Here is a 57671-nt window from a genome sequence, read left to right as displayed (position 1 = left end):
CCAGCAGCCTCAGGGCTCACAATGATGTTCTTATCTGTTTCAACCTGGCCGGTAACATCAACAAAATGCTCATATAAACCGGTTTCAACCGGTGTAGCCACCACGTTCACCACACCTTCTGTGCGGCCCGATGATAATTCTTTCTCCAGTTTAGCGATCTTCTTCTTCAACTGGCTCAGCTCACTTTTATATTGTTTGAGCTCTTCTTGTTTAGCGGCGGTTGCATCATCGCTTTTGGAAGCACATGAGCTGGCCAGTGCAATAATGGCCAATGCCACCATTGCTAATATTATTATCTTTTTCATTTGATATGCTTGATTTGGATTATTTCTTATTACGTTCATCACTCTGATTGTATCCATTATAATTGATTGATTGCTTTTTGATACTTAATATGCGTATCAAGTAAGTTAAGCGTCGACTGAATAAAACTTAACTGAGACTGGATGTATTGACCTTCGTTCTGAGACAGTTCCACACTTGACGAAAGTCCCTTGGTGAACTTGATTCTTGTTCGGTCATATATCCTGAAAGCAATTTCCTCACCTTCTTTATCATTCAGATAAGTAGCCTGAGCATTTTTAAAATTGGACTCGGCAACCATTAATTGCTGCTTCAGGCCTTCTTCCATCTGAAGCATTTCATTTTGCAGTTTCAGGTAGTTGATCTTCTCCTGCTTGACCCTGGCGCTTTGTTTGCCCGATTGGAAAATAGGCATGGTCAGTGACAGACCCAGCATTTGTGAATTGGTGTTATCCATTTTGCCGAAATCATCACCAAACTCTATGTAACTGATATTATAAAAGGCATTGACCTTTGGCAGGTACTGCACTTGCTCATTTTTTATCAGCGTTTTCTGAGCATCTTCCTGTGTTTCCAGGATTGAATAATCAATGTGTGTTTTTACATCAAAATTATTTGCCTGTGGTATAAATGCTTCAACCGGCGATAAAAGCAGGTCAATATTGTCGCTGAGTTTAATGGGCTGATCAATGCTCACCCCCATGGCATATTTCAGTACCGCTTCTGAAATTGTCAGCTGACGCTCTGCATCCAGCACCATGTTGCGTGAATTATTTACCATTAACCTTAACTGATCAACATCAGTCAGCTCGCGAAAGCCATTTTGATAATAAGCATCGGTTTCTTTTAAGGTTTGCTCATTGACCCTGAGGTTATTTTTAAAAGTCTCAAGGTTCTTTTTGGCAATTAAGGCCACATAATATGCCTCAGCCACCGATTGTCTCACATCGATCTGCGTCTTTACTTTATTCTTCTCGCTAATGGCCACATAAATTTTACTGGCTTTCACTCCAAGTAAATAGGTCCCGTCAAACAACAACTGACTAACGTTACCGGTAGCATTCCAGTTGTATTGCTGGCCAAATTGTGTTTTCAGAACCATCGGCTCCGAACCATCATCAGGAGTCATGGTAATCACATTTTCCTGAATGGACAGGTTATCGGTCAGCTGACCTTCGGCAGTAACCTGTGGTAAACCAATGGCAATATATTCCCATACCCGTTTTTCGGCCGCCTCAATGTCATAAGTTGCGCTTTTGCTCTGAAAAGCGTTTTCAGTGGCATAATTCATGGCCTCCTGAAGCGTAAAAGCCAATGAATCGCCTTCTGTCTGGGCTTTGACGGGTGCCATGCCCAATACCGCCAACATCAGCGCTGTTAATAATGTGTTTCTCATAGTTGTGTGTTTATTTTTTTTCGTCATTGTTTTCACAAAATAGTCGTTCTACTTCCTCCAGGCCCTTTTCGGTACATACACCACGAAAGTGATATTTAAATACCTCGGTATAAAGATTCATATTGCGCAGCTCACTGGCGGTGAACAGCCCGTTACTATCGTCGAAAGTGTATATGCCATGAGCAAACAGCATGCGTGCGATCACACTTATATCAATATCATCGTGATATAAACCTTCCTCCTGCCCCTGTTTCAGGTTGGATAGATAGGCTTCAATATGAACATCCTTCTGTTTAACCTGAAAATCGGTTAATAATGCCGGATAGTATTTTTTCAAATCATACATCATAGTTGGCTGGTACTGACCTATAAACTGCTCAACCATATTTTTCATTTCAAAAAACTGCTCAATGGCATTTAGGTCTTTGCGTTTAAAAACCAACATGGCTTCACAATCCTGGTTACAAGCCAGGTTTAAAGCGCCCTCTACCAAATCATTCTTATCATTGATATACTGATAAAGGGTTTTTTTCGACATCCCCAGCTCACGGGATATGTCATCCATGCTCACACTTTTGATACCATACTGGCAAAAAAGTTTAAGAGCACTTTCGGTAATTTCCAATCTTTTCGACTCCATGGGTGCAAATGTATAAACTTTTAATCCCGCGGAAACTTAATTTGTGTTAAAAGTTTCCTAAGTTTCTATTTAGGTAAAATAAACCCGCATTGACAAATAATGTTCATCAATAATTTAGTGTCACTCATCCTTTATTCTCTAAACGATAGACTATAAGCTGCATATTTGCGTTCATAAAGAAAGTACCATGCTATGCAAAAATCATTTTATATACTGATAATTATACTGCTTTGCTGCATGAGCGGTCAGATTGATGCACAAAGCAAAAAGAAATTCAAGCGCAATAAAGGCACATCGAAGCGCGAGATAAAGAAGCGACAGCAAGATGCCTTCGAGAAAGATGAACGCAACGCATTTAACCCCAACCAACCAATGGGTGCTCGTCAGAATGATAACCGGGATGACCTGCTATGGCATGGTGAAACCGCCAACACGGTTTATAACAGGGCGGGTAATATCAGCCTGGTCAATCCATCGCGCTATGGCTTAAAACCGGGACTCGAATTATCATCGCACCTGTTTTTTAATTACTGGATCCCTAACCTGTACCTGAAAAAGCGCTGGAGAAATGACCAATGGTATGTTGCATCAAAGCACGGTTTTTATTCAGCCACGCCAGGATTGAACTGGATCAATCATCGCAACTACACCTCAATTCTCGATCCGGCTGAAGAGATCCCGTTTATCTTATCAATGAAAAATGAATTAATGGTATCGCGATTAATAATGAATAATGAACGCTGTGGTCGTGATAAACCCTATATTATCATAACGGGTGGCATTGGAGTTGACTTTGGTGTTCCCTTTGGCGACTCAGATCTGCAGGAATTAAAAGGACATATGCTGGCTAACCGCAGTCCGGCTTTGACAGGATCGGGTTATACGGCCTATGCCAAATTGCGCGCCGACTGGCAGATGACGCCAATACTAATGCTGGGTGGCGGCTTTAAATATTTCAGAGGCGATTTCTCGGGAAACGGTGCCCTGGAACAAAATACAGAGTTACAAGCACTCATTACACCCCGCATATCGGTTTCCCTTGGTTACATTCTCTCCTTTGCCAATTATGTTGATACGAATGGCACCGCCATACTGCCGTTTTTTGACTTAACGTATTATTTTGGCCGACGCCAGGGGCGACAGAAAGGATTGTTTGGCAAAGGCATGCGATAATGTTTCAGGCGGGTGGTCTCTTGTTCAAATTACGTATAATTGTAGTCAAAACCATCTGCTTACACCTTTTTTGGTCCGCCTCTTACTTCTTAAATGGCTACATTTGATAGATGTTGATCGAGTTTGTAAATGTTTTACATTTTGAACGAGGTATATATGCCGGCACTTGTTTTTGGCTCTTGATTAAATCTTATCTTTAGGCGGGTTTAAGTATTAATGCGCTTTTACTTAAATCCATCAACCAAAAAACAACAAGTGTTTAATTAAAACTAAAATTCATTTAAAGATGAAGAAAGAAGTAGCAATTGGTATTGATATTGGTGGAACCAATACGGTAATTGGCGTTGTTGACAGGTCGGGTAATCTGCTGGCCGAATCAGCGACACCTACACTGACCAATACCGACGTGAAAAATTACCTCGATGTACTCAGTGCAAAAATCAATGAAACAGTTTATGAGCTTGATGAAGAAGTTGAAGTAATGGGCATTGGTGTTGGCGCACCAAGCAGCAACTACTACACTGGCGAAATTGTTGGTGCATCTAACCTGGGCTGGGGCGACGTGGTGCCTTTTGTTAAGTTACTGCGTGAGTATTTTGATTATCCGGCCATTGCATTGACCAATGATGCGAATTCAGCCGCCATGGGTGAATTAATGTATGGTGGTGCCAGGGGCATGAGCAATTTTATTATGCTTACATTAGGTACAGGCGTTGGGAGTGGTATTATTGTCAATAACGAGCTGGTTTTAGGCCATGATGGTTTTGCAGGTGAGCTGGGTCATGTTATCACTGAACGTAACGGGCGTGAGTGTGGCTGTGGTCGCAAAGGCTGCCTTGAAACCTATGCATCGGCAACAGGTATTTGCCGTACCGTTTCAGAGCTGAATGCCAATACCAAGATCCCGAGTGATCTGCGCAAGGTGCCATCAGGTCAGTTTACCTCTAAAATGGTATATGATGCAGCTGTTAAAGGCGATGAGCTGGCCCTTGAAGCATTTGAACAAACCGGTATGATGCTTGGACGTGCAATTGCCGATTTTGTTGCCTTTTCAAGTCCTGAAGCTGTGTTTTTATTTGGTGGTCTGGCACAGGCCGGCGATTACATTTTTAAACCAACTAAGAAACACATGGAAGAGAACATGTGCTTTTTATACAGTGACAAAGTGCAGCTCTTACCTTCTAAATTAGATGGAGCCAAGATCGCAGTATTAGGTGCCAGTGCCATTGTATGGAAAGAACTTGAACAAGTGGAGCAATAAGCCACCACATGTGAAATAAGTTTACAGGCTTTATGGGCGAAGCCGGATCGCTGCTCAAAACATGCATTCGTCTTCGCTCAATTATCGTCTGACTTATACAGGTTTTTAACTTCAACTTCTGTTTGGTAAGTAATTGAAATAATTAAATAGACTAAACATGAAGCTAAAGATTTTATTTGCTGCCATGTCCCTTTTGGGCATGATGGCATGTCAGCAACCACAGGAAGAGACACGTTTAACGACCTACGTTGATCCCTTTATCGGAACGGGTGCTCACGGACATGTCTTTCCGGGAGCCACAACCCCATTTGGCATGGTACAGTTAAGTCCGGTTAACGGTGTCAATGGCTGGGACTGGGTGTCTGGCTATCATACCTCATCATCGGAGTTGGTTGGTTTTGCCCACATGTGCCTGAGCGGAACAGGTATTGGGGATCTGGCCGACTTAATAATCCTTCCCACTAACCAAAAAGTAGTTTCTGATACCACCGCAGGTGGTAAAGGCTTTTTACACAATTACAAAGCCAGCTACTCACACGACCATGAAACGGCCGAAGCCGGTTACTATACTGTTGACCTGCTTAACAAGGGCATCAAAGCTGAACTAACAGCATCGCGACGTGTGGGCTTGCATCGTTATTCGTTTACACCCGGCGATGATCGCTCTGTTATAATCGATCTGGGTCATGCCATAAACTGGGATAAGGCCATTGACACCTACATCAAAAAGGAATCTGACACACGCTTTGTCGGCTATCGCAAATCATCAGGATGGGCCAGTGACCAGTGGTTGTACTTTGTCATTGAAACCAATCAGCCCATCAACGATTTTAAAGTGGTGAAAGGTGGTGAGATACAGGCTGCCAATGAACTTAAAGGTGCAGATGTAAGAGCTGTATTATCGTTTGATAAGGCCGGAGAAGAGCCTTTACAGCTTAAGGTTGGTTTATCGTCGGCCAGCATCGACGGTGCGCGCCTGAGCATTGAAAAAGAAATGTCGGACTGGAATTTTACTGCTCAGCGCAAGCAGGCATCTGATGCATGGGAAAAAGAACTGCGTAAGATCAGGGTGCAAACACCTGAAGAAGATGTTAAAACAATATTCTATACAGCATTGTACCACAGCATGATCGCCCCTTATGTTCATTCCGACTATAATGGCGAATACAAAGGACTGAATGGGAAAGTAAATAAAGCCGAAGGTTTTGAGCGTTATACAGTATTCTCACTGTGGGACACATTCCGCGCCAGCCATCCTTTGTTTACAATGATACAGGAAGATAAGGTCCATGATTTTATCCATTCGTTTATGGCTATTTACCGCGAAAGCGGCTTGCTTCCGGTTTGGGAGCTTGTTGGAAATGAAACCAATTGTATGATTGGATACCATGCCATACCGGTTATAGCCGACGCCTGGCAGAAGGGCTTAATTACCGATATTGATGGCAATGAGCTCTTAGAAGCCATGGTGGCCAGTGCCATGACCGATCATGAAGGCTTAAATCACTATCGTGAATACGGGTATCTGCCTGCAGACCTTGAAAACGAATCGGTTTCCAAAGCACTGGAATATGCTTATGACGACTGGTGTATCGCACAAGTAGCCAAATCAATTGGTAACGAAGAAGTTTACCAGGAATTTATGAAGAGAGCCGCCTATTATAAAAATCATTTTGATGCTTCAACAGGATTTATGCGAGGTAAACTGGCCAATGGCGAATGGAAGAAAGAGTTTGATCCGCTATACTCTTCTCACCGCGACGACGAATATGTTGAGGGTAATGCATGGCAATACTCATGGTTTGCCCCCCACGATATTAACGGTTTGGTCATCTTACATGGCGGACCAGATAATTTTGTTACCAAATTGGATTCATTATTCACCATTGACGAAGCCGTTAAAGGTGAGCATGCATCTCCTGATATCAGTGGATTGATCGGACAGTATGCGCACGGGAATGAACCAAGTCACCATGTGGCATATGCCTACAACTATGTTGGTAAACCATGGAAAACCGCAGAACGTGTTAATGAAATACATCGCACCATGTACACGACAGAAGTGGATGGTCTTTGTGGTAATGAAGACTGCGGTCAGATGTCGGCCTGGTATGTGTTAAGCTCAATGGGTTTCTACCCGGTCAATCCGGCTGATGGTAATTATATTTTAGGATCACCTTTATTTGACAAAGCTGAAATAGAACTGGCCAACGGACAGACATTCATTATCAAAACGGAAAACAACTCACCAGAGAACATTTATATACAAAGTGCCACCTTAAATGGCGCGGCTTTGGAACGTTCATGGTTTACCCATAATGAAATGATGAAGGGTGGTGAACTGAAACTTATTATGGGATCGGCTCCGGCCAAAGAATGGGGTGTTTCGGCATTACCTCCTTCAATGAGTAAATAGTAAATACTGTAACATTTAGTTAGTAGTTAAGGAGAGGTGAATTTTCACCTCTCTTTTTTTATATACCAGACACGGATTGCAAATTTGTGCCAGCCTATTGTTCAGACCTTAAGGTCTTTACTAACAGCATGCAAATTGGTGAAAATGTGACTTATATTATTTTTTCGAACACTCGAAATTTTCAGTTCAGCCTGAACGCCGAAAGCCGTTTTTAACAAGAAGGCAGTATCACTTGTTCGACATTCCATATTCAATCTATTGACAGAATGTTATTTTGGGTGTATAATACCCTGTTATTCATTATAAAAACACCTATCATGAAAAAGATTACTTTAATAAGGCAGGGACTGCTTACAGTTCTGCTAATGGCGATGGTTGCTCCTTTAGTTGCACAGGACTTGTATTTGCCCGCTACCACAAAATCTAAAGAAGCCAAAGCGCTCTACACCGAAGCCATGGATGCTGTTTACGATGTAGAGTTTGCTAAAATGCAGAAAGTTAATAAGAAAGCCCTGGAAGCCGACCCCAATTTCTTTATGGCTTACTTTTTGCAATCCCTTGTCGGCGATAAAGCCAGCAGGGAAGCTGCACTGGATAAGATGGCAGACTACACGGGAAAAATGAACAAGGGAGAAAAAGTTCTGAAGGAAGGTGCTGTCAAAATGAAGGCTGATCCTAAATACATTCCAATAGCTGAAAGTCGTCAGTTAGTTAAGTTATACCCCAAAAACATTTTTGCTAAAACCATGCTGGCCTATAACCTTGGTGGCAATGACGAAACAAGGGCTGAAGCATTGAGCATACTTGACGAATGTGCAAAGATGAGTCCTGAGCTGGCATCAATTCACAATACCAAAGGCTATATGCACATGGCAAATAAGGAGTTTGACAAAGCTAAGGCATCCTTCGACAAGTACATAGAAATGGCGCCTGACAAGGCCAATCCATATGATTCAAAAGGCGATTATTTTATGGCGGTTAAATCCTATAAAGAGGCTGCCAAGAGCTATAAAAAAGCCTATGAGGTCAATGATGAGTTCACCATGTCTAAAAAGAAGGGTAAAGAAGCCAAGTGGATGGCTAAACGCGAAATGATTGCCAGCGAGGTAAAGGTTCAGGCTCAACAGTTCGTGGCCGACTATAACTCACGCGACGTTGGTAAATACGTGAAAAACTATTACAGCGGCCCTGAGTTTTGCTTTGTTGTCAATGGCGAGGCCCTTGATTCGTATAAGGAATTTGTTGACAGGGTATACAAAGCACACGATATGTATACTGCCTGGAATGTTGAAATACTAAGCGAAACAGTTGAGGTACCAGCTGAGAACATTGCTACTGTTACTCAAATATTTGCTTATACCGCAACTCCTAAAGAAGGTGATAAGGTTGAGTTAAAAGGGAGCTTTACCTCTGTATGGCGAAATATTGATGACAACTGGAAAATCGTTCATGCCATTAATACCAATCCTATAAAAGAATAGGCTGGCAGTAAGGTGTTTTAATGCACCTCAATAACCTCCATTGCGCGTAGCCAAAATGATCATTCGACCTGGTTACGCGCAATAATGGTTTAGAACAGTGACATGAGTTGATCGACCAGACATAGAACCTGTAATTGATGATTACTGATCACCGTTTTACCAACTGATCAAGCAATTTGAATAACAAAGCATTCGCACCACTGTAATCATTGGCCCGCAATTGAGCGACCGATTGGACGAATGCTGCATCCTTTTCTTCTTCCAGTTCCTTCGCACAGTTGGTTATCATCGCATCAATATCATCAGGCGTGAATTCAAAATGACACTGAAAAGCATATACTTTTGGGGCAAAGCGGATAATTTGTCGCGGACATGCTTCGCTATGTGCCAGAACAACCGCGTCTTTTGTTAGTCCTGGCATATCTCCGTGCCAATGCCCGCAATCAAATACTTCAGGAAAATCCGTAAACAAGGCATCCTTTTTTCCCGCTTCGGTTAAAGTAACCGGATATAAACCTATCTCTTTGAACGGGCTTGCTGTTGTTGTTGCCCCCAGGGCATTACTGATCATCTGTGCTCCCAGGCAAACTCCTAAAACGATCTTACCACTGTCAACAGCCATTTTTATCAGTTGCTGCTCAGCCCCACTGTTGAAGTGAGGGCACTCCTGCCGGCTCATGTCGGGCGACTGGGGCCCACCCATTACGATAAGCATATCAAAATCATTACAATGCTGAGGCAAAGCATCGCCTGCATACAAGTGCGTATATGTGCAGTTGTATTGCCTCTTCAGGGCCCATTGCCTGATGGCTCCCGGTCCTTCAAATGCCTCGTGTATAATAAAATGTATGTGCATGGTTATTTATGTTACATCAGTTTTTAACAGTGATAACAATAGCAAGATGATTAGCGCCTTAGTTCTTTTCACACACCCATATATTCCTTGAGAATTTTTTCCCCTTCTTTTCAACCGCACAGTAATCATCCAGTGTTAATCCAGATCTCTGTATCAGTTCTTTAATATCAGATGTGGATACAAGCACCAGGCGGCTGGCCAGCTTGGCTGCCGATTCAATAATGTGCAACGCATTATCGTCATCGGAATGACTAAACAAGTTATAGGGCAGATCAATTATAGCTGCATCATAGCTGGTGCCATGGTCTTTCAGATCGGTGCGATAAACATTGGCCGTATAGTTATAATGTGCCAGGTTTTTACGGGTCGACTGGCAGGCTTTCCAATGAATATCGCAGCCTTCAATATCAAAACCCGCAATACATGCTTCGAGCATAACCGTGCCAACGCCGCAACCTGCATCCAGTAGACGCCTGTTGTTATCGCCTTTTGACACAATACTGACAAGGGCCTTGGCAATGTCCATGTTAATGGCACTGCTGAATGAAAAGGGTTTATTTTTGTGTTTAAACCAGCTGGTATCGTGTTTTTCGAGTATCCCAAAATACCATGTAACGTCATACATACATATGGAATAAATGATGGATGGCTTAACATAGTCCGGATCACCTTCGATGCAATAACCAACATCTTTAAGTTTCGTAAGCCTTTCGGCATAACCTGTTGTATCGCCATCCAGCACCATGTATTCGACTTTAAAACCATCAACACAAATGCTTTTATCCTTAATTATTTTCAGCAAACCGGCATAGTCGTCTGCCGATGAAATAATTTCAAAGCGGTTTTTAATGAACGGGCTTATTGAGGGATCAATCAGCACATTGGAAAACAGCAGCTTATTACTTGCTTCTCTTCCAAATAATTGTCGTGATTCAAGCTTACACAACTGTTCATTATGCGTGTCGAACTTAAAAGTGTAAATATAGTTGTGAGTCGTCATGTTAGTCAATGAACAGATCTGTCATTCGTTTTTATAGTCTCTTTTATTCTTTTACAAGCACAGTTGCGCCAATGTTGATATGTCCTTGTCGCTGCACAATTTGCCAGCCATTTTTTTTCAGTTGACCGGCAACGGCACGGTTGAGCATTCCATGTGCAACCAATACAACCGTATGCTGCTCTTCTGCTGCAAGTGCCAGGTTGACAGCCACACGCTGCGCCCGTTCTTTGGCTTCTGTATAGCTTTCTATACCCCTTTGGTTTAAACCTGAAACCCACGCTGCCCTGCTTAGCGTTTGCCAAACAATAAGCGGTAAGGAAAAGGTATTTTGCTGTGCAATAATGCGTGTTTCAAATTCCCTGTATTGCGGATCAACAACAAAGTGATAATTCTCCCCAAAGATGGCCAGCGCTGTTTCACGGGCCCGCCTTAAACTGGAACAATAAATCGTTTGATCAAATGGCAGATCATAGCTAAGCAGTGAACTGTCAAAAGGTATTATTGGCGCCTGGGCGTAGGCATCAACATAGGCCTGAGCCATAGCTGAGGTGCATATTTTTCTCTTTTTCACATTGGGTTTGGCATGCCTGATCAGGTATATTTTCATGGTCCCGCTATCAGCAGCCTCAATGTTTGTGAAGGCCCGGCCATCATCAAATCCATTGTAATAGGCATCATTGCTTAGCCCTTGCTTTCCGGCGCAGGCAGCCAACAATGCCAGTGGCAATGCAACTAATACATTTATGACTGACCTTTTTATCTTCACACAATCAAGCTTTTGATTAATGGTACAAAGCTAAATAAACAAGTACTAACCTGACCAGTATTTAAGGTTTATTTTTTTCCTAACATGCCTTGCAACTCCTGTAAATACTCTTCCAATTTTGATTTTAAGGCATTGTCTGTTTCATTTGCCACTGCCACTTCAAGGTCTTTCATCGCATCGGTTCGTTCAAGCTCCACAATGGCTTTAGCTGCAGTCAACCTGACTTTAGGAGACTCATCACGCAATAAACCAATTATTTTTTTCTTGGCCGACCATGAGGACTGCGCAACCAAACTATTAATGGCTACTGTTTTTTCCTGTTCAGTGCCCCATAGCATATCAAAGTACTCCCCTTGTTTTTTTAACTGTTCACTAGTATAAAGCAACTCCCCTTTATATATGTGCGGACGTACAACGCTTGCAGGGTATCCTATCTGCTCGCTATTGGTAGCCCAGCGCACCATGCGTGGTATCATCCAGCGCATTCCGGGTGTATTCTCAGGGTGTCCGACAAAAGTTACCACTTTGCCTTTGCCAGCTTCTGTAGCGGTAATAAAAGGACGATTATTGGTCATATTGGCAGGAGCACCTTCAACCGTGTGAACATCGCTTAACATGGTTGATAATGATTTTCCATTAAACAACTGGTTTTGAGGTTCTGTCAGTACCGGTCCTTCATAATATTTCGAATACCATACCTCTTCTCCATTCAACTCGGGGAAGAATGCCTTACCATCTTCTGTCAATGAGAATTTGACCAAACCATGCCCGCGGTGGTCGTGCTCAATATCTATGGCCTCAAAGCCACTCAGATCAAGAGAGGGATAACCCCCGGTTTGTGACAAAACATAGGAACCGGCACAAATACCCAGCACGCCCATGCCATGCTCGTTTACCAGGTTCTGCACCCGCTTCATACCCAGTTGACCTAACTTAATGGTCTGGGCCTTTCCCGATCCGCCGGGAAAAAGTAATAAATCGTAATTAAACACCTCATCTGACATAATAGTGGCTGCACCAATAATTTCGGGTATCATCATTGAGTCAATCCGTATTGCCTCATAGGCATCGGTGATACATCCGGGACTATCACCGTTGGTGTCAAAAATACCTACACGGATTTGTTGAAACTGATTGGTGTTGCTATCGTTGATGGGTTTGCCGCATGCTACTATTATCATTGGCATTAACAGTAATAGATAAAACGTCTTCATAAGGTTTAGAATTTTAGAACAATATACGAAGAACATAAAAGCATCAGATATAAACAATGAGAAATGGCAACAGAAGGCCATAAGGCAATATACCGACATTTACATGTTAGCCGGAATACTCCAAAGTGGCTTGCTTAATTAATAAGTGCCTTCGGATCGAATGAATAAGGCACCGAAGCCACAATTTGTCGTATTTATGTGCAATCTCAGGGTAAACATATTCTGCACCACAACCGCTCATCCACAATATTAAGCTAGTAATCAAATCATTACCTCCATCCATCTAAAAACAGGTGCTTTTGAGTAAATAAGATTATACCTTTAATTTGCATCCAAAGCTATGATATGAAGAATTTTGCACTCCTTACGTTAGGTTTACTGATTCAGTTTTTGACTGTTGCTCAGGAACCCGCTGAATTAGTTAATCCGTTTATAGGCACTACCAATTATGGCGCCACATATCCGGGAGCGGTTGTACCCCACGGAATGGTATCGGTCGTACCATTTAATGTGACACCCCACAAAGGTAATGAGTATTCCAATACCGACAGCTGGTGCAGCAATCCCTATGTTTACAATAACGAATGGATGACCGGTTTTACACACGTGAACCTGAGTGGTGTCGGATGCCCTGACCTGGGAAGCATTATTGTAATGCCAACAACAGGTGAACTGAATGTGGATGTCAATGACTATGGCACAACCATGTCTGATGAAAAAGCCATTCCGGGTTATTACACCAGTAAACTTAAGCGTTATAACATTAAAGCAGAGGCAACTGCCACTACCCGTTCGGGTATCAGCCGGTTTACCTTTCCAGAAGGCAAGGCTAACATTTTGCTTGATCTGGGTCACGGCTTAACCAACGAGTCAGGAGCTCATATCAAACGCGTGTCTGAAAATGAGATAGAAGGCTACAAAATGATGGGAACATTTTGTTACCGTCCGCAAGCTGTTATTCCGGTGTATTTTGTGGTTCGAGTCAAGCGTGACAACATGCAAAGCGGCTATTGGAAATTCCATAATAAGCTACCGGAGGCCCGACACAACTGGAGCTCTACAAGCGGTACCTACAAACTTTACAAAAAGTACAACAGGGAATTGTCGGGTGAAAAGATAGGTGCTTACTTTACATTTGATGCCAGCCAGGGCGAACAGGTTGAAGTGCAGGTTGGGGTTAGTTATGTAAGTATTGAAAACGCGCGCGAAAACCTTGACGCAGAGCAAACCAATCTATCCTTTGAACAGATCAAACAAAATGCCTTTGATAACTGGAACAATGAACTAAAAGTTATTGAGGTTGAAGGTGGCACCCGTGATGATAAAGTAATGTTTTATACTGCTCTCTATCATTTGTTGCTACACCCTAACATACTACAGGATGTGAACGGACAGTATCCGGCAATGGAAAGCGATGCCATACTGAATGTCGATGACGAAGAACGGTACACGGTATTCTCACTGTGGGATACCTACCGAACCGTGCATCCTTTGATGTCCTTACTATATCCGCAAAAGCAGCTTAATATGGTCCGAAGCATGGTGGATATGTATAAGGAAAGTGGCTGGTTGCCCAAATGGGAAATATACGGGAGGGAATCAGACGTGATGGAAGGTGATCCTGCATTAATTGTTATTACCGATACCTACCTTCGTGGTCTCACTGACTTTGATGTGGAAACCGCGTATGAAGCCATGTTAAAGCACGCCAATACGATAGAAGACAACTTTATCCGCCACGACAATGAGTTCTATCTCAAAGAGCATTATATCCCTTTTCTTAAAGATTATGACAACTCGGTATCACAGGCCCTTGAGTTGTATGTAGCCGATTACAACCTGGCTCTTATGGCCAATGAAATGGGTGATAAAGCAACTTATAAAAAAGCTTATCAGCGCTCACTGGGTTACCGAAAGTATTTCGACAAAAACTACAACTTATTGCGACCGGTTACTGAAGACGGTAAGTTTATGGAAGGCTTTGACCCTGTTCAGGGTGAAAATTTTCAGCCGGTACATGGATTTCATGAGGGAACATCGTGGCAATATTCTTTTGCCGTACCACATGATATCAAAGGACTCATACGATCAATGGGTGGTAAAAACAAATTTGTACAACAACTGCATAAGTGTTTTAAAGATAGCTTGTTTGACATGAGTAATGAACCTGACATGGGCTATCCGTATTTGTTTAACTATGCCAGTGGATCGGAATGGCGTACACAGAGGCAGGTACACGATTGCATACGTCGCTATTACTCCAATTCACCGGCCGGATTACCGGGTAATGATGATACGGGTACACTTTCGGCCTGGCTGATCTACAGCATGATGGGTATATACCCCGTTTGTCCCGGTGATATGAATTATACACTATCAAGCCCGGTATTTGATAAAGTGACCATCCACCTCGATAAGAGCATTTATAATAAGGAGTCCATCGTTATTGAGTCGGAACATAAATCAGAAGATGCCATTTACATTAAATCCATTGAAATAAACGGACGGCCATACAACCGTTACTTTATCAGTCATAAGGACTTGATTGAATTAGGACATATTAAATACAAACTGGGCACAAGTCCCAACAACACCCATTAAGCATGACTACCAGAACCCTCCTCTTGTTTGTTATTGTCACTGTTGGTTGCTTTCTTTATTACTGCACCAACGAAGATAAAAGTGTTAAAGTTATGAGCTTTAACATCCGTTACGACAATCCACAGGATGGCGTTAACGCATGGAGCAACAGGAAGGCACTGGTCTATGAATTTCTGGATGAAAAACGGCCTGACATTATTGGCTTTCAGGAAGTACTTAAAAGTCAGCTAGATCAACTAAGTGAGCAGCTGACTGATTATGAATACACAGGAGTTGGTCGTGATGATGGACATGATAGCGGGGAGTTTGTGCCGGTTTTTTATGCCAAAGAGAAATTTGAGTTACTGGCGTCATCACATTTCTGGCTTTCAGAAACTCCTGAAATAGCGGGAAGTAAAAGCTGGGGGGCTGTGTTACCGCGTATTGTTACATGGCTGCAACTAAAAGACAAGACCAATGGCTACATTTTTTATGTGTTTAATACCCACTTTAGTCATGTGAGTGCCTTTGCACGCAATGAAAGTGCTATTTTACTGCTTAACAAGATTAAAACAATAGCAGGTCAGGCACCGGTGATACTAATGGGTGATTTTAATGCCCAGCCATCAGAACGCATGTACACAACCCTTACGAATAACTGGGAGGGCTATTTGCAAATGTGGGACACCCGCTATTTACCCATTGAAAGTAAGGACACCAACCATCAGACTTTTAATGGCTTTGATCCTGAGACTCCCGAAATAGTTATTGATCATATCTTTACCAATGGCTTTTTTGATATTAAATCCTTTACAACACACCAGGTTATTAAGAATAATGTCTTTATCTCAGACCATTACCCTATCATGGCTGAATTTGTATTCAGGCATAACAGGAGAAGTGAACAGGGCCCTCGTAAAAGACTGTTGCAAAATGCCCAGGTTCCCATTATCAATCCGGCACAATGGTGCTTTTACGATTCTGTGCTCGTTGAGATCAGACCACAGGGAGCACAATCAGATATTTTCTATACCTTGAATGGCGAACAGCCCGATCCATCATCTGCCCTTTATAAAAAGGCACTTATGATCAAAGAAAGTCAAACGGTTAAAGCGAGATCATACACTGATAATATGTATCCATCGGCTATTGTTTCGAGCACAGTTATTAAAAAGAAACAATCTAAGGCCCGCTTAGCCGAGGTCGTCCCTGAGCCCGATAAAAAGTACTTCTCAAAAGGCTACAAGGCACTTTTCGATGGAAAACGAGGTAACGACAATGATTTAAGCGATGGCAGCTGGTGTGGATTTAACGGCACAGACAATGACTTTTTGTTTGAATTTAAGCAAAAGAGTACGGTCAGCGAATTATATGTATCCGCTTTATCGCAACCGGCTCAGTGGATCGTGTCTCCATCAAAAATTGAAGTAAGGACATCGGATGATGGCATTCACTTCTCCAAGGTAGCAACGCAGGATATACAGCCTGTTTTTAATGAGGCCACCAATGAGCGCCTCTTATATCATTTGCCGCTTAAAGCAGCAGCCCGCTATGTGAAGATTTCTATTTACAATGGCGGTTTATTGCCCGAATCACACAGCGGTAATGGCAATCCATCGTGGTTTTTTATCGATGAAGTGATTTTGCAATAGTGGCTACTCACTTTTTATCCTGACCAGGTAGCCATTGTGCTTGCGAATGTTGAGTACCCTGTCATTATCTAACAAGAGGTACTGCCCTTTTATTCCCATCAAGGTCCCGCTAATGGAAGCTTCCTTATCAAATGTGAGTGATTGAGGCTTTAATGGAAAAGCGTCAACCGGATAGTTCAACCGCCACACCGTTTCATCTGCTTTGGCATATTGCTTTAGTTCGGCAGGCAACAGGTCAATAGCCCTTTTTCTTTCTGCCTCAATGTCAATGCTCGTGGCCACTTCATTTTTCAACATACTCCGCCAGTTTGTTTTGTCTGCAAAGTAATCTTTCAGAAACACCTCCATCACCCCGGCAATATGACGATTAGGTACCTCGGCAATAATAACAGCTTGTGAAGCTCCCTGGTCGATCCAGCGCGTAGGTATTTGGGTATTACGGGTAATTCCCACCTTTATGCCCGAAGAAACGGCCAGGTAGATATAATGTGGAATGAGACAATGAGCCTCTGCAAATTCCATATCGCGTGCTTCGCCCAGGTGAGCGCGGCATGTCTCAGGTTTTAAAACACACTCTTCGGCTTCAGGAGCCGTTTGAAAACAGTTGTAGCAAAAGCCCTGGGCAAAAGATTTAGATGTACGTTTACCGCAGGCGATACAGTTAATTTGGTTTTGGTATTGCAATTCTATTGATTTGCCGATAAACTGGTTTAAATCGACCAGCTCATCACCCAATCGTAATTGATATTCCACAGCTTCGTTGGTGAAGTTGCTTTTCATTTTTAACAAATTGCCTTGTGCTTCCATATATCTGTTTTTACTGCCCTGTTATTTACCTCATCGTTGAAATGCAAATCGATCCCGAACGCTTATTTTTGTAGATCGTCCTCTTTGGCTTTGACTATTTTATAAAGCTTATCTGAACGGCGTATTTTCTCTTCCACCACGATGCTGAATCGTTCGCCCTTTACTGTTTTTTCAACGGGTTTCAGGTCCACGCGCATTTCCGGTACTGTCATTTGTACGACACCTGTTGTTGGTCCTGTGATCAATATCTCATCACCCACCTCAAGTGATTGTGTTTCCATCAGAAATTCAGCTACTTTTAATTTCGGGAAGTAGTTCATTCCCTTGCCAATATATATCTTCTTTTTGGTGGCCCGTGAACCATAGTTATGGCTCCATTCACCGAGCTTTTGCCCTAAATAATAGCCATCCCAGAACCCACGGTTAAACACTTCAGACAAACGCGTATCCCAGTCACTGATTTTTTCTTCGTCATACGTGCCATCTATAACTGCTTCTATAGCCTCGTTGTAACACTCACACACCGTTTTTACATATTCAGCCGAGCGGGCGCGTCCTTCAATTTTAAAGACGCGGACACCGGCATCCATCATCTTGTTAAGAAAATGGATCGTTTTCAGATCTTTTGGCGACATGATGTAGTCGTTCTCCAGGTCCATTTGATTGCCTGATTCTTTTTCCGTCACAGTATATCCGCGACGACAGGGTTGAAGACAACCTCCACGGTTAGCAGAAGCATTCAACTGGTGCAGGCTAATATAACATTTACCTGACGTTGCCATACACAATGCTCCATGAGCAAACATTTCTATCTGGATCAGTTTCCCCTTCGGTCCCCTGATATCTTCTTCGATAATGGACTGATGAATGGCCTTTACCTGGTTCATGTTCAGCTCACGGGCCAATACAACAACATCAGCGAAATTGCTGTAAAACTTAAGCGTTTCAACATTTGAAATATTTACCTGGGTTGAAATATGCACCTCAACACCTTTGTTGTGGGCGTAATTGATAGCTGCCTGATCAGAAGCAATAACAGCTGTAACACCCACTTCTTTGGCAACATCAATGATCTCGCGCATGGTATCCAGCTCTTCGTTAAATATGACAACATTAACGGTGAGGTAGGTTTTGATACCGTGTTCTTTGGCAATCTTTACCAACTCCCTTAAATCATCGTTTGAAAAATTATTAGATGAACGCGACCGCATGTTCAACTGCTCAATTCCAAAATAAACAGAATTAGCTCCTCCCTGTATAGCAGCCCGCAATGACTCATAGGAGCCCACCGGTGCCATTATTTCAAAATCTTCTCTCTTCAAATTATCTGTTAATTGCATGTTATACCTTTTTTGCTCGTTCTGCCGGAACTATCGACTTTGATGGTCATTATAAACTACTTGTAAATAAGCTTTTGCTCTTAAACTGTCCTCTGCCGTTTGTTGTCCTGTAACATTAATAAAACGGTTGATCTTAGTATCATAAAACTGAAAACTACTACTGTCGGAAAACGAAATGCCTCCTGGCGCAATAATATTAAATGCAAACTTATTTACACCTTCATCCAATATGTTTTTACTAAACTTAAATTCATCTGCGTTAATATTTAACTGACTCAGTATGGTTCTGCTTAAATCTGTTTGTGAGCCGTAACTACTGATTACCGTATCCTTAACACTTAATGCACCTCCAGTCCAAAACATTGGAATACGCGCGTAATCAATATCATCAAGCGGCACAAGCTCAGGTCCCGGAACAGCATGGTCAGCTATAAAAACAAACAAGGTATTATCCCAAAGGTTTTGCTCTTTAGCTGCTGTAATAAATTCCCCAATACATTTATCGGTATAGGCAACCGAGTTATAATAGTTATTTTCATGTATACGCTCCATTGGCACATCGAAAGGCTCGTGGCTGCTCAAGGTAAAAAAGAATTTAAAGTAAGGTTCCTGCGAAGCTTTCATCTCCTGAACCAGGCGGCGGAAAGTATATTCATCGTGCACACCCCACTTCTCTCCTTGTTGGTCAGAGTCAAAGTCATCAATGGAAATGACCTTTTCAAAGCCGGCCTGCTTAACGAAGGAGTTCATATTTTTAAATTTGATATCTCCTCCATACATGTATGTCAGATCATGGTATCCGTTCTCTTTTAATTTTCGGGGCAGAAATGGCAATGAGTTGGTTTTTTCAGGAAAACGAATGATTGAGTAAGATGGCATCACCTGGTAGCCGGCCATCGTGGCTACCAAACCTTTGTCAGAACGATTGGCAGCAGCCCTTATGTTGCTAAACAAAATACTCTCTGACATTAATTGGTCTATATTAGGCGTAACCGCCTTGCCCCCCAGATCTTCGATAATATAGGCAGCAAAGCTTTCCAGAAGAATAACCACCACATTAGGACGCTCTGTGTTTAAAACTGATTGGTACTGACCCGAGTGCTTCGTTAACTGATCAAAGATTGCACTGGCTTTCTCGTCATCCATATACTTGTAACGCACCTTTGTTTTATCCATCTTTTTCATGTCGTAAGCTAAATTCCACAATGGATTGATGGCACAATGGTTAGCATAACGATGCGAAGAAAAGTAGGCGACACCCGTGTTAATAGGTGCTACTCCCACACTCCCCCTGACAGGCCCTATCATACTAGCGGTGACAAGTAATACAATACCGGCAGTCGCAAGTGTATATTTCCAATTCTGAGGCTCTTTGATAGTTAATTTCACCCTCGTGGTCAACTTGTAAAGCTTTATCATCAGAAATGACAACACCGCCAATACCACTATAAACAATATTAACTGGTACCAATGTAATGATGCCATAACAACATCGGGTGTTTGCAGGAAACCAATGGCTTCACTGTCCATGTGTTTGCCCCAGAAGGAGTAAAGAACAACATCTCCCAGTAAAAACCCTGATAACAGAACTATTAACACCTTAGTAATACCATTGAACCAACAGAATTGAATTCGACGCTTAATTAAAACAACAGGTAGCATACTAATACCACTTATCACCATTATATAACCAGTAAACGAACTATCTAACCGTATACCAATAATAAACGACCAAAGCAGCTGTCCGAGAGGGCTTCCATTTGAATATTGCCAATTAGCCAGCATAAACACCAGGCGGTGAACAGCAAAAAACAATAACCAAAATAAAAATGTACGAAGAAACTTATATAAAAATGGTTTAATCATTAACCTAATTATTTAATTACATGATCTGATTTGAGATGCAAAAATAATCAGTTGAAACTTAACCTCACGTATAATGTGAATGAAATGTAGAAATTGCCGCTTAGGGCTTATTTAGATATTTGTTTCAGAAGATGTATTTCAAGGCTGTCAACCATTTTATCAATGGAAAATTTATCCTTAACATGTTCAGCTCCTCGTTGTCCCTTTTCTGCCAACTCTGTATCAAGAATTAATTGTTCAATTGCCCTTTCCAAAGCCGATACACTTTGTGGTTCAACAATATATCCATGCTCCCCGTCCTTCATTAATTCTTCAACGCCATTAACACGGGTACTTACTGCGGGAATACCATGTGCCAATGCTTCCATTAATGAATTAGGCATCCCTTCATATAAGGATGGCAACACAAACAGATGAGCGGCATTCAGCAACTCAGAGATGTTTTTTTGAAAGCCCAAAAAGTGAACATTCCTATCAAGCCCAAGATCATGCACCTGACGTTTCAATGTCATTTCCAATTTCCCGGTTCCGGCTATAAAAAAGAAAACATCTGGATGCTGCTTGACGATTGAACTTGCAGCTTCTATTAAATATTCAAATCCTTTTTGCTTCGCCAATCGCCCCGTTGATACAATCACCAATGGATTTTCAATACCGGTTGGTATGTATCTGCTTAAATCCAGTTGCTTATCTGATATATTGCTATCATTGATGCCATTGTATATAACCTTAACAAAGTCATCGTCCCACCATCCGTAACTGTCGTACTCTTTCTTTATGGAATTGGTATTAGTGATAATACCATCACAATAGGGCAAGAAGCTCCATTTATATTTCCCTGACTTATTCAACAGTTGAACACCCTGGCGGCTTAAAACAATTGGGCCGCTTGTCATACGAGACATGAAACCAGCTACCCTTACATCTTTATTCTGACAACCTATGATCAATTCGATCCCGTGTTTCTTAACCAGCTTTTTTAATTGTAAATATCCTGAAATGCTAAAATCAGTATAGATATCTATTCTCACAACTGGTACATTGGCTTCTTTGGCTCGCTGCTCAAGAACCGAGTTTATGCGACAACCAATATGTACCTGATGCCCTTTCTTAATTAATTCAGAAGCCGCAAGCACCATCCACTTTTCGCCACCACCCCATTTCTGCCTGCCTATTGAATTAATTAATAATAAATTCATCTAAAACTGTTATGATTAAATACATCTAAAATTTACAATAATAAGGAGTCCTGTGCTTCTCCAAGTTTACATAAGAGGAAACGAAGATAGTCTTTTAATTGTAATTGATAAAAGATATCCGGCAGCTTGAGCAATTATTTTTACCTTTGTGCCGGTAAAGTTAATGACAGTTTAAAAGATGGTTAACTTTTCTATCAGAATACCACAAACGGATAACGGGAAGATAATGCTTACAGATACGCTTAAAAAATTTGGATATCCTAACTCTTTAATTAAAGAGTATAGCCATTGGCTGCTATTACTGCGTCCGGAGCAGGTTACATTGGGCTCTATGATATTAATATGCAAAGAAGATGTTAACCAGTTCCATGCCATCAGTCAGGATGCCATGCAGGAGATGTCACTTATAACTAAAGACATTGAACTGAGTATACAACCGGAACTTAAAGCAGAAAAAATAAACTACCTGATGTTAATGATGGTTGATCCGGAGGTTCATTTTCATGTCATTCCGCGATACAGTCAGTCTGCAGAATATGCAAACTTTACCTTTACTGATAATTCATGGCCGGGAGCTATCAACCTGGCATCTCACAACAATACAATTTCAGAAGAGCAAAAAGCTATTGTAAGAGATTATTTACGAGGTCTTCTGCAAGCGACACCAAGTGTTAAAAAATATAATAGGATGTATACCTCAGGCTGTTTTGATCTATTACACTATGGGCACCTGAACATTCTGAAGCGCTCAAAAGAGCTTTGTGATCACCTGATTGTTGGTGTATCGACCGATGAGCTTATCATGGCTTCTAAAGGGCGTAAACCTGTGATTCCCTTTGAAGAACGCTACCGCATCATCAGCTCTGTTAAATATGTGGATGAAGTGATTCCCCAGGTTAATAAAAACAAACAAAGTGTTGTAGATAAGTACAAAATAGATGCTATCTCTGTTGGCTCAGATTGGAAAGGAAAATATCCGCCTGTAACATGCGACATGGTATATTTTGATTATACCCCGAATGTTAGTTCTACCATTTTGAAGAAAGCACTTAACTTGCTTGAGAATTCAGATGATCAATAGAACATCTGAATTCCTTACTATCTATTTCCCAAAATTCTCCAGGTAATCCACAATTCTGACAGATGCTTTTCCATCTGTTGGCCCAACGTGGTCTTTGTTATATTGTTTCCTGTTATCCTTGTAATTAGACGGATTATTCATTTCTTCTTCTACTTTCTGCTTTACCTGCCTATAGTTAACGGCATGTGTTCCCAGGTCCTGATAAATGACAGACTCCGTTAGAAAGCGTTTCTTAAAACGGTACTTAAAGATGCCTTTGTAAGACCATTTTAAATCGTAAAAGTCACAAATAACAACCGGCTTATCCAAGGCTGCAAATTCAAATAACGTTGATGATGCTTCACTAATAAGAATATCTGCCGTTTTCAGGAAAGGGACCAACGAATATTCATCTGCGTCCGCCAGGTATACATTAGAGTATTTAGCCCATTCCTTAATCCTTTTCTGATCTTTAATATACCGGCTTTTTGTTAAAGCAAAAGTGAATGAATGGGGTTTAATCAGAATGTTATATTCTTTGAAATCATCTACCCAATCTTTTGGAAAGCAACCTATTGAAGTAGGGTTAAAGGTTGGAGCGTACAATATGGTAGGTTTTTGAGGATCGAGTCCCAGCCTTTTCAGATCCAATCCCGCTTCAGAACCATCAAATACCGGATCAAGTTTGCTGAAGCCAACCTGAACGAAGTTATCGTCAGGGTACATATCTTCAATGACCTTCAGGCGCATCTCTCCTTCAATAAACCGAACGGTCATAGGAGTATCAGACTTTCTATAGTAACTTCTTTTGGGACCAATACCATGCCCCATCTGGATAGATTTGGAATGCTTATGAATTAAGTCAAGTGAACCGAACTTGTTTCCGAAGAAAATCCACTCTGGCTTTTCTTTCAAATAAAGCTCTTTTGCGTGCTCTTCGCCCTGGACTTTAACATAGTCAACACCTATTTGACTCAAAACCTGATTAATTAACGATTCCTTATTGGTATTTTCATACACAACCAGTTTACATGTATGGCCTCGCTTCATTAATTCTCTCCATACCGGGAAGTATTGAGGAATGTAATAGATGTTTTGCACATCGAAAAAACACGTCATTTCACTCACTTTAAGAATTTATCACAAAGATATATTAATTAAAGAAATGTGGCCCAATTATATTATTCAGACTCAAAAGCTTTAATTATCAGTTTAAGTCCGGTAAATATCAAAAACAATCAAACATTTGTAGATTTCAAACTCCTATATACCAGCATTTCATAGCCAATCAGTTATTATCCCAATCTTTTTACACACAAGAATTTTAAGCACTGTTCTGCATTAAGAATGACCATTGACGTTGGTGACTTACATTCATAACCCGGAAATAAAGCCAGGTACATTGTAGAAAACGCCAACACTTTTGCATCTCAATTTAACAATAAGAAATAAGAGGAGACAATCTCTTTGTTAGCACTTCTGCGTAAATACATCTCATTACAAGTTCAACACAATGAATTGGCAGTACAGGGTTTAATTCTACCCGGTCAAACAAATTCGGCACCTGCCTTTGGTTACATTTAATGGGAATTAGCTACTTTTACGGCAGCTTGTATATAAAGGGATAAAATGGGCGTACGTAATAAAAAATGGTTTTCAAAATGGATGACCTTTCGGTATCGAAATTTTAAGCAGTATTATTATTTCAAAAGTGCTTTAAAACTTCTGATTCCTAGCTTCTTGTTTCAAACAAGGAGAAATCTGATACTGGCAACTTACAATAAAAAGACTAATTCAGAGAAGGCTTATATAGACAAACGGGTTAATTATTACAATAAGCTCAACACTCCTTTTGCCAGAAGCAATAAAAGCAGGCAGTTAGGAACTCTTAAACCAGGAAAAAAACAACGCACCTATTTTTTTGACACCCGTGAAATAACACGATACTTCCCTGACAATAAATACATCGATTACGAATTTGGAGATGTAACTGAAGTTCCTCAGCATCCGGCCATTGTTAAAAGTCGTCCCATTAATCATACCAATCAGAATTCTATACTTTTAAAGCTGAATAAGATACGTCATTTCACTTTTCCTAATGACATTACACCGTACGACAAAAAGAAAGATTTACTGGTTTGGCGGGGAGCCTTTAAAACTGTACACATTCAGCGTATTAAGTTTATCGAAAAATGGTTTGGACATCCCCAATGTAATGTGGCACATGTCAGTAACCTGGAACCATACCTGCATTGGCGTAAACCCAAGCTGAACATGTATGAAATGCTGCAATATAAATTTGTAATGGTTATTGAGGGTTACGATGTTGCTACCAGCTTAAAGTGGGTGATGGCTTCCAACTCAATTGCAATGATGCCAAAACCCAATTATGAGACATGGTTTATGGAAGATACATTAATTCCTGACTACCATTACATACAGGTTAAAGATGATTATTCCGATGTTGTTGAGAAAATGAACTATTACATCGCGAATCCAGATAAAGCGAAAGCAATAGTTAAAAACGCTCATGAGTACATTGACCAGTTTAGAAACAAAAAGCGTGAAAGACTTATTTCACTAATGGTGCTGGACAAGTATTTTAATCTGCAAAAGAATTAATTGTTTCAGTTTTTCATTCCCAATTCAACAGCGTTTTAACAGGAGCACTTTCCTGGTAAGGAGCTTTATCATTTAACGAGGTACCATTTAAAACCTGTTCGTACTTTTCGAGATAGCTTAACGCCATTGTTTTGGAATTATATTTTTCAAGAGCTAACTCATGACATGCTTTTACCGAAAACTGATCGGCATTATTAATGGCCTCCACCAACTCATCTTGCTTATTAGATAAAAATCCAACCTCATTGCTTACCAGATCGGGCAATGCGCCATAGGGTGTTCCAAAAACAGGACAACCATAATATAGACTTTCGGTTATGGCCAATCCAAATGGCTCGTGCCATCTTACTGGAAATATTAATCCTTTGGAGCCATTCAGGAGCTCATATTTCTCCTCACCTCCTACCATGCCATGAAAAGAAACACGTCTGCTTGTTGTAAAACGGAAACCCATCTTGAAATTTAAACGTGTACCGCCAAGAACCTTAAGTTGTTCACTCTTTGTGCTCTTAATGATATTGATAGCGCCTTTTACATTCTTAACTTTCCAGGCTGCCTTACCGAGAAAGTGAAAGTAAGATCTGCTCTTTGATAAATCGGGCTTCCTGTAATCATCCCAGTCCAATCCATTATTCACATAACTTTCAGAGGCATAGCGATGGGCATGGTTCTTTGAAACAAAAATCATATTTAGCGGAAGTTTCACATCCTTACTACCATTTCCATGCATGGTAATAACGTAAGGTTGTTTCAATTTCTCTACATCGGGAACCAGCATATTAAAATGTACAAGATCCACATCATCACCTATTTGATCAACAATGGGCCTAGTCGTATCAATTGTCTTCACATCAGCAAACGGACAGGATGAGCCCCTGTTTACAAGGTAGCTAACACTATGACCCATTTTCACAAGCTCGTTTCCTAAATACCAGATTACACGTGAAGTACCTCCATATAGAGGTGTTGGAATAATTCCGTTATATACAATTAATACTTTCATATCATCGGGCTATCAATGTTTCAGACAGCCAAATTAAGACTTTTAATTAGTTTCTATAGCTACCCCAAACAGATATATCAGAAAAAATCAATGAGGTATTAAGTGGCGGCCACAATAAAAAATAACTAAGAATCCAGGTGTACAAATTAACCACAGAGAAAACAGAGTTCACAGAGGGGCGTGATCTGAAGGTAACTGAATCTCTGTTAACCCTATGGTTATATGGATTTATATTAAAAAACTACAATCAATACTAAATCACCTATAGTTTTTGGATACCATTCTTTGTGACAATCAACTTATTTCTTTTTGTTGTACGCCATATCGTCTGATTCGCGATAAGGTGTTCTTTATTTTTGTAGGCACGGGCATGATCAAGATGAATACATATGGCCGAATAACGTATCTGTTTTGATCTCAACCCCTTATTATCAAGACGCGAACCAAATTCCCGATCTTCTGCGCCATAATGCATATCTTCATTAAAACCATTTAACTCAAAAAAGTACTCACGCCATGTTGAAGCATTACATCCATTCCATGTAGCATTTGCAGGTGTTATTAAATTCATCATCTGAGTAAACCATTTAAAGCCTGATAACTTCGATAGTTTAAAACTTCTTTTCACCCCTGCTTTTTGCAGCCAACGAATGCTAAAAGCCCTGCCTGAAGCAATATCTTCAAAACCAATTAAACGACTAACCGACAATGGTAAGCGGACATATCCTCCTGACAAATAATAGCCATCTTCTGCATTACTTAAATGTGTTTCAATAAAATCTCGCCTTGGAATACAATCACCATCCGTAAAGATGATGTATTCGCCTGTTGAGATCTTTAAAGCTTCATTTAATATTTTTGTTTTCCTGAATCCTTTATCCTCGTGCCACACATAAAGTATGTTTAAATCTAAGTTTGTTCGGCATTTTTCAACCACTGATTTCGTTTCAGCACCTGAACCATCGTCGGCAATCACAATTTCGAAACCAGATACCGATTGGCATGAAAAACCAATCAACACTTTCTCTAACCACTTTGGATGATTGTATGAACTAATTATAACAGAAACACTCGTGTCAATCATTTACTCTTTAATTCTTTAAGCCATTATTAATATTTAGTTAAGGGTCTTTTTAAAACAGTGATTTTGAGGAACAGCCTTGAAATAATTGTAAAGCGACCGGTTAAAAAAGATGTCTATTGCACTGTCATGAAAAAAACTTTTGTGAAGAATGCCACCATCACGCATAGCAAAAAAGAGCAGGAACATCGATTTAGACAAAAATTTCTGTATAAAAGTAAACTTGGATTTATGATGTCCTGCCCGGTATTTCAAACACTTATGTGCACCATTTAAGTCACCTGTGATTTTCCAATGCTTCCTGAATTGTTCTTGTGACTTATTGAAATAAAAGGAACAGGGCTATCACGTAATTCCAAATTCTATAAAGCACTAATTACTAAATTACTATGAAGCAGCCCTGCCCCTATAATAAACCGAACATTAAGATTAATAAAATGTCACATTGTTATTTCAAAAAGGAAATCCATAAAAAAAGTGTCAACCCTTCAGAAACACACGCCATATATATGTTTATCAGTTGGTTTGCCAATCATCTAAAAGTTTGCCCTGATGATTATTTTAAATCTTAGACTCATAATGATCAAAAGAAGCAAACACAATAAATGCATTCCTTACCTGGTTAACAGAAATAGAGCAGGAACATCAGATATCAAACAAATTGTAGTATTAAAAATTAACCTTTATCTATGGTGATGACCTGCTCCATTTATACATTTAGCAGCAAACAAAATAATTCTTTGACTTTTCAAAGAAATTAGTGGTAGTAAGACCGCCAGTCAATTATTTCTGATGATGAGTTATAAAAAAGAGCAGAACATCATTTTTTTAAAAGAATGTAATTAAAAGTACGCACGGAAATATGACATCCTGCTCCTTAAATTAACCGCATCAAATTCTAAACTTCAATGATCTCATCGTCCGCCATATACTAATTAAGTTCAACCCTTTACCAAGGACGATAAAAAGAGCAGGGACATCATTTTTTTAATAATAGTCCCGATTATTAAAAAACCTTTAGTCCATTGATGTCCCGCTCAGGATTTACAGCAACAAAATTTAAACACTCTAAAAATTTATAATCATTGTAAATCTATAAGCTAAAAAATGTCACATAATTAAATTTTTAAAAAGAGCAGGATCATCGGGTTTATTCAAATTGTCCTATTTATCAAAAAAACCTTTAGTCTATTGATGTCCCGCTCTCGATTTACACAAATATTAATAAACTCTAATTAATAGATAATCACGAATTTAATGCAATCAAAAACCATCCTGACTGAATTTTAAAAAGAGCAGGAACATCAGGGTTAATGAAATATTCCTAATTATTAAAAACCTTTAGCCATATTGATGTCCTGCTCTCGATTTACACCAAAAAACATTAATTTCTTTTAGATTTTAACGATCGTAAATCTCTTCTTAAAACCAGTATTCTGATAAGGTTGCTAAAAGGAACAGAAACCATTAGGTGAGAAATAACTGTTAAACTTGTAATATTACCCTCAATCATGTCAACCTGCCCTCTTAAACAACCTTAAGCACTTTCGTTTGAAAACTAGCCTTTGACGTTTCAAAGATCTTGGACATGACAAAGTTGAGAATCAAAAAAGGAACTTATGGTGGGAAAACTACTACTTTACATCTACGCATTTTGCGCATTTTTTATTAAACATAACTCATCAGAATTGAACCACGAGATTATTTTTTAATGCCAAAACAGCCCAGAAATATTAGAAATACAAATATGAAACAGGAAAATTAAAAACCACACAATTCACTAATATTCTGTAGCTTAACACCAGGAGTAGGTGTTGTAAAAATGCCTTTTAGGACTCCAGACCCGACCTGGAATATGCCATTTTTTTGAGGCTGCAAAGGTGAGAAATAAAAATGAATATTATGGTGGGAATACAACTACTTTTTATCTACGCATTTTGCGTAATTTTCAGCATATATAATGCATGAAAAAGATGAACTCCATTCTTTTCAAATCAATAATCTAAGTATAGCAGGGTTCAATGAAACTATATGAACATTGATACATGTGGAATAGTTTCCGTAAAAACATTTCATAAGACACACTTATTGTCATCTTAATCCTTTAAAGTGCTTTAGCCGGAATTCGAAGCGTCTTCATTTTCAACCATTCATACAGGTCAATATTCATCAAAATAAGTAAAAAACCATATACACTATCTTCAATTGGTATAGTCCCCATACGAATGCCCAGGTTTTCGGCATTATTATACCAGACGATTGGTTCCTCAAGCGATGTCCCGGTCAGTATTCCATTACTTATAAAAAAGAAAGGCATTATAATAATATAGGACAGATAGACATATGACAAGTCACGTTTCAGATAAAAGCTTACCAACAAATATAAACCTGTTATCAAAGCTGTTGTACTGGTGTACCACTTACCCCAAAAGCCAACTCCAACTATTAAAAAGAGTAGTGCCAAGCCAATTGTTACCGACCCCTGAAAACGAGTAAAAGGATTCATCCTGATCAAATATTTCATTGAAAAATAGGTAAATACACAGGCATATGGTATAGCGATAAAGAAGAGTATTTCTTCCAAAGGCAGGTTAAGAAGGTATATTTTTGTCAGATACCTTGGATTAAACCCCCAGATACCCATATGTGTAAAGTAATAATCCCATACAAGAAAAAGGAAAGCAACTGTCAAGTTAGCAGGAATAAAGAAAAGCCACTCCTTATAAAATGCATGTTTAGGATAAAAGCTTGCTACAAACGGAACAATTATACATGCCACATTAATTAATAGATAAGTATATATTTCAGTCCCCATAGATTATGGTATTATTATAAATGAACATTTTTATCAAGCACTGAGATCTGTAACATTCCTATTTTAATTTGATTCTTTTTATTAAAGTTACAAGCAAACATCAACTTCCTTGTGTCCTGATCTTACATCTAATCAATTTCAACAATTCTGATCATTGCACATTAACATATAAATCCCGGGAAGCTAAGCGACTGATAACTGTTGCTACATAAAACAGCAACATCAAATACATAGTGTATTGACCTATGCCAAAAACCGTTAAAATTTGGTGCAGTATAGCCTCAACCTATGCATTTCAATTACATATCTTATTCGACCAGCAGCGAATTTTCTTTTGCCTCTTTAATGAATTTACGAGGGACTAACAACATACCGTAACATTCACCACCTGTGTGATGGCTCCCATGCGCACGCCTTAATCCCTTAAAATATGGGTGTTGAACATTTGAAAGCCATGTGAAACGTTGATGAATAAACACGTCGTGAACTAAAAAGTAGGCAATACCATAAAACAAAATCCCTAAACCAACAAAGAACAAGATGTTAAGCGAAGGATTAACACCAAAGAAAAAAAGCAGAATACTGGGTGTTGCAAAAATAAAGAAGAAACTGTCATTCTTTTGAAATACCTGACCTTTAGCCGGGTGGTGATGATCTTCATGAAGCACCCATAAGAAGCCGTGCATAATGTACTTATGCGTAAACCAGGTAACACCTTCCATCAGTGCGAAGGTTACAAGTGTGATAAGTATGTAAAGGGCAATCATAACTGTTGTTTTTTAACAAGTTGATTTATTGTTTCCTTAATTGTGTTCTTGTATTCAGGTGGAAGTAAACTGGAATCAATATTGTCCAATATATACGAGATATCTGAATCAAATTGCTCATTATAATTCAAAAAATCAGGAACCTCACTTTGCACAAGCGCCCTGACATATCGCGCTTCAATATCAAACGGGTTTTTATCAATGTATAATTCCAGTTGTTTTTTTCCCTCATTAAAATATTTCAGTTTTTTAATAGGATTGGCTGTATACCTGGCCATTTGCATATTGGCTGCCTCTATATAAGGAGTTGCTTTAGAGTCATTAACTTCTGTGGTCAACTTAATAAAGGCCATTAATCGCTCCTCATTGTTAATGGTATGAAACTGCTCACGCACTTCTGCTATCTGCTGTGCTAACAAGGCAACAGATGACACATAAAATCCTATGGCAATTATCCATCGCATCAGATGGCATTTAACTTAAATCGCAAGTATGATTCTACCAGAATCTCTAATTTAAGAAAGTTGTTTATACGTATACGCTCGTTTCTGATTCGCTTACTATCAGCAGATTTAAGTTCCTGCAGTAAACGCCTGTAATAGCGATAAGCCAGGTAAACTCCCAGGCGTCCCTCTAAAGGCAATCGCACCACACCTTTGTAAGCTTCATTAAAATCATCTTCGATATCACGAATGATTTCCTGCTTGGTGGTATTGTCAAGGTAAGAGTTTTTTAAGTTAGGAAAATAAGAACGTCCCAATCCTTCCATATCGTCTTTATAATCGCGAAGGAAATTTACTTTCTGAAAAGCTGATCCAAGACGCATGGCCGAAGGCTTAAGCTCTTCATACCTTTTTTCATCACCTTTGACAAATACCTTTAAACACATCAGACCAACCACATCGGCCGAACCGTAAATATAATCTGCATATTCTTTCGTTGTATTGTATTCAGTCTTTTGCAAATCCATTTTCATACTATCCATAAAGGAGTGCACCAAATCATATAAGCGGTACTGATGCACAACTTCCTGAAAGGCATTTAAAATAGGATTCATGCTTATTCGCCTCTTTAAAGCTTTTTCATAGTTTTCTTCAAACTCCAGTAACAGTTCTTCCTGGTTGTAGCCATCAAAGGTGTCCACTATCTCATCGGCATAACGGACAAAACCATATATAGCATAAATAGCAGGCCGGACAGATGGTGCCAGTAATGTAATAGCTTTTGAAAAGGATGTACTGTATGCACGCGTTACCAAGCGGCTACAGTTGTAACTTGATGTATCGAATAATTGCTTCATTGGGCATAGTATTTTATGATTAAATCACTCACAATCTTGCCCGAAATCAATGATGGTGGTACTCCGGGCCCTGGCACAGTCAGCTGTCCGGTAAAAAATAAATTTTTCACCTTCCTGCTTCTCAACTTGGGTCTCAATACATGCGTCTGCAGTAAAGTATTCGCTAATCCGTAGGCATTTCCTTTGTACGAATTATAGGTCGATACAAAATCATTTACACTAAACGATTCTGAAAATAAAACATGAGAACGGATATTTTGTTTGGTCGTAGACTCTAAACGACTGATAATTATATCAAAATAACGTTGCCTGATTGCTTCATTATCTTCTAAACCCGGGGCTAAAGGAATTAAAAAAATACCTGCCTCTTTACCCTCAGGAGCAACTGTTTCATCAGAAACAGATGGAAAACTGGCATAAAACAACGGATCATCAGGATACTGGGGTTTATCATAAATAGCGGATGCATGTTGATCAAAGTCAACATCAAAAAACAAACTGTGATGTGCTAAATGATCAAGCTTTTTATCAAAACCGACATAAAAGAGTAAAGCCGATGGCGCGAAAGTCTTTTTATCCCAATACTTTTCTGAATATTGCCGATACGACTTTGGTAACAACTGCTCAGTATGATGATAGTCGGCACCACTTAAAACGATGTCACACATAAATTCCTGACCACCGGAATACACCTTTTTAATTTGCGACTGTTCAATTAAAACATCATCAACCGGTGCATTGACCATTATTTTAACCCCCAGCTGTTCTGCTAAGCGTCGTATACCATCAGCCACTTCAAACATCCCCCCCTTAGGATGCCATGTACCCAGCATAAAGTCGGCGTAGTTCATAAAATTGTAAAACGATGGTGTAGTTGATGGTTTAGCACCCAGAAATAAAACCGGAAACTCCAGTATTTTCCTTAATTTAGGATTACTTACGTAAGCGGCTACATCTTTACTAATAGACTTCGTAAATGCTCCAAGGCGGCCTATTGTTTTTGAATTCACGATCTCAAACAAATGTTCACCAGGTTTATACACCAGGTCTTTAACAGCTATATCATAATTGGATTCAGCCTTACTTAGAAAATCTGTCAAACGTTTTCCACTTCCACTTTCGTTCTTTTCAAAGGTGGCTTTAATCTCACCTATATCAGCACTTAGCGTGACAAAATCTTCTTGTCCAAAACAAACTGAATAGGACGGATCCAAACGCAGCAACTCGTAATAATCAGACACCTGTTGGTTAAAATCAAGGAAAAAGCGTTCGAAAACATCGGGCATCCAATAAAAGGTGGGTCCCATGTCAAAAATAAAGCCATCCCTTTTAAGTTGTCTGGCCCTTCCTCCAACAGCGTCGTTCTTTTCAAGCACGGTTACATCGTATCCTGCTTTTGCCAGGTAACAGCTCGCAGACAGTGAGGAAAAACCTGCGCCCAGAATGATTATCTTCTTTTTCTGCTTCAATGGTGTAATTTTTGTTTATTAATTTTTAGTAATCTTTAAACATAGGATACTAATAAATGTTCATATAAATAAGATGTTTTTATCTCTTATTGTCAATAGCCCATAAAAAAAGCCCCCTTAAAAAGGTGGCTTCCTATTACTTTTATTAATTGATTCAATCATGTCTAAGACATGGCAAACTGTATAATCCACATATTAAACAGAGGGCAGTAATGACAATAATTTTGCCTATTTCAGCCAGTAACTCATAGCTTAAAACAAAAGGATATTTCAGAGGCTTAAACTTACATCACCCTTTAGAATCTGCTACTTGGTATACTTATACCTTTTAATACTCTTTTTAGGTGTTTTCTCAAACTCTTCAGGAAATAATGTAACCTGTTGTATATTCATGTATGCCGGTAAGGTCTTATTGGTGGCTGCTTTGATTTCCTGCAGCTTCTGCTCTATTTGTGCCTTATTGAGTCTTTCTGCATCTGTTGCTTCATAATCAGGATAAATAAGTGCTTCCAACTTTCCATCATTATCACGAACCAAACACTCCTGCACATACTCCATCGAATTGATAGTTGCTTCAATTTCTTCAGGATAAATATTTTGACCTGAAGCTCCCAATAGAAGGTTTTTGCTTCGCCCTTTTATGTAGATAAAGTTTTGCTCATCAATAACTCCCAAATCGCCTGTGTGCAACCAACCGTCATCTCCAAATATCTCATCAGTTGCATCCTGGTTCTTATAATAGCCTAAAAGGGTATTATCTCCTCTCACTAAAATCTCGCCAACCTCATTATATGGATCTTTAGAATCGATCTTCACCTCCATTCTGTCTACCAGTTCACCTGCCGAGAAACGACGTGATTCGGTCCATGGGGCATAACTGATCAGCGGACCACATTCGGTCATCCCGTAACCAATTGTAAATGGAAAGCCAATTTTTCGAAGAAATAGCTCCACATCTTTATTAAGGGCTGCTCCTCCGATAATGATTTCACGAAACTCTCCGCCAAAAACTTCAAACAATTTCTTTTTAACCTTATTGTAAACAACTTTATTTAACCCCGGAATCTTAAGCAAGGCCTTAACCTTTGGTTCTTCCAACTGGGGCTGTACACGTTTCTTAAAAATCTTTTCAAGAATAAGCGGAACAGATAAAATGATATGCGGCTTCACTTTACGGAAGGCTTCAGTTATAATTTGAGGCGATGGTGTTCGTGTTAAAAAAGTTATGTGGCACCCCATTGTAAAAGGCCATAAAAATTCAAATAAACAACCGTAAGCATGTGCCAAAGGTAAAAACGACACCACACGCTCCTGTGGCTTTAAAATCAAATGCTCCTGTGCATATTTAATATTTGACCATATACTACGATGCGGCAACAAAACACCCTTTGAAAAGCCTGATGTACCAGAGGTATATGATAACACCATCACCTCTTCTGATTCGATTTCAGGAAAATTTAGTTGTTCGGGATTAAAGCTACTTCCATCACCTTTAAAAAAAGCCTGAAGCTTTTCCACACACTCTCCCAGCCCACCTTTCACATTATCAACCAGCGAAATACATTGGTTGATAGATATTATACCCATCAATCCTTTCATCTTCGTTTCATCCAGTTTATCAAACAACAAATCGGTTGTGAATAAAAGTTTTGATTCTGAATGATTGACAATGTGGTGTATATCTCCTGAGTTAAAGTCCGGTAATATAGGAACAATGACAGCGCCATAGGTTATGGTACCCAAATAGACGACCGCCCAGCTGGTCATGTTGCGACCTATTAAGGCTACCTTATCCCCTTTTTTAATACCAAGTTCATTATATAGTTGGTGTAAAGCAACTATTCGCTCTCCCACCTGATTATAAGTAATTGTTTCTCCTTTAAAATCACTAAAGGCATTTAATGTTCCATTACTGGACAGAGCTTGTTCCACAAAGCTCAAGTATCCGTTATTTTCCATATTGGTTGTTTTATTCGTTACAGTCGCTTATCAACCCAATAACTTGTAAAAGGTGAAATTTGAACTGTTTAATATCCGACCAAATTTATTCAAAATTCTAATACTACCTAAATAACAAGTTTAAACACTACAATATCAGCCTAATATATTCACAAATCAATTTCTTTAAACAATAGCCATGCCACAATTTAGAAGCATTACCCTGATAGCAATCGAAATATTCATACCATACAAGCTTGCATATAGTTTGAACCACCAGTTTCTATCTGGCTTCTTTTTTATATTTTTGTGTAAACTTCCTTAGCATGAAGCACCTTGTTTTATTTGTTTTTTCTCTGGCTGTTATTGCGTGTTCAAAGCCACAAAAAACGCCTTACTTAACTCTTAAGCCTGACATTCGCATAACAGGAGAAGCTGAGTTATACATTTTAAATGAAGAGTTTGAATTATTTGATAAAGCATCTATCGATGAGGAGACAAATAACCTGGTCTTCATAAGAGATTCGGTTCCGGAAGCCATTTACGAGCTGCGCATTGATGGTGAAACCATTTCGACCTTATTAATAGGCGGAACATTCCCTTCCTCGATAAGTGGTAATTTCAATCAGGAATCGCCTGACCTGACTATAACAGGAAATGAAACTACAAAGGCCTTGTGGAGATGTCAGGGCAGTGCCTTTAAGCTAAAAAATGAAATTGCAGCTATCACCTCAACCATTCCTGATTCTGTGGTTGCTGATGATTATTTTAGAGTCCGGGACTCCATTTATAACCGAATTAACATCAGTATTGACAAACGCAGCAAGGAGCTTAAACGTATTATAAAGAATCATCGGAATACTTTACTTCCACTTGTGGCATCGCAGTTAAAGGCGGGTAATCATTACATGTTCAATCACGAGTCTGAAGCTGATTACCTGTATGAAACAAGCAACCAGCTTAATAGCTTATATCCTGAATATATTCCAGTCAGACTTTTTGCCAACAGGATTGATTCAATAATGAGCTTTAATCTTTTTAATGCTATAACAAAGGAAGGACGAACACTTCCCTCTGTAACGATTCCTGATGCTTGGAACCAGGCAGTTGATCTGGATACGTTGATTAAAACACAATCGTTATTGGTTTTATGGAAATCGGACGAAGAGGCATCAAGAAAAGTTAGCAAACAATTGATGAGATGGAGTCGAACCTATCGGCGTCAAGGTCTTCAGATTTACATGATTTCTCTAGACAACAATAAAGATAACTGGCTGAAAGCTATCAGAGAAGACAGATTAGCTCTTCTGCACCTTTCAGACCTCAAGGGTAAAGACTCTCCAATAATGAAAAAATTCGGGCTCAATTCATTGCCTTCTCTTTTGCTGCTTGATGAGAATAGAATAATTGTGAAACGCGCAAGGGAATTGGAAGAGCTAAGTTCAGCCATTCAGAATAATTAAAAATAAATCCTATATTTGAGCGATCTTATTCTTAGGAAGAAACTTTAGTACAACCAATTGAATCTACCAATGAAACGACCAGTAAGTTTTTAAAATTTGCACTGTGATGCATAATTAAAATTTACCTGTTATTTCCATCCCTATTTAGAGGGGGTTAGTAGTGACAACTGAAAAGAAAAAAATAAACAAATGAAACAGGGACTGTTTTTACTTCTAATTTTGTTATTAGCTAATGCATGTACAAATAAAGAGAAATATACTGTTAGTGGTCATATTGAAGGCGCTAATGACAAAATGCTTTACCTGGAGCGAATGGACTTAAGCCAGACGGTGACCATTGACTCGGTTAAAATCAAGAATGGGGACTTCGAATTTAAGCAAGATCGTTTATCAGAGCCTACATTCCTGGTTCTTAAGCTTAGCCCCAATAACTATATCACATTATTAGCTGATACTACTGAGACCATTGTTATTAATGCCGATGCTAAAAACCTTGAAACAAGCTATCAATTGCGTAATTCCATTGGTTCTGTATACATTCAGATGTTTAACAAGCGTATTCGTAAGCTGAATAAGGAACTTAACACACTTGTGGCCAAATATCAGGCTACTGAGAATAAGGAAACCAGGAAAGAGCTTGAGAAAGAATACGATCAGAAATTACTGGATCACAAAGCTTTTGTAGGTGAATTTATCATGGAAAACCCACGTTCTTTTGCTGGATACTATGCCTTATTTCAGAATTTAGACGATAATACGGCAGTGCTTAATGTATTTGATAAAAAAGATCAGGTGTATTTCGCAACTTTAGCTACTAGCTTAAATTTGTATTTCCCTGACTCAGAAAGAGCGAGCCACTTGTACAATTATGTTCTTGGAGCAAAAGCTCAACAACAACGTGAGAAATTTACAAACGAATTATTTGAATCGAAAGCTGCAGAAAGCGGATATGTTGATATTGAAGCGCCAAATATCGAGGGAGACACCATTAAATTATCATCACTTGAAGGAAAGACGATCATCGTTAACTTCTGGGCATCATGGGATGAAAAATCAGTTGGCGCTAACCGCCACCTGAAAAAAATGTACGATAAGCACAAGAACAAAGATCTTGAAGTATATTCTGTATCACTTGATAAGAGTAAAGTTCTTTGGGAAAGTACTATCAAAAAAGAAGGTTATGAATGGATTGACGTAAGTGACTTACAGTACACCAACTCATTTCCTGCCAGATTATATAACATCAAACAAATACCTTCTAACTATATTATTAGCCCAAAGGGTGAAATAATTGGTAAAAACCTGTTTGGCAATCGTTTAACTGATAAGCTTAATGAAATACTTTAGCGACTGTCAGTTAATAAAATAACATTGAGCCGTGATCACATGTGATCGCGGCTTTTTAATTATCAATCATTTACATAACTATCAATCCCCTATTCCCGGAGATTGAAGTTTTCGACCAATTTATTTATTTGTTCAACAATCATTTACCACGTTTATTAAGTTAGGAGAAACTTGATTTTTCTAATATATTTGTGCGTTAAATAAAAACGATATACCGTATTTGGAAACGACTAAAAAAATATACTTTGCCTCCGACGTACATTTAGGCGCTCCGGGCATTCAAAATCATCGTCAACATGAAAAACGATTTGTTGCCTGGCTTGATTCTATTAAAGATGTGGCCGACGAAATCTATTTAATGGGCGATATTTTTGATTTTTGGTTTGAATACAAAAAAGTAGTTCCAAGAGGTTTTACTCGATTTTTAGGTAAGTTATCTGAAATAACGGATAGTGGAACACCTGTGCATTTTTTTACAGGCAACCACGATATCTGGCTGTTCGATTATCTCGAAAATGAGTGTGGAGTTAAGGTTTACCGACAGCCGATAGTAAGAGATTTTAATGGCAAAAAGCTTTTCCTGGCCCATGGTGATGGTCTTGGAGATTACGATCGCCATTATAACTTTCTGAAGTCTGTATTTACAAATAAATTTGCCCAGTGGCTTTTTGCTCGAATTCACCCTAATTGTGGAATTGGATTGGCTGATTTCTGGTCAGGTAAAAGTCGCGAAAAGAACAACAAAACATATGGCGACCGCTACCTTGGTGACGACAAAGAATTTGCTGTGCTGTATGCAAAAGAGGTTTTGAAAGAAGAAGCTATCGATTACTTTGTATTCGGTCATCGTCATGTGGCACGAAAGGTCAGTGTGGGGCCCGAAAGCCAGTTAATATTTCTTGGCGACTGGATACAACACTTCTCTTATGGTGTTTTTGATGGAGACAGTGTTGAGCTTAAGTACTTCGATACGCACTTGTAGTTTGATATTAGAAAAAAAGTAAAAATGAATTCAAAGGCTGAGATTTATGCGGTAGCTACCGGAACTGGAAGCTATATTCCTCCTGTGGTTAAAGCTAATGCCGATTTTATCAGCAACACCTTTTACAACGATGATGGAACCATCATTGAAACAGAAGGACAGGAAGTTGTTGATAAGTTTGAGCAGATCACCGATATCGCCGAAAGACGATGTGCCGAAAAAAATCACGTAACATCTGATTTGGCAATGTTTGCTGGCAAAGCCGCATTAGAAGATGCAGGGTTTGATCAGGAAAAGCTGGACTATATAATCGTCGCGCATAACCTGGGAGACATGCGTCACGGTACTATTTACCCGGATATTCTGCCTACATTGGCTTCAAGGGTGAAACATAAGCTGGGGATTAAAAATCCTAAAACTATTGCTTATGACATTACCTTCGGATGTCCGGGCTGGACACAGGCAATGATTCAGGCTAATTATTACCTGAAATCGGGTGATGCCAAAAGCGCACTGGTTATTGGTGCTGACACACTTAGTCGCGCTATGGAACCGCATGACCGCGACTCGATGATCTTTGCCGACGGAGCAGGAGCTGTACTGCTTGAAGCACGTGAAAGCGACACTCCTGTGGGTATATTAAAGCATGCCGTTCAAACCGACACCGAGGAGCACATTGATCTGCTCCGCATGGATAATCCGTATAATGAAGAACTAAAGGGAGAAAACCTGTTCCTTAAGATGTACGGACGCCGTTTGTACAACTACGCTTTAACCAACGTACCTCAACTGGCTAAAGAATGTTTGGATAAGAATGAAATGACACTTGGTGACATTAAGAAAGTTCTGATCCACCAGGCCAATGCCAAAATGGATGAAGCAATCCTTAAACGTCTTTTCCGTTTATATGGCGAGCGCAATGTTGACCTGAACGTGATGCCTATGACTATTCGTAAATTGGGAAACAGCAGTGTTGCTACTGTCCCAACTCTTTTTGACCTGATATGTAAAGGTCAGCTTGATGGTCATACCCTTGAGAGTGGTGACAATGTAGTTATGACATCGGTTGGGGCAGGTATGAATATTAATGCATTTGTTTATAAAATGCCGTAAAGAAATATAACAGACATAATAAAAAGAGCTGCCCTTTTAGGAGCAGCTCTTTTTATATCGTTTGACTATTTGTTTTTTTATAGAAACTCTTCCACACCTTCCATTTCTTCCTCTTCGGTTATTTCGCCTTCCTCCTGGTCCATACCTTGCTGAGCCGGTTGATTACAATCAAGGTTTACGTAGAAGTTCAATGGCTCTTCAAATACATCCTCCTGGGTAATGCCAATTTCTTCATTGGCATATATATCTTTCATATACAAGGCAAATATAGGTAAAGCCATATTAGCTCCCTGCCCAAGTCCGATTCCGTCAAAGTGTATGTCACGATCTTCTCCTCCAACCCAAACACCGGTCACTAATTGTGGGGTTACTCCCATAAACCATCCATCAGAATGATTTTGAGTTGTACCAGTCTTTCCGCCGATCTGTCCTGTTAACTCATATTTGTAACGCAATCGACCACCGGTTCCCTGGTTAACCACACCTTGCAGTAAATTCAACATCAAATAGGCTGTTGGCTCACTAATGGCCTCGCGTTTTTGCGGATGGAAATCACTTATAACATTACCATACCTGTCTTCAATGCGCGTTACGATCATTGGCTCAATGTGCACACCTTTATTGGCAAATGTACCATAAGAACTTGTCATTTCAAGTAGCCCAAAATCGGGTGTTCCCAGACAAAGTGCCGGTACGGCATCCATAGGGCTTTTAATGCCAAGCTCGCGTATGGTATTGGCAACAGCACGCGGATTAAACTGCTTCATCACCCAGGCCGTTATGTTATTATTGGAGTTGGCTAATCCCCATTTCAGGGTAACCATCTCCCCTGCCCTTCTACTTCCACTATTACGTGGGGTCCAAGTTTTACCACTACCCAGGTAAAATGTCTGGGCTATATTGGGCACCAGATCACAAGGTGTAAATCCTTCCTGCATGGCAAGGGTATATACAAATGGCTTAATTGTTGAACCAACCTGTCGCTTACCCTTACCAGCCATATCGTACATGAAGTGTTTAAAGTTCGGCCCTCCAACGTATGCCTTAACATGCCCTGACAGTGGATCAATTGAAATCATACCCGCACGCAAAAAGAACTTGTAATGATGAATCGAATCCAGCGGAGTCATAACTGTATCACGTTCTCCTTCCCAGGTAAATACAGTCATGTCATATTTGGTGTTAAAAACCCGCATCACGCTATCCATATCTGCACCATTTCGCTTTAGACCACGGTAACGATCAGTATTCTTAATGGCTCTTTCAATAATCTTTTCATAGTCTTCCCTGGCAAGATCTCTGGTATAAGGAGCACCAGGGCGACCTTTCTTCTCAGCAAAGAACTTGGGCTGAATATCCTGACTTAAATGATTCTTAACTGCATTCTCTGCATAGGTCTGCATGCGCGAATCAATGGTTGTATATATCTTCAAGCCATCTTTGTACACATCATATTTCGTTCCATCCGGACGATAGTTTTTATTGATCCAGCCATACAAAGGGTCATCCACATAACGGGCACTGTCTTCAAGAAATTTAGCTTCCATCCACGATGCGTAATCTGAGCGATCCGGCTCACCAGCTGTTAAGGTTAACCTGAGATATTCTCTAAAGTACGGCGCTGGACCTTCCTTATGGTCGGCTCGCTTAAACTGCAGACCCAAAGGCATGGTTGATAAGGAATCATATTCAGCATCAGTCAAAAAGCTGGCTTTCAACATCTGATGCAGTACCACATTTCGACGATCCTGTGTTAATTCGGGACGGCGAACCGGGTTATACAGTGCCGGATTCTTTAACATTCCGATAATAACAGCGGCCTCCTCTACTTTAAGTGTATCTGTTGATGAGTTGAAAAAAGTCTGAGCAGCACTCTTGATACCATAAGCATCATAAATAAATTCAGCTTTATTCAGATACATGGTTAAAATTTCTTCCTTGGTGTAACTACGCTCCAGTTTAACGGCAATAACCCATTCTTTAAGCTTTTGAAACGCGCGTTCAATGGTACTGGACGCATGACCGTGAAACAACAACTTGGCCAACTGCTGAGTAATTGTACTACCCCCACCTGAACTTTGGTCACGCATTAAAATCGTACGAACCATTACACGCGCCAGGCCTCTTGCATCAATTCCTGAATGATCATGAAAACGTACATCTTCGGTTGCAATCAGCGCATTGACAATATTAGGCGATAACTCTTCATAGGTAGTGTAGCTGCGGTTTTCGCGAAAGTAATTACCCAAAACCTGCTGATCGCTCGATATCACTTCTGATGCCAGGTTACTTTTCGGATTTTCCAATTCTTCGAAAGTTGGCATAAAACCAAGCATTCCGTATGATATCATGGTAAACAGGGTAAAAACAGACAGAATTCCCCCAATAACCAATACCCAAAAGGTACGAATCAGTTTACGATATTTTGATTTCTCTTGATTCATCAATATAGGATAGTTTATTTGTTACAATATAACAGACTATAAATTACCGGCATGACCACAAATATTTTTTTTCTTTTGATGAAGCTATTGACACCCTTGACAGTTGTAATGTATCATTAAGCTTGATTCATGCTAATAATTGATATTTTGGTGTAAAAATAGTAAAATTTGATTGATACATGCAGGCGAACGTTTGCGTAAAGCATTTTCATTTTTTAACATTGTGGCAATTTTATATAATTTTGCAAGCTTTAACACTAAGTGGTGTTTGTAAGATAATTGAGAGATGGGTAAAAAAACAACGGTTACAGAAGAGAATCTGGTGATAGTCGAGTCACCTGCAAAAGCAAAAACCATTGAAAAGTTCTTGGGTAAAGACTTTTTAGTGAAATCAAGTTATGGACACATTCGTGATTTATCAAAAAGCGATTTTGGGGTTGACATCAATAATAATTATCAACCTGATTATATAGTCTCTTCCGACAAAAAGGATGTTGTTAAGGAGCTAAAACAGTTAGCTAAGAATGCCAAGATGGTATGGCTCGCATCCGATGAGGACCGCGAAGGAGAAGCTATTGCCTGGCACTTGTTTGAAACGCTTGGATTAAAAGAAGAGAACACGCGTCGCATTGTGTTTCATGAGATCACAAAGGATGCTATTCAGAAAGCTGTTGAAAACCCACGTAAAATTGACACCAACCTGGTTAATGCTCAGCAGGCACGTCGCGTACTTGATCGTCTTGTCGGATTTGAACTTTCTCCTGTTTTATGGCGAAAAGTAAAACCATCATTATCAGCCGGGCGTGTGCAATCTGTAGCAGTACGCTTAATTGTTGACCGTGAGCGTGAGGTGTTTGCTTTCAAACCAACTTCATCGTACCGTGTAACAGCACTATTTGAGGTAACTGACGAAAAGGGACGTGTTAAGGAACTAAAAGCGGAACTGAACAAGCGCTTCAATACGATTGAGGAAACAAAAGCTTTTGTTGAAAAATGCTCCGATGCTCAGTTTTTAGTATCGCAAATTGAGAAAAAGCCGATGAAGAAATCACCGGCTGCACCATTTACCACTTCAACATTGCAACAAGAGGCATCGCGTAAATTGGGTTACTCCGTTTCCCAGACCATGTCTATTGCTCAAAAATTATATGAAGCCGGTAAGATTACATATATGCGTACCGACTCGGTGAACTTATCAGATTTAGCCTTAAACATGGCTTCTACAATGATTACCGAGAAGATGGGTGCCGAGTATGTTAAGATCAGAAAATACAAGACGAAAGCCAAAGGCGCTCAGGAGGCTCACGAAGCCATTCGTCCAACCTATTTAGATAAGGAAACGGTTTCCGGATCAGCTCAGGAAAAACGTTTATATGAACTTATCTGGAAGCGCACCATTGCTTCTCAGATGAGTGATGCACAATTAGAAAAGACGATCATTCACATCAACGCCGGTACGACTGGCGAAAAATTTATGGCAACAGGTGAAGTGATCAAATTTGATGGTTTTCTGAAAGTTTACATCGAATCGACTGATACTGAAGGTGAGCAGGATGATAAAGAGAGCGTATTATTACCGCCAATGAACGAAGGCGATCAACTGGACATGCTTCATGTGGAAGCTCGTCAGCGCTGGAGTCAAAAACCTGCCAGATATACCGAGGCCAGCCTTGTTCGTAAATTAGAAGAATTAGGTATCGGACGTCCGTCTACTTACGCTCCAACCATTTCAACCATCCAGAACCGTGGTTATGTTGAAAAAGAAGATCGTGAAGGAACCGAACGCAACTATCAGCACATATGGCTTGAAAAAGGCAAAGACCTTGTTGAGAGCGAAAAAACTGAAATTACTGGTGCGGAACGAAGCAAACTATTCCCTACCGACATAGGTATGGTGGTCAACGACTTCCTTGTTAAATATTTCGAAAACATCGTATCCTTTGACTTTACAGCCAAGGTTGAAAAGGAATTTGATGATGTTGCCCTTGGTAATATCGAGTGGAGCAAGTCCATTGATGAGTTTTACAAGCCTTTCCATGTTAAAGTCGAAGAAACACTTGAACAATCGGAAAAAAGCACCGGAGAACGCATCTTAGGCGTTGATCCAACCAGCGGACAGCAGGTATCGGTGCGCATTGGCCGCTTTGGTCCTTTAGCGCAGATTGGTGTCTCTTCGGAAGACGAAGACGCCGAGAAACCAAGATTTGCTTCCTTACGTAAAGGACAGCACCTGGAGACTATTACACTTGAAGAGGCACTTGACCTGTTTAAGCTTCCTCGTACTTTAGGTGAGTTTGAAAACAAAGTTGTTGTAATTGGCATTGGCCGTTTTGGACCTTACATTCGCCACGACAGCAAATTTGTATCACTTAAAAAAGGTGTTGATGATCCATTTGAAATTGATCTGGAAACAGCCATTGATCGCATCAAAACCAAGCGGGAGGATGACCTGAAGAAGATCATTAAGCTATTTGATGAAGAACCAGAATTGCAGATTCTTAACGGACGATGGGGACCATTTATCAAATATCAGAAAAAGAATTATAAAATTCCTAAGGATAAAAACGCAGAAGAACTATCTTTGGAAGACTGCAAGGCTTTAATTGAGGCGGATACGAAGTCTGCATCTAAAAAAGGCACAAAAACAGCGGCGAAGAAAACAACCGCTAAAAAAACAACTGCAGCAAAAAAAACAACAAAAAAAACAAGTACAACAAAAAAGAAAACGAGCACTAAAAAAACCAAATAACCTAAACTGTGACCGAAGACTGGATACACTATTTCGAGCAACCGAACTATCAAATTACAGAAGCATTTGAAGGTTCGGTTGACGAACGATTAATCAGCCACATAATTAATTTTCAAAAATCATCATCCTTAAACTGGGATGACATTGATATTGCCATAATCGGCATAAGCGATTCACGCAATTCATCTCACAAAGGCTGTGATAAAGCACCTGACAGTACGCGCGGTCACCTGTACGGATTAAGGAACTTATCCAAATCATTAAAGATTGTCGACATGGGTAACCTGCTCGGCAAAACAATTGATGACCGGTATAAGGCCCTTGAAGAGATCATCTGCAAGCTGCTTGAATTTGAAGTATTAACGCTGATAATAGGTGGTAGTCAGGACTACACCATTCCAATGACCAGAGGCTTCAACAAGCACAAATCAAGCTATAATTTAGCTATTGTAGATTCAAAAATTGATTGGCTAACCACTGAACAGGATTATTCCGCATCCAACTTTTTAGGCTTACTATGCAACAATGAATATGCTCCTGATGACCTAAGCATTGTTTCAGCCCAGAAATATTTATACAGTGCGGCACAGGAAAAGCAATTCAAAAACAATTCCTTTGAAATATTACGCCTTGGTCAGATACGGCAGCTTGGCCACAGGTTAATGGAACCCCGGATGCGTGATGCCGATGTATTGAGCGTTGACATGACATGCGTTAGGCAATGTGACCAGCCGGCGCATTTTATTGCAATGCCCAACGGCTTATCGGGAGAAGAGTTATGCCAGTGTCTGTGGTATGCGGGACAAAGTGACCGAATGAAAGTTTTTGGCATTTTTGAACTTGATACACAGTTAGATACAAAGCAACAAGGAATAGTTTTAAAAGCTCAGTCTATCTGGCACATACTAGAAGGCATTGCTTTACGTTATAATGATTATCCGGTAAAAGAATTGGATACCTATCGGCAATTTATTGTTTATCTGGAGGATTACGAACTGGAAATAAAGTTCTACAATAATCCTGACAATGACAGATGGTGGGTTGAGATACCAGGTGAAAAAGATATGGTTGAAGTTATTGCATGTGATCGCACTGATTTTGATGCTGCTTCTGCCAATGAAATACCGGAAAAATGGTTTCGTCACATTCAAAAAAAACGGTTGTAAATCAAACTAAAACAATGTTTTTGTGATTTATACTTTTGAAAAATGAAACCTTTGAGTAAAAATTTGAGTATATATCCCCAGCATTTTGTCCGCTGGTAATAATAAACGGTTGAAATCAATAGAAATCAACCAGATAAAATTAAGAACTAAGGTTCATATTTGTTAACACCAGCTTTTTTAAGGCATGGCTAGGAGAATAGTATTTTTTCTGTTATTTTGCATTGCTTCAATTTCATGGGGGCAGCAATATCCGCAGTTCAGTCAGAACATGTTTAACCAACTGACTGTCAACCCGGGATACGCAGGTGCAAATGAAATGATGAATGTAACGCTTGGCAACAGGCAACAATGGATGGGCGGTTTTAAGCCAGAAGGTGGCTCATCGATGGCTCCAAGTACAACGGTTTTTGGAGTTGATACGGAAATTAATTTATTGGGATGGAACAGCGGAATTGGTTTATCATTAATGAATGATGAGATAGGAGCTTTCACAAGTTTTTATATGTCAGCTATCTACTCTAAAAGATGGGAAACTGATTACGGCAAATTAGGAGTAGGACTTTCTTTGGGCTTCGTTAACCAGGGCATTAAAGGAAGTGAACTGTTCACAATGCCAGATGGATCAGGTGATAATTTTCAAAGTGACTATCATACACCTGAGTCTGATGAATGGAACGATGAAGAAGGGATGGCATTTGACGCAGGATTTGGAGCTTACCTGGAACACAAGGAGTATTACCTTGGTATTTCAGTTGCTCACCTTAACAAACCAAAACCTAAATTTAAAGAAACATTCGCTTCTTACCTTGACCGTACAGTTTTTATCACTGGAGGCTATCGCATTCAAATGAAAAAACGACCAATCGTACTGGTCCCATCCGTATTTCTAAGAACGAATATGTCGAGTTACCAGATTGACTGGAATATAAACGGCATATTAAAAGATAAGTATTGGGGCGGATTAACTTACCGGATGCAAGACGCCATTGTTTTGCTGGGAGGGGTTGAATTGAACAACGGACTTCGAATCGGTTATAGTTATGACATCAGCATCTCTCAATTGAGTGGTGCCAGCAGTGGCTCTCATGAGTTAATGCTTGGTTATCGGTTCGATTTAAGCCTCGAGAAGAGAAAGAAAGAATACAAAAGCGTAAGATATTTATAAGATATTAAGAATAAGTAAAAGAGTAACTCAGATATTAAGGCTATTATGAAGAAAGTACTTGCCATCAGTGTCATTTTAATCACCATCTTAACTGGATGCGGACAATCCAGCGGTGGAGAATTAACTGGCGTAGCGCGCCGGGCCTCATTTTATGAACCAGATCCTTACGGAATGTTATTTATTCCACAAGGTAGTTTCAACATGGGACCAAATGATATGGACATTGCCAATACAATGACCTCTCAATCAAAAACAGTTTCAGTTCGTTCGTTCTGGATGGATGAAACAGAAATTACAAACAGCGAATACCGTCAGTTTGTATATTGGGTGAGAGACTCTATTGCACGTCGTTTATTAGGTGAGCAATTCGAAGAATTCCTTCTTAGTGAAGATTATCTTGGCAATGAAATTGACCCTCCGTTTGTCAATTGGGACGAACCTATTGAGTGGGATAACGAAGAGTATGCTGAGATACTTGACGAAATGTTCTTACCAGAGAACGAACGTTTCTTCAGAAGAAAAGAAATTGACACTCGTAAGTTAACTTATGAGTACGAATGGGTTGATCTTTTGCAAGCTGCAAAAAGAAGCAACCGTTATAATTTTGAAACTAAACAATACGAAGGTGTGGCATATGACCAGTATGGTGAGGAGCGTGAAATCAATGATCGTTCAGCTTTCATTATGAAAGATGCCGTAAATGTTTATCCTGATACCTTGTGTTGGATAGCTGACTTCACCTATTCATTCAACGAACCATGGACTGAGAAGTATTTCTGGCACCCTGGTTTTGATGAGTACCCTGTTGTAGGTGTGAACTGGAAACAGGCAACTGCTTTCTGTATCTGGAGAACACAGTTATTAAATAACTTTCTTCAGAGCAAAGGTGAGCCTCCGGTAAATAACTACCGCCTGCCAACTGAAGCTGAGTGGGAATACGCAGCACGTGGTGGCCTAGACCATGCTAATTACCCTTGGGGTGGTATGTACACCCGTAACGATAAAGGTTGTTTCCTTGCTAACTTTAAACCTCTTCGTGGTCGTTATGGTGATGATGGTGGTATGACAACTATGTCCGTAGGTTCATACGCTCCAAACGATTATGGCTTATTTGACATGGCTGGTAATGTTGCTGAATGGACTTCTAGTGCTTACGATGAATCAGCTTACACTTTTACACACGATTTCAACCCAACTTATAAGTATAATGCTTTACCAGATGATCCACACGTAATGAAAAGAAAAGTACTTCGCGGTGGTTCATGGAAAGATGTAGGTTATTTCCTTCAAAATGGTACTCGTACATATGAATACCAGGATTCTTCTACATCATTTATCGGTTTCCGATGTGTAAGAGATTACATTGGTGACTAATCAAATCAATTTTTTAGGACGGTTAATTGAAAAAAAATTAGTTCATTATGAGTATTTCGGAATTTGTTGAGAGCCCTGGATATAAAAAAGTAATGGGTAAAGTATACGGTCTTGGTGCAGCTGTAGTAATTTTAGGAGCACTATGGAAAATTCTTCACCTTCCCGGAGCAGCATATATGTTGATTGCCGGATTGGGAACAGAGGCCATTATTTTTGCCCTTTCAGCATTTGAAAAACCACATGAAATGCCCGATTGGGGGCTAGTATACCCTGAGCTTCATGGTTTAGAGCCAAGAGAGAAAGATGCACATGGTGGTGGTGGCAGTGAACTGGCTGCACTAGTTCAGAGTGGTAACCTTGACGACAAAGATATTGCAAAACTATCTGAAGGTATTAAGAAGCTTTCTGACACCTCGTCTAAATTATCTGACCTGGGTAATGCTACGGCGGCAACAGATGCTTATATCAGTAATATGAAAAATGCAGGAGATGCAGTTGGTCAGTTTGCCAACCAGCAGGCTTCAATGGCTCAAAGCAGCCAGGCATTAGCCGATGTGTATGCTTCATCAGGCGAGAGCCTTAAAGCTCACTTTGAAACACTTTCATCTAACAACCAGTCATATGGTGAAAAACTAGGTGATGTCACTAAAAATCTTGCTGCTATTAATTCAGCATACGAATTACAGTTACAAGGTGTTAACAGCCAGGTACAGGCTTCACAGGCCTTAACACAAGGTTTGTCTGAAATTACTAACCAGTTTCAGCAGTCGGCCAACGATGCGAAGGTATACCGTGAGCAAGTGGCGCAATTAAGCCAATCAGTTTCAGAATTAAATTCTATTTATGGCAACATGTTAAGTGCCATGAATATGGGTAATAAATAATCAGGAAGATCATTATTAACTGCTAAAAGAATTAGAATATGAGTGGCGGAAATTGTCCCGAAACCCCCAGGCAGAAAATGATCGGAATGATGTACCTGTTCCTGACGGCCATGTTGGCCCTGAACGTGTCAGGAGAGTTACTTCAAGCTTTTCAACTGGTAGACGAAAGTATTCAGGAAAGTATAAAAACAACAGAGACTAAAAACTCTGATTTAATAGATCGCTTTAAAGCTGCAGAAGCTGTTAACTCGGCAAAGGTAAAACCTGCCAGGGAAAAGGCTGAAGCTATTAAAGCAGGTGCCGATTCACTTTACAATCACATACAGGAACTTAAACTGATGATGATGCGTAAGGTAGACAACAGCCCTGAGGCAACTTTACAAAACTACAAAGGAGCCGACAATCAGGATATTGCTCCACAGGTAATGATTACGGAGAAAGCCGGAGCAAGAAGCAAAGAGTTAAAAGAGCGCATCAATACATACAGAGATTTATTAATCTCAAATGTTAGCGCTGAAGATACAGCTTTGGTATCAACGCTTAACAAGATCTTGTCCACCGAGGCTAAAAAACCAACCAACGATGGTCAGGTTCAGCAATCGTGGGAAAGTCAGAAGTTTGAGCATCTGCCTCTGTCAGCTTCTTTTGCTTTGCTAAGTAGTATCCAGAGTAATGTGAGAAATACCCAGGCGGATGTTTCTTCATACTTATTGAGCAGCATTGACGAAAACACGTATAAGTTCAATAAGATTCGCCCCATTGTTAAGCCAAACTCTTCAATGGTATTAAAAGGTGATAAATACAGCGTGGAATTATTTATTGCTGCAACCGACGAGTATCAGAAACCAAGGTTTGATATTTCTGGCTATAATATTGAACCAAACGAACAGGGTATTGGTGTTCTTGAAATACCGGCCAACAGAGTTGGTAAGCAGAAGTGGCAAGGTAAAATCTACTTCATGGATCCGAACGGTAAGGAAATAGGATACGATATTGAGCACGAATTTGAAGTAATGCAACCTAACGCGGTTATCTCTCCAATGAAGATGAACGTGTTTTATGAAGCATTGGACAACCCGGTAGAGGTATCTGTACCTGGTATATCTTCAAGTGATCTTGATGTTACATTTTCAAATGCAACAAAACGTACTCAGGGTAATGGTGTATACATTGTAAAACCAAAACCTGGCTTTGCAGGAGGTAAATCCATTGTTACGGTTTATGCCAATATTGCAGGAAAAAAACAACGTATTGGAAGTAAAGAGTTCCGTATTAAGCCGCTTCCGTTGCCATATGCTACCTTTGCCGGTAAGCAAGATGGTAAGATTAAAAAGAATACCCTGCTGGCGCAAACAGGATTGTTTGCTACCATGGGACCTGACTTTGATTTTGAGTTGGAGTACAAGGTTACCCAGTTTAGTATTGCAACAGTAAGAGGTGGTTTCTTTGTAAGTAAAGAATCGAAGAGCAACCGCGTTACTGATGAACAGATTGATTTAATTAGAGGAGCCTCAAAAGGTTCTAAGATTACGATAGAAGAAATTAAGGCTATAGGACCAGACGGACGTAACAAAAAGCTGGCTCCGATAGTAATAACTGTTGACTAGGAAATAAAAAATAAAGACAATGAAAAGATTATTCTTTATCCTGATTGTATTAGTTGGTTTTGGTGCTGCTGATGTGGCAACTGCACAGGAAGTAAACACTGAGCTTTACACGAAAGACCATGTGCCAAACCGCAAGCCAATACCTTATGCACATGTGCGCGAGGCTGATGTTCTATGGGCTAAAAAGATTTGGCGTGTCATTGACCTGCGCGAAAAGTTGAACCTGCCAATGTATTATCCTACTACCAAAATGGATGATCGTTACAACTTAATCGACCTGTTGATTTACGGTATTCAGTACGAAGGTCTGACTGCATACTCAGCAACTACCGACGATGAGTTCCAGGTACCATTAACACTGGATCAGGTGATGCGTGAAATGGGTGCTGTTTCCGACACACAAATGATTCAGAATGTGGAGACCGGTCTGTACGAAGAAAGAGTGGTTGAAGGTGAGGTTAGCTCAACGGAGATCAAACAGTTTATGTTGAAAGAGATCTGGTTCTTCGACAGAAAATATTCACGTATGGATGTTCGTATTGTTGGATTATGTCCAATTCGCGAATATGTTCAGGGTGACAGCGAAGGAAGTGAAGTACGCGTTTCTCAGACTTTCTGGATTTACTTCCCTGAAGTACGTAACCTGCTTGCAAGACACGAAGTGTTTAACCCTCGTAACGATGCACAGCGCCGTACTTTCGATGATATTTTCATCAAGCGTTATTTCGGTAGCTATATCTACAAAGAAGCTAACGTATATAACAACCGTCGTATTGAAGACTATACCGCTGGTATGGAAGCTATGATGGAATCAGAGCGTATTAAGCAAAGTATTTTTGAGAAGGAACACGATATGTGGGAATTCTAATAAGAGGATAAAGTCTAGTCAAATAAATATATAAAGGGAGCTGTTCAGCTCCCTTTTTTATTGCTCATAAGGCAGTATCAGAGTAAAAAAAAGCATGTCATCTTTACTCCAAAAATGCAGATAAAGATGACATGCTTAATAAAACTGATTAAGCCCTTAGTTCTTCACTAAAGTTCCAATATTTTCACCTTTCAGCACTTTAACCAGGTTTCCTTTGGTATCCATGTCAAACACCACAATATCAAGGTTGTTTTCTTTACACATGGTTGTGGCAGTTAAATCCATAATTTTCAAACCACGGTTATAAATCTCATCAAAGGTTATTTCGTCGAATTTGGTAGCGGTAGGATCCTTCTCCGGATCGGCAGTGTAAATACCATCAACACGAGTACCTTTTAGCATGACATCAGCTTCAATTTCAATACCCCGCAATGAAGAACCGGTATCAGTAGTAAAATAAGGATTACCCGTACCGGCAGCCATAATAACTACTTCTCCTTTGTTTAAGGCTTCAACAGCTTTGGGTTTATCGTAATACTCTCCCACCGGATTCATTCTGATGGCTGTTAGCACATGGGTTTTAACTTCCATGGCCTGTAAAGCCGATTGAAGGGCCAATCCGTTAATAACTGTGGCCAGCATACCCATCTGGTCACCTTTATATCTATCAAAGCCTTTTGAGGCACCGCTAAGGCCTCTGAAGATATTTCCACCGCCTATTACAATGCCCACCTGAACACCCATTTCAACGGCTTCTTTGATCTGTTCTGCATAGTCATTCAGGCGCTCCGGATCAATACCATAACCCTGCTCTCCCATTAGCGATTCGCCACTAAGCTTTAATAGTACTCTTTTGTATTTCATTAGTTCTGTAATTTTAAATTTCAAGCATTCAAAGATAGGAAATGATTTGCACTCATCATGAAGTAATTATCTTCTATAAACCTGGTCATTGATTCAAAAAAAAGAGCAAGGACTAATCCCTGCTCCGTATCTTATTGAGTGCCTTTTTCTAATTCAGCATTTCATTGATCAGCTCCTTTACCTTAGTTCCGTCCCAGCGCGCAGCACCTTGTTTTTTCATAACCAGCTGTCCCTCGGGTGAAATAAGAAATGAAGCCGGGATGCTTCGTGAAGAGAAAATATCGGGCTGACGGCTTCTTAAAACATAAACCGGGAATGTGTATTCTTTTTCGGCAATAAACTCGCGTAAAATACCTTTTGACTCCTGACTTACAAGGATAAATGCCATATCGTTTTTATACTCATCATACAGGCGCTGAATAGAAGGCATTTCGGCAATACAGGGTGGGCACCAGGTGGCCCAGAAATTGATAAAAATAACTTTGCCCCTGAGTTCAGAAAGCGATAAGCTATTGCCATCCAGATCTTCAACATACCAGTTATAATCACTATCCGCTAAGTAGGCCACCTCCTTACTTTCGCGTGGTTGAAACATACTGTAGCGAATGATGGTTGAAGATACTATTTTGCGCGAAGCAGGAAATAACATGGCAATGACCAGCGCAGTAAACAGAAAATCGAAGACAATTCCCATTATGGTTTTCTTTCGCCGGTATTTATGCCACTGTTCTGACCAAAATCCTTTCTTCATATTCTTTACATTCTTTTATGATATAACAATACCTGGGTATTATGGTTTTAAAACAAGTATTTCCATAAGGAGCGATACACTTTTAAGCCGGCATTGGCTTCAATTCGTACCCAGTTATTAGCACTTAAGCCGGCCTTTTTCCTGAAAGCATCTATATCAATCGTTAAGCGGTGGGCTGTTCCTGGCATAAGAGTTAATGGAAAAATGTTATCGTCTCCACCTTTGATCCTGAATTTACGTGCCTTTTTAAAAGGTGAACCAAAGGCCAGTACCGGTGGTGAAAATGTTAAACTCTCTTTTGTCTGGTTGTTAATGGATATGCTTACAATGCGTGCCTTGGTACTTTTATTTCGTTTAACATGAACCCTTACCCAAACAACAGAAGGGCTTAACTTTTGGAGCCACCCCCGTTTAGTGGCCACATAAACCAGTAATACCATTCCCATTAATATGTATAACGATATCATTTCAGGATTCCGCTTTTGCTGCTGTCGTTCCTGTTCGTAATGAAGTTCATTAAGAGGTTTGAGCTCAGTATCATCTGGTATTGACTCCTCAACAGCTTGTTGTTCATTTTGTAGTAATGCTTTATCAACACGTCCTCCGCGACTGCATATCTGCATTAACAGTAAAAAGGCTAAACCAATTAATATGAGCAGCCTGTTTTGACGGTAAAAGGTCTTTATTTTATCCAACATGGTTGATCGCATTACGTATAGCTTGGAAATAACTCCAGCCCTTTATAATTGATATAGTATTCACCATCTTTCACAGGCTTTGACATTTCTTCATCGTTTTGACCGTTAGCGTTGGCAATACCAACACTGGCAAAATAGCAGATCGCATTGTGCTTTTGGCTATGCTTCATTACTTCCGAAGCGATGTGTGGCAATAACAATCCCATGTCAGGATAGGTTTCAGTTCTCACAACAACAAAATAGCGCTTATCGTCTTTGGTAGCTAAAATCTGCGGATTAACATCTGGCTCCTTCCTAACATTCAGCACCTTATAACCCTTATCGATCATATCTTTATAAACAACCTTGATGCCCAAAAAGTGTAGCTCTTCGGTTGATAAAAACTGTTCTTTTCCCATTCTCATTATTATTTGAGCCACAAAATTGGCATAAATATGTCGAAAAGAAAAATGGTGCCTGAAAATCAGCACCTAAGGAGATTATCGTATTTTTTCACCTAAAACCCTCTTTACACCCGGCCATTTTGATAGTAACTTATGTTAGCGTTTTTGTTGAGGATGATATTATAAACACTTAATTGGAGGGAAAGTTATGCCACTTACACGTCTTGAGAAGTATCTGGATCTGGAACACGTTAACTATAAACGCATTGTTCACTCCAGGGCTTACACTGCACAAAAAACAGCTGCTTACTCACATATTTCAGGCAATGAAATAGCTAAAACAGTTATGGTAAAAATTGACGGAAAGCTCTGTATGGTAGTATTACCAGCATCGTTCCAGGTTGATTTGAGAGAATTGCAGCGGGCTACAGCAGCCAAAGAGGTTCGATTGGCTACTGAATCAGAATTTAAAGATGCCTTTAAGGATTGTGAAGTTGGTGCACAACCACCATTTGGTAATCTTTACAACATGGAGGTGTTTGTTGCTGAAAAGCTAACAGAAGACACAACTATCGCATTTAACGCGTGCAATCATGCTGAGTTAATCCAAATGACTTACAAAGATTATCAGCGACTGGTGCACCCTACGGTAGTTAAAATTTCACGTACTACTATCGCTGAAGCCTAGTAGTAAAAGTAAAAAGTTTCGCAGACATAAATCCATCAGATGTTAATGTGAGATGTTTGAGATGTTCGATGATTTTTGGGAATGCTAGTCATCGAACATCTCTTTTTATGCCCAGTCGCCAGCCTGTTTGGCCGTAAACGATTTGATCGAAAGCTTTAATATCAGAGCTTTCGCCATTACTTTAGGGATGTATTCATTATCCGTTTTTCCATGCTGTTTCATTATGGCGTCCATCCCCGCTATTTTTGCATCTGTATCTTCAATTATCTCAACTTCCCCTGTTCCAATAACTGAACGGTACCTTGTGGTCCATTGACATGATACGGCACCTTTAAGCACCTCACTGTCGTATTCGATCTCAAAACCAACCTTATTATTCTTCCTAAGCAGATCAAGTTTACGTCCATCTGTTGCACAATGAAAGTAAATGGCTCCATCTTCATAACCATAATTCATTGGTACAATATATGGGAACGGATCGTCATATATGGCCAGTCGGCAAATACTTGACTCTGATAAAATTTGATGGACAATTACTGCATCCTTTATTTCTCTTTCCTTACGGCGCATAATGATTCTTTTGGCCTAAATATAGGTGATTACTTTTGTTTTGCAAGATGCTTATAGCTTATCAATTCGACAATTCGACATTTTATCATTATGATCCATTCACAAACAGCTTAGCTGTTTATCCATTTGTGTAATTTGAGCAATTTGTGGTTGCATTAACAATGTCTATAATTAAATGGCTGTTTGTTTAATTTATGGCACTGCTTACAAATCAGCCGGTGCTGCCGCGCGAAGTGAAGTTGAAAGATTAAACTGATAAACTGTCGAACTGATAAATCGTTGAACTGAGGAATTGATTGACAGCTTCGATATATTTAAACCTCCGGTGCTGCTGCGCGAAGGATAAACTATTAAACGATACTATTTAACCAAGCTGCAACTGGCAGGCTGTAGGTCTGCTACATCATAGCCCGGGGCAAAGCGTTTTAGTGTTCGAAAAGAAGTTTTATAAACGTATAGATCTATGCATCATGTAAATCAGCTCTCCTCCTTACAAAAAGCTACTCTTTACTGTTATTATTGTTCAATATGCTCATAGCAAGCAAATAAC

The 57671-nt window shown here is 39.8% G+C and carries 46 protein-coding genes (1 of these 46 running past the window's edge); 20 read left to right on the top strand and 26 right to left on the bottom strand.

All coding sequences use genetic code 11. The features are described 5' to 3' along the window. The 3 genes in view from ACRD69_RS20600 to ACRD69_RS20590 are tightly spaced (at most 56 nt apart) and all read right to left on the bottom strand, a layout consistent with a single transcriptional unit that may run on beyond the window. Positions 1-305 carry the start of an efflux RND transporter periplasmic adaptor subunit gene (locus tag ACRD69_RS20600; protein WP_430817032.1) on the bottom strand. 826 nt of this gene lie to the left of the window's left edge, so only the first 305 of its 1131 coding nucleotides appear in the window; it begins with the start codon at positions 303-305; its stop codon lies beyond the left edge, outside the window. A gap of 56 nt (positions 306-361) precedes the next feature. Then, a complete protein-coding gene (locus ACRD69_RS20595) occupies positions 362-1699 on the bottom strand; it encodes a TolC family protein (RefSeq protein WP_430817031.1) in 1338 nt (445 codons plus the stop codon). A gap of 10 nt (positions 1700-1709) precedes the next feature. Continuing rightward, positions 1710-2339: a TetR/AcrR family transcriptional regulator gene (locus ACRD69_RS20590; RefSeq protein WP_430817030.1), complete on the bottom strand. Its 630-nt coding sequence runs from the start codon at positions 2337-2339 to the stop codon at positions 1710-1712. Positions 2340-2531: 192 nt separating this feature from the next. Here ACRD69_RS20590 and ACRD69_RS20585 point away from each other — a divergent pair, with 192 nt between their 5' ends. The 4 genes from ACRD69_RS20585 to ACRD69_RS20570 all read left to right on the top strand — a co-directional run bounded on the left by ACRD69_RS20585 (position 2532) and on the right by ACRD69_RS20570 (position 8670). Then, complete coding sequence (locus tag ACRD69_RS20585; RefSeq protein ID WP_430817029.1) at positions 2532-3512, top strand: hypothetical protein; 981 nt, start codon at positions 2532-2534, stop codon at positions 3510-3512. A gap of 286 nt (positions 3513-3798) precedes the next feature. After that, positions 3799-4773 carry an ROK family protein gene (locus tag ACRD69_RS20580; protein WP_430817028.1) on the top strand — a complete coding sequence of 325 codons (975 nt, stop codon included), beginning with the start codon at positions 3799-3801 and terminating at the stop codon, positions 4771-4773. Positions 4774-4930: 157 nt separating this feature from the next. Continuing rightward, positions 4931-7189 carry a GH92 family glycosyl hydrolase gene (locus tag ACRD69_RS20575; protein ID WP_430817027.1) on the top strand — a complete coding sequence of 753 codons (2259 nt, stop codon included), beginning with the start codon at positions 4931-4933 and terminating at the stop codon, positions 7187-7189. 317 nt (positions 7190-7506) lie between these two features. Then, positions 7507-8670 carry a nuclear transport factor 2 family protein gene (locus ACRD69_RS20570; RefSeq protein WP_430817026.1) on the top strand — a complete coding sequence of 388 codons (1164 nt, stop codon included), beginning with the start codon at positions 7507-7509 and terminating at the stop codon, positions 8668-8670. 148 nt (positions 8671-8818) lie between these two features. Here the strand turns inward: ACRD69_RS20570 and ACRD69_RS20565 are convergent, their stop codons facing one another. From ACRD69_RS20565 to ACRD69_RS20550, 4 genes are all read right to left on the bottom strand, one after another. After that, the gene (locus ACRD69_RS20565; protein ID WP_430817025.1) at positions 8819-9526 is read right to left on the bottom strand and encodes a glutamine amidotransferase-related protein; all 708 of its coding nucleotides are present in this window, start codon (positions 9524-9526) and stop codon (positions 8819-8821) included. A gap of 58 nt (positions 9527-9584) precedes the next feature. Continuing rightward, positions 9585-10526: a TRM11 family SAM-dependent methyltransferase gene (locus ACRD69_RS20560; RefSeq protein ID WP_430817024.1), complete on the bottom strand. Its 942-nt coding sequence runs from the start codon at positions 10524-10526 to the stop codon at positions 9585-9587. A gap of 43 nt (positions 10527-10569) precedes the next feature. Further along, positions 10570-11292 (bottom strand): histidine phosphatase family protein, encoded by a 723-nt coding sequence (locus ACRD69_RS20555; RefSeq protein ID WP_430817023.1) that lies wholly within the window; start codon positions 11290-11292, stop codon positions 10570-10572. Positions 11293-11360: 68 nt separating this feature from the next. Beyond that, on the bottom strand, positions 11361-12506 hold the full coding sequence (locus ACRD69_RS20550) for a hypothetical protein (RefSeq protein WP_430817022.1): 1146 nt from the start codon (positions 12504-12506) through the stop codon (positions 11361-11363). Between the two features lie 345 nt (positions 12507-12851). Between ACRD69_RS20550 and ACRD69_RS20545 the strand changes: the two genes are divergently transcribed. Both ACRD69_RS20545 and ACRD69_RS20540 read left to right on the top strand, forming a co-directional pair. Further along, complete coding sequence (locus tag ACRD69_RS20545) at positions 12852-15107, top strand: GH92 family glycosyl hydrolase (RefSeq protein ID WP_430817021.1); 2256 nt, start codon at positions 12852-12854, stop codon at positions 15105-15107. 2 nt (positions 15108-15109) lie between these two features. Then, positions 15110-16738 (top strand): endonuclease/exonuclease/phosphatase family protein, encoded by a 1629-nt coding sequence (locus ACRD69_RS20540; protein ID WP_430817020.1) that lies wholly within the window; start codon positions 15110-15112, stop codon positions 16736-16738. Between the two features lie 3 nt (positions 16739-16741). Here the strand turns inward: ACRD69_RS20540 and ACRD69_RS20535 are convergent, their stop codons facing one another. From ACRD69_RS20535 to ACRD69_RS20520, 4 genes are all read right to left on the bottom strand, one after another. Then, entirely contained in the window at positions 16742-17545 is an 804-nt protein-coding gene (locus tag ACRD69_RS20535; protein WP_430817019.1) for a DUF2797 domain-containing protein, read from the bottom strand. A 62-nt stretch (positions 17546-17607) separates the two neighbouring features. Next, positions 17608-18885 (bottom strand): peptidase U32 family protein, encoded by a 1278-nt coding sequence (locus tag ACRD69_RS20530; RefSeq protein WP_430817018.1) that lies wholly within the window; start codon positions 18883-18885, stop codon positions 17608-17610. Between the two features lie 30 nt (positions 18886-18915). Next, positions 18916-20751, bottom strand: a complete 1836-nt coding sequence (locus ACRD69_RS20525; RefSeq protein WP_430817017.1) for an LTA synthase family protein — start codon at positions 20749-20751, stop codon at positions 18916-18918. 107 nt (positions 20752-20858) lie between these two features. Further along, positions 20859-21950, bottom strand: coding sequence for a glycosyltransferase family 4 protein (locus ACRD69_RS20520; RefSeq protein WP_430817016.1), 1092 nt, complete (start codon positions 21948-21950; stop codon positions 20859-20861). A 178-nt stretch (positions 21951-22128) separates the two neighbouring features. Between ACRD69_RS20520 and ACRD69_RS20515 the strand changes: the two genes are divergently transcribed. Further along, positions 22129-23031 carry an adenylyltransferase/cytidyltransferase family protein gene (locus ACRD69_RS20515; protein ID WP_430817015.1) on the top strand — a complete coding sequence of 301 codons (903 nt, stop codon included), beginning with the start codon at positions 22129-22131 and terminating at the stop codon, positions 23029-23031. Positions 23032-23052: 21 nt separating this feature from the next. On the opposite strand, the gene ACRD69_RS20510 is transcribed toward ACRD69_RS20515, so the two are convergent. Next, the gene (locus ACRD69_RS20510) at positions 23053-24129 is read right to left on the bottom strand and encodes a CDP-glycerol glycerophosphotransferase family protein (protein WP_430817014.1); all 1077 of its coding nucleotides are present in this window, start codon (positions 24127-24129) and stop codon (positions 23053-23055) included. 510 nt (positions 24130-24639) lie between these two features. Here ACRD69_RS20510 and ACRD69_RS20505 point away from each other — a divergent pair. Continuing rightward, positions 24640-25632, top strand: a complete 993-nt coding sequence (locus tag ACRD69_RS20505) for a glycosyl transferase family 90 (RefSeq protein WP_430817013.1) — start codon at positions 24640-24642, stop codon at positions 25630-25632. 13 nt (positions 25633-25645) lie between these two features. Here the strand turns inward: ACRD69_RS20505 and ACRD69_RS20500 are convergent, their stop codons facing one another. The 8 genes from ACRD69_RS20500 to ACRD69_RS20465 all read right to left on the bottom strand — a co-directional run bounded on the left by ACRD69_RS20500 (position 25646) and on the right by ACRD69_RS20465 (position 36026). After that, the gene (locus ACRD69_RS20500; protein WP_430817012.1) at positions 25646-26635 is read right to left on the bottom strand and encodes a glycosyltransferase; all 990 of its coding nucleotides are present in this window, start codon (positions 26633-26635) and stop codon (positions 25646-25648) included. Between the two features lie 262 nt (positions 26636-26897). Then, positions 26898-27719, bottom strand: a complete 822-nt coding sequence (locus tag ACRD69_RS20495; protein ID WP_430817011.1) for a glycosyltransferase family 2 protein — start codon at positions 27717-27719, stop codon at positions 26898-26900. A gap of 2101 nt (positions 27720-29820) precedes the next feature. Then, on the bottom strand, positions 29821-30531 hold the full coding sequence (locus ACRD69_RS20490; RefSeq protein WP_430817010.1) for a lycopene cyclase domain-containing protein: 711 nt from the start codon (positions 30529-30531) through the stop codon (positions 29821-29823). Between the two features lie 308 nt (positions 30532-30839). Next, complete coding sequence (locus ACRD69_RS20485) at positions 30840-31298, bottom strand: sterol desaturase family protein (RefSeq protein WP_430817009.1); 459 nt, start codon at positions 31296-31298, stop codon at positions 30840-30842. After that, positions 31295-31762, bottom strand: coding sequence for a hypothetical protein (locus ACRD69_RS20480; protein ID WP_430817008.1), 468 nt, complete (start codon positions 31760-31762; stop codon positions 31295-31297). The genes ACRD69_RS20485 and ACRD69_RS20480 overlap by 4 nt, the downstream gene beginning before the upstream one ends. Then, complete coding sequence (locus ACRD69_RS20475; protein ID WP_430817007.1) at positions 31762-32598, bottom strand: phytoene/squalene synthase family protein; 837 nt, start codon at positions 32596-32598, stop codon at positions 31762-31764. Before ACRD69_RS20475 ends, ACRD69_RS20480 begins: the two co-directional genes overlap by 1 nt. Then, positions 32595-34067: a phytoene desaturase family protein gene (locus ACRD69_RS20470; RefSeq protein WP_430817006.1), complete on the bottom strand. Its 1473-nt coding sequence runs from the start codon at positions 34065-34067 to the stop codon at positions 32595-32597. Before ACRD69_RS20470 ends, ACRD69_RS20475 begins: the two co-directional genes overlap by 4 nt. A gap of 306 nt (positions 34068-34373) precedes the next feature. Continuing rightward, positions 34374-36026 carry an AMP-binding protein gene (locus tag ACRD69_RS20465; RefSeq protein WP_430817005.1) on the bottom strand — a complete coding sequence of 551 codons (1653 nt, stop codon included), beginning with the start codon at positions 36024-36026 and terminating at the stop codon, positions 34374-34376. A 305-nt stretch (positions 36027-36331) separates the two neighbouring features. Between ACRD69_RS20465 and ACRD69_RS20460 the strand changes: the two genes are divergently transcribed. From ACRD69_RS20460 to ACRD69_RS20445, 4 genes are all read left to right on the top strand, one after another. Further along, positions 36332-37468 (top strand): peroxiredoxin family protein, encoded by a 1137-nt coding sequence (locus ACRD69_RS20460; RefSeq protein ID WP_430817004.1) that lies wholly within the window; start codon positions 36332-36334, stop codon positions 37466-37468. 189 nt (positions 37469-37657) lie between these two features. Continuing rightward, positions 37658-38815, top strand: a complete 1158-nt coding sequence (locus ACRD69_RS20455) for a redoxin domain-containing protein (protein WP_430817003.1) — start codon at positions 37658-37660, stop codon at positions 38813-38815. A gap of 220 nt (positions 38816-39035) precedes the next feature. Beyond that, positions 39036-39797 (top strand): UDP-2,3-diacylglucosamine diphosphatase, encoded by a 762-nt coding sequence (locus ACRD69_RS20450; RefSeq protein WP_430817002.1) that lies wholly within the window; start codon positions 39036-39038, stop codon positions 39795-39797. Positions 39798-39821: 24 nt separating this feature from the next. Then, on the top strand, positions 39822-40910 hold the full coding sequence (locus ACRD69_RS20445; protein ID WP_430817001.1) for a 3-oxoacyl-ACP synthase III family protein: 1089 nt from the start codon (positions 39822-39824) through the stop codon (positions 40908-40910). 77 nt (positions 40911-40987) lie between these two features. Here ACRD69_RS20445 and ACRD69_RS20440 read toward each other — a convergent pair whose 3' ends face one another. Beyond that, on the bottom strand, positions 40988-43354 hold the full coding sequence (locus ACRD69_RS20440; RefSeq protein WP_430817000.1) for a transglycosylase domain-containing protein: 2367 nt from the start codon (positions 43352-43354) through the stop codon (positions 40988-40990). Between the two features lie 286 nt (positions 43355-43640). Between ACRD69_RS20440 and topA the strand changes: the two genes are divergently transcribed. From topA to porN, 7 genes are all read left to right on the top strand, one after another. Continuing rightward, positions 43641-46103 (top strand): type I DNA topoisomerase, encoded by a 2463-nt coding sequence (gene topA, locus ACRD69_RS20435; protein WP_430816999.1) that lies wholly within the window; start codon positions 43641-43643, stop codon positions 46101-46103. A gap of 8 nt (positions 46104-46111) precedes the next feature. Further along, positions 46112-47269, top strand: coding sequence for an arginase family protein (locus ACRD69_RS20430; RefSeq protein WP_430816998.1), 1158 nt, complete (start codon positions 46112-46114; stop codon positions 47267-47269). 184 nt (positions 47270-47453) lie between these two features. After that, entirely contained in the window at positions 47454-48434 is a 981-nt protein-coding gene (locus ACRD69_RS20425) for a PorP/SprF family type IX secretion system membrane protein (protein ID WP_430816997.1), read from the top strand. A gap of 45 nt (positions 48435-48479) precedes the next feature. After that, on the top strand, positions 48480-49808 hold the full coding sequence (gene porK, locus ACRD69_RS20420) for a T9SS ring complex lipoprotein PorK/GldK (RefSeq protein ID WP_430816996.1): 1329 nt from the start codon (positions 48480-48482) through the stop codon (positions 49806-49808). A gap of 47 nt (positions 49809-49855) precedes the next feature. Beyond that, positions 49856-50692 (top strand): type IX secretion system motor protein PorL/GldL, encoded by an 837-nt coding sequence (gene porL / locus ACRD69_RS20415; protein WP_430816995.1) that lies wholly within the window; start codon positions 49856-49858, stop codon positions 50690-50692. A 38-nt stretch (positions 50693-50730) separates the two neighbouring features. Continuing rightward, the gene (gene porM, locus ACRD69_RS20410; protein WP_430816994.1) at positions 50731-52299 is read left to right on the top strand and encodes a type IX secretion system motor protein PorM/GldM; all 1569 of its coding nucleotides are present in this window, start codon (positions 50731-50733) and stop codon (positions 52297-52299) included. Between the two features lie 19 nt (positions 52300-52318). Further along, on the top strand, positions 52319-53167 hold the full coding sequence (porN, locus tag ACRD69_RS20405) for a type IX secretion system ring subunit PorN/GldN (RefSeq protein WP_430816993.1): 849 nt from the start codon (positions 52319-52321) through the stop codon (positions 53165-53167). Positions 53168-53323: 156 nt separating this feature from the next. Here the strand turns inward: porN and pyrH are convergent, their stop codons facing one another. From pyrH to ACRD69_RS20385, 4 genes are all read right to left on the bottom strand, one after another. Further along, entirely contained in the window at positions 53324-54031 is a 708-nt protein-coding gene (gene pyrH, locus ACRD69_RS20400) for a UMP kinase (protein WP_430816992.1), read from the bottom strand. Positions 54032-54179: 148 nt separating this feature from the next. After that, positions 54180-54782, bottom strand: a complete 603-nt coding sequence (locus ACRD69_RS20395; RefSeq protein WP_430816991.1) for a TlpA family protein disulfide reductase — start codon at positions 54780-54782, stop codon at positions 54180-54182. A gap of 47 nt (positions 54783-54829) precedes the next feature. Further along, the gene (locus ACRD69_RS20390) at positions 54830-55480 is read right to left on the bottom strand and encodes a hypothetical protein (RefSeq protein WP_430816990.1); all 651 of its coding nucleotides are present in this window, start codon (positions 55478-55480) and stop codon (positions 54830-54832) included. Between the two features lie 11 nt (positions 55481-55491). Then, positions 55492-55878 carry a DUF8840 domain-containing protein gene (locus ACRD69_RS20385; RefSeq protein ID WP_430816989.1) on the bottom strand — a complete coding sequence of 129 codons (387 nt, stop codon included), beginning with the start codon at positions 55876-55878 and terminating at the stop codon, positions 55492-55494. A 193-nt stretch (positions 55879-56071) separates the two neighbouring features. Between ACRD69_RS20385 and ACRD69_RS20380 the strand changes: the two genes are divergently transcribed. After that, positions 56072-56551, top strand: a complete 480-nt coding sequence (locus ACRD69_RS20380) for an aminoacyl-tRNA deacylase (protein WP_430816988.1) — start codon at positions 56072-56074, stop codon at positions 56549-56551. Positions 56552-56656: 105 nt separating this feature from the next. Here ACRD69_RS20380 and ACRD69_RS20375 read toward each other — a convergent pair whose 3' ends face one another. Beyond that, entirely contained in the window at positions 56657-57121 is a 465-nt protein-coding gene (locus tag ACRD69_RS20375; RefSeq protein WP_430816987.1) for a pyridoxamine 5'-phosphate oxidase family protein, read from the bottom strand. Positions 57122-57671: the final 550 nt, after the last annotated feature.

It is taken from the genome of Carboxylicivirga agarovorans, assembly GCF_050589845.1.
GTDB lineage: Bacteria > Bacteroidota > Bacteroidia > Bacteroidales > Marinilabiliaceae > Carboxylicivirga > Carboxylicivirga agarovorans.
This window is presented reverse-complemented; position numbering and strand designations above follow the sequence as displayed.

What these genes read in the sequence shown, in the direction of transcription:
- ACRD69_RS20425 (WP_430816997.1), top strand. Translation starts at nt 47,454, where the DNA reads ATGGCTAGGAGAATAGTATTTTTTCTGTTATTTTGCATTGCTTCAATT.
- ACRD69_RS20580 (WP_430817028.1), top strand. Translation starts at nt 3,799, where the DNA reads ATGAAGAAAGAAGTAGCAATTGGTATTGATATTGGTGGAACCAATACG.
- porN (WP_430816993.1), top strand. Translation starts at nt 52,319, where the DNA reads ATGAAAAGATTATTCTTTATCCTGATTGTATTAGTTGGTTTTGGTGCT.
- ACRD69_RS20455 (WP_430817003.1), top strand. Translation starts at nt 37,658, where the DNA reads ATGAAACAGGGACTGTTTTTACTTCTAATTTTGTTATTAGCTAATGCA.
- porK (WP_430816996.1), top strand. Translation starts at nt 48,480, where the DNA reads ATGAAGAAAGTACTTGCCATCAGTGTCATTTTAATCACCATCTTAACT.
- ACRD69_RS20515 (WP_430817015.1), top strand. Translation starts at nt 22,129, where the DNA reads ATGGTTAACTTTTCTATCAGAATACCACAAACGGATAACGGGAAGATA.
- ACRD69_RS20560 (WP_430817024.1), bottom strand. Translation starts at nt 10,526, where the DNA reads ATGACGACTCACAACTATATTTACACTTTTAAGTTCGACACGCATAAT.
- ACRD69_RS20445 (WP_430817001.1), top strand. Translation starts at nt 39,822, where the DNA reads ATGAATTCAAAGGCTGAGATTTATGCGGTAGCTACCGGAACTGGAAGC.
- ACRD69_RS20465 (WP_430817005.1), bottom strand. Translation starts at nt 36,026, where the DNA reads ATGGAAAATAACGGATACTTGAGCTTTGTGGAACAAGCTCTGTCCAGT.
- ACRD69_RS20380 (WP_430816988.1), top strand. Translation starts at nt 56,072, where the DNA reads ATGCCACTTACACGTCTTGAGAAGTATCTGGATCTGGAACACGTTAAC.
- ACRD69_RS20505 (WP_430817013.1), top strand. Translation starts at nt 24,640, where the DNA reads ATGGGCGTACGTAATAAAAAATGGTTTTCAAAATGGATGACCTTTCGG.
- porM (WP_430816994.1), top strand. Translation starts at nt 50,731, where the DNA reads ATGAGTGGCGGAAATTGTCCCGAAACCCCCAGGCAGAAAATGATCGGA.
- ACRD69_RS20595 (WP_430817031.1), bottom strand. Translation starts at nt 1,699, where the DNA reads ATGAGAAACACATTATTAACAGCGCTGATGTTGGCGGTATTGGGCATG.
- ACRD69_RS20590 (WP_430817030.1), bottom strand. Translation starts at nt 2,339, where the DNA reads ATGGAGTCGAAAAGATTGGAAATTACCGAAAGTGCTCTTAAACTTTTT.
- porL (WP_430816995.1), top strand. Translation starts at nt 49,856, where the DNA reads ATGAGTATTTCGGAATTTGTTGAGAGCCCTGGATATAAAAAAGTAATG.
- ACRD69_RS20390 (WP_430816990.1), bottom strand. Translation starts at nt 55,480, where the DNA reads ATGTTGGATAAAATAAAGACCTTTTACCGTCAAAACAGGCTGCTCATA.
- ACRD69_RS20495 (WP_430817011.1), bottom strand. Translation starts at nt 27,719, where the DNA reads ATGATTGACACGAGTGTTTCTGTTATAATTAGTTCATACAATCATCCA.
- ACRD69_RS20460 (WP_430817004.1), top strand. Translation starts at nt 36,332, where the DNA reads ATGAAGCACCTTGTTTTATTTGTTTTTTCTCTGGCTGTTATTGCGTGT.
- ACRD69_RS20475 (WP_430817007.1), bottom strand. Translation starts at nt 32,598, where the DNA reads ATGAAGCAATTATTCGATACATCAAGTTACAACTGTAGCCGCTTGGTA.
- ACRD69_RS20480 (WP_430817008.1), bottom strand. Translation starts at nt 31,762, where the DNA reads ATGCGATGGATAATTGCCATAGGATTTTATGTGTCATCTGTTGCCTTG.
- ACRD69_RS20485 (WP_430817009.1), bottom strand. Translation starts at nt 31,298, where the DNA reads ATGATTGCCCTTTACATACTTATCACACTTGTAACCTTCGCACTGATG.
- ACRD69_RS20440 (WP_430817000.1), bottom strand. Translation starts at nt 43,354, where the DNA reads ATGAATCAAGAGAAATCAAAATATCGTAAACTGATTCGTACCTTTTGG.
- ACRD69_RS20530 (WP_430817018.1), bottom strand. Translation starts at nt 18,885, where the DNA reads ATGCAATTAACAGATAATTTGAAGAGAGAAGATTTTGAAATAATGGCA.
- ACRD69_RS20395 (WP_430816991.1), bottom strand. Translation starts at nt 54,782, where the DNA reads ATGAAGAAAGGATTTTGGTCAGAACAGTGGCATAAATACCGGCGAAAG.
- ACRD69_RS20570 (WP_430817026.1), top strand. Translation starts at nt 7,507, where the DNA reads ATGAAAAAGATTACTTTAATAAGGCAGGGACTGCTTACAGTTCTGCTA.
- topA (WP_430816999.1), top strand. Translation starts at nt 43,641, where the DNA reads ATGGGTAAAAAAACAACGGTTACAGAAGAGAATCTGGTGATAGTCGAG.
- ACRD69_RS20585 (WP_430817029.1), top strand. Translation starts at nt 2,532, where the DNA reads ATGCAAAAATCATTTTATATACTGATAATTATACTGCTTTGCTGCATG.
- ACRD69_RS20550 (WP_430817022.1), bottom strand. Translation starts at nt 12,506, where the DNA reads ATGAAGACGTTTTATCTATTACTGTTAATGCCAATGATAATAGTAGCA.
- ACRD69_RS20565 (WP_430817025.1), bottom strand. Translation starts at nt 9,526, where the DNA reads ATGCACATACATTTTATTATACACGAGGCATTTGAAGGACCGGGAGCC.
- ACRD69_RS20525 (WP_430817017.1), bottom strand. Translation starts at nt 20,751, where the DNA reads ATGATTAAACCATTTTTATATAAGTTTCTTCGTACATTTTTATTTTGG.
- ACRD69_RS20545 (WP_430817021.1), top strand. Translation starts at nt 12,852, where the DNA reads ATGAAGAATTTTGCACTCCTTACGTTAGGTTTACTGATTCAGTTTTTG.
- ACRD69_RS20500 (WP_430817012.1), bottom strand. Translation starts at nt 26,635, where the DNA reads ATGAAAGTATTAATTGTATATAACGGAATTATTCCAACACCTCTATAT.
- ACRD69_RS20385 (WP_430816989.1), bottom strand. Translation starts at nt 55,878, where the DNA reads ATGGGAAAAGAACAGTTTTTATCAACCGAAGAGCTACACTTTTTGGGC.
- ACRD69_RS20375 (WP_430816987.1), bottom strand. Translation starts at nt 57,121, where the DNA reads ATGCGCCGTAAGGAAAGAGAAATAAAGGATGCAGTAATTGTCCATCAA.
- ACRD69_RS20540 (WP_430817020.1), top strand. Translation starts at nt 15,110, where the DNA reads ATGACTACCAGAACCCTCCTCTTGTTTGTTATTGTCACTGTTGGTTGC.
- ACRD69_RS20510 (WP_430817014.1), bottom strand. Translation starts at nt 24,129, where the DNA reads ATGACGTGTTTTTTCGATGTGCAAAACATCTATTACATTCCTCAATAC.
- pyrH (WP_430816992.1), bottom strand. Translation starts at nt 54,031, where the DNA reads ATGAAATACAAAAGAGTACTATTAAAGCTTAGTGGCGAATCGCTAATG.
- ACRD69_RS20520 (WP_430817016.1), bottom strand. Translation starts at nt 21,950, where the DNA reads ATGAATTTATTATTAATTAATTCAATAGGCAGGCAGAAATGGGGTGGT.
- ACRD69_RS20535 (WP_430817019.1), bottom strand. Translation starts at nt 17,545, where the DNA reads ATGGAAGCACAAGGCAATTTGTTAAAAATGAAAAGCAACTTCACCAAC.
- ACRD69_RS20490 (WP_430817010.1), bottom strand. Translation starts at nt 30,531, where the DNA reads ATGGGGACTGAAATATATACTTATCTATTAATTAATGTGGCATGTATA.
- ACRD69_RS20575 (WP_430817027.1), top strand. Translation starts at nt 4,931, where the DNA reads ATGAAGCTAAAGATTTTATTTGCTGCCATGTCCCTTTTGGGCATGATG.